This is a genomic window from Microcoleus sp. B6-A1 (assembly GCF_036705085.1).
Taxonomy (GTDB): Bacteria; Cyanobacteriota; Cyanobacteriia; order Cyanobacteriales; family Microcoleaceae; genus Microcoleus.
Genome location: NZ_JAUBTU010000021.1, coordinates 1 through 57,671, shown reverse-complemented (window position 1 = coordinate 57,671; position 57,671 = coordinate 1). Strand labels below are relative to the sequence as shown.

47 protein-coding genes, 1 tRNA gene and 2 pseudogenes (1 of these 50 running past the window's edge) are annotated in these 57,671 nt (G+C 45.9%); 33 read left to right on the top strand and 17 right to left on the bottom strand.

Annotated elements, in window-relative coordinates; all coding sequences use genetic code 11:
- Nucleotides 1–352, bottom strand: the start of a protein-coding gene (locus QUB11_RS10135) for an undecaprenyl-diphosphate phosphatase (RefSeq protein ID WP_333202593.1). The gene continues 551 nt to the left of window position 1, outside the view; 352 of the gene's 903 nt are visible here — the first part of the coding sequence; its start codon is at nucleotides 350–352; its stop codon lies off the left edge, out of view.
- Between the two features lie 322 nt (nucleotides 353–674).
- Between QUB11_RS10135 and QUB11_RS10130 the strand changes: the two genes are divergently transcribed.
- The gene (locus QUB11_RS10130; protein WP_333202592.1) at nucleotides 675–1,286 is read left to right on the top strand and encodes a thylakoid membrane photosystem I accumulation factor; all 612 of its coding nucleotides are present in this window, start codon (nucleotides 675–677) and stop codon (nucleotides 1,284–1,286) included.
- A gap of 218 nt (nucleotides 1,287–1,504) precedes the next feature.
- The gene (locus QUB11_RS10125) at nucleotides 1,505–2,566 is read left to right on the top strand and encodes a mannose-1-phosphate guanylyltransferase (protein ID WP_333202590.1); all 1,062 of its coding nucleotides are present in this window, start codon (nucleotides 1,505–1,507) and stop codon (nucleotides 2,564–2,566) included.
- Between the two features lie 114 nt (nucleotides 2,567–2,680).
- Here the strand turns inward: QUB11_RS10125 and QUB11_RS10120 are convergent, their stop codons facing one another.
- Nucleotides 2,681–3,265: a Uma2 family endonuclease gene (locus tag QUB11_RS10120; protein WP_333202588.1), complete on the bottom strand. Its 585-nt coding sequence runs from the start codon at nucleotides 3,263–3,265 to the stop codon at nucleotides 2,681–2,683.
- A gap of 300 nt (nucleotides 3,266–3,565) precedes the next feature.
- Between QUB11_RS10120 and QUB11_RS10115 the strand changes: the two genes are divergently transcribed.
- The 7 genes and pseudogenes from QUB11_RS10115 (at nucleotide 3,566) to QUB11_RS10085 (ending at nucleotide 14,569) form a co-directional block, all read left to right on the top strand.
- Nucleotides 3,566–5,218, top strand: a complete 1,653-nt coding sequence (locus QUB11_RS10115; RefSeq protein WP_333390441.1) for an AarF/ABC1/UbiB kinase family protein — start codon at nucleotides 3,566–3,568, stop codon at nucleotides 5,216–5,218.
- 106 nt (nucleotides 5,219–5,324) lie between these two features.
- A complete protein-coding gene (locus QUB11_RS10110; RefSeq protein WP_333390404.1) occupies nucleotides 5,325–8,624 on the top strand; it encodes a helicase-related protein in 3,300 nt (1,099 codons plus the stop codon).
- Between the two features lie 653 nt (nucleotides 8,625–9,277).
- Nucleotides 9,278–10,144 (top strand): annotated as a pseudogene (locus QUB11_RS10105) (sigma-70 family RNA polymerase sigma factor); the annotation flags it as partial.
- Between the two features lie 1,615 nt (nucleotides 10,145–11,759).
- Entirely contained in the window at nucleotides 11,760–11,966 is a 207-nt protein-coding gene (locus QUB11_RS10100) for a hypothetical protein (protein WP_172190898.1), read from the top strand.
- A gap of 343 nt (nucleotides 11,967–12,309) precedes the next feature.
- Nucleotides 12,310–13,254 (top strand): UV DNA damage repair endonuclease UvsE, encoded by a 945-nt coding sequence (gene uvsE, locus QUB11_RS10095; RefSeq protein ID WP_333202586.1) that lies wholly within the window; start codon nucleotides 12,310–12,312, stop codon nucleotides 13,252–13,254.
- Between the two features lie 106 nt (nucleotides 13,255–13,360).
- On the top strand, nucleotides 13,361–14,032 hold the full coding sequence (locus QUB11_RS10090) for an SOS response-associated peptidase (protein WP_333202584.1): 672 nt from the start codon (nucleotides 13,361–13,363) through the stop codon (nucleotides 14,030–14,032).
- Nucleotides 14,033–14,275: 243 nt separating this feature from the next.
- Nucleotides 14,276–14,569 (top strand): VOC family protein, encoded by a 294-nt coding sequence (locus QUB11_RS10085; protein WP_333202582.1) that lies wholly within the window; start codon nucleotides 14,276–14,278, stop codon nucleotides 14,567–14,569.
- Nucleotides 14,570–14,689: 120 nt separating this feature from the next.
- Here QUB11_RS10085 and QUB11_RS10080 read toward each other — a convergent pair whose 3' ends face one another.
- The gene (locus QUB11_RS10080; RefSeq protein WP_333202580.1) at nucleotides 14,690–15,307 is read right to left on the bottom strand and encodes a CP12 domain-containing protein; all 618 of its coding nucleotides are present in this window, start codon (nucleotides 15,305–15,307) and stop codon (nucleotides 14,690–14,692) included.
- 514 nt (nucleotides 15,308–15,821) lie between these two features.
- On the opposite strand from QUB11_RS10080, the gene glpX reads away from it, so the two are divergent.
- From glpX to QUB11_RS10065, 3 genes are all read left to right on the top strand, one after another.
- A complete protein-coding gene (glpX, locus tag QUB11_RS10075; protein WP_333202578.1) occupies nucleotides 15,822–16,859 on the top strand; it encodes a class II fructose-bisphosphatase in 1,038 nt (345 codons plus the stop codon).
- Nucleotides 16,860–17,004: 145 nt separating this feature from the next.
- Nucleotides 17,005–18,297, top strand: coding sequence for a glutamyl-tRNA reductase (locus QUB11_RS10070; protein WP_333202576.1), 1,293 nt, complete (start codon nucleotides 17,005–17,007; stop codon nucleotides 18,295–18,297).
- A gap of 201 nt (nucleotides 18,298–18,498) precedes the next feature.
- Nucleotides 18,499–21,519, top strand: coding sequence for a UPF0182 family protein (locus QUB11_RS10065; protein WP_333202574.1), 3,021 nt, complete (start codon nucleotides 18,499–18,501; stop codon nucleotides 21,517–21,519).
- A gap of 299 nt (nucleotides 21,520–21,818) precedes the next feature.
- Here QUB11_RS10065 and QUB11_RS10060 read toward each other — a convergent pair whose 3' ends face one another.
- The 3 genes from QUB11_RS10060 to QUB11_RS10050 form a co-directional block, all read right to left on the bottom strand.
- Entirely contained in the window at nucleotides 21,819–22,487 is a 669-nt protein-coding gene (locus QUB11_RS10060) for a hypothetical protein (RefSeq protein ID WP_333202572.1), read from the bottom strand.
- 228 nt (nucleotides 22,488–22,715) lie between these two features.
- The gene (locus tag QUB11_RS10055) at nucleotides 22,716–23,666 is read right to left on the bottom strand and encodes a hypothetical protein (protein ID WP_333202570.1); all 951 of its coding nucleotides are present in this window, start codon (nucleotides 23,664–23,666) and stop codon (nucleotides 22,716–22,718) included.
- A 240-nt stretch (nucleotides 23,667–23,906) separates the two neighbouring features.
- Nucleotides 23,907–25,433 (bottom strand): site-2 protease family protein, encoded by a 1,527-nt coding sequence (locus QUB11_RS10050; protein WP_445300826.1) that lies wholly within the window; start codon nucleotides 25,431–25,433, stop codon nucleotides 23,907–23,909.
- A gap of 621 nt (nucleotides 25,434–26,054) precedes the next feature.
- Here QUB11_RS10050 and QUB11_RS10045 point away from each other — a divergent pair.
- From QUB11_RS10045 to QUB11_RS10015, 7 genes are all read left to right on the top strand, one after another.
- A complete protein-coding gene (locus QUB11_RS10045) occupies nucleotides 26,055–27,266 on the top strand; it encodes a tyrosine-type recombinase/integrase (RefSeq protein ID WP_333202566.1) in 1,212 nt (403 codons plus the stop codon).
- A gap of 194 nt (nucleotides 27,267–27,460) precedes the next feature.
- Nucleotides 27,461–27,835 carry a hypothetical protein gene (locus QUB11_RS10040; protein ID WP_333202564.1) on the top strand — a complete coding sequence of 125 codons (375 nt, stop codon included), beginning with the start codon at nucleotides 27,461–27,463 and terminating at the stop codon, nucleotides 27,833–27,835.
- Complete coding sequence (locus tag QUB11_RS10035; RefSeq protein ID WP_333202562.1) at nucleotides 27,828–28,313, top strand: hypothetical protein; 486 nt, start codon at nucleotides 27,828–27,830, stop codon at nucleotides 28,311–28,313. Before QUB11_RS10040 ends, QUB11_RS10035 begins: the two co-directional genes overlap by 8 nt.
- Nucleotides 28,310–28,819: a hypothetical protein gene (locus QUB11_RS10030; protein ID WP_333202560.1), complete on the top strand. Its 510-nt coding sequence runs from the start codon at nucleotides 28,310–28,312 to the stop codon at nucleotides 28,817–28,819. The genes QUB11_RS10035 and QUB11_RS10030 overlap by 4 nt, the downstream gene beginning before the upstream one ends.
- Nucleotides 28,820–29,036: 217 nt before the next feature.
- On the top strand, nucleotides 29,037–29,300 hold the full coding sequence (locus tag QUB11_RS10025) for a hypothetical protein (RefSeq protein WP_333202558.1): 264 nt from the start codon (nucleotides 29,037–29,039) through the stop codon (nucleotides 29,298–29,300).
- Nucleotides 29,291–29,875 carry a hypothetical protein gene (locus tag QUB11_RS10020; RefSeq protein ID WP_333202556.1) on the top strand — a complete coding sequence of 195 codons (585 nt, stop codon included), beginning with the start codon at nucleotides 29,291–29,293 and terminating at the stop codon, nucleotides 29,873–29,875. The genes QUB11_RS10025 and QUB11_RS10020 overlap by 10 nt, the downstream gene beginning before the upstream one ends.
- A 493-nt stretch (nucleotides 29,876–30,368) precedes the next feature.
- On the top strand, nucleotides 30,369–30,650 hold the full coding sequence (locus QUB11_RS10015) for a hypothetical protein (RefSeq protein ID WP_333202554.1): 282 nt from the start codon (nucleotides 30,369–30,371) through the stop codon (nucleotides 30,648–30,650).
- Here QUB11_RS10015 and QUB11_RS10010 read toward each other — a convergent pair.
- Nucleotides 30,639–30,788 carry a hypothetical protein gene (locus tag QUB11_RS10010; RefSeq protein ID WP_333390402.1) on the bottom strand — a complete coding sequence of 50 codons (150 nt, stop codon included), beginning with the start codon at nucleotides 30,786–30,788 and terminating at the stop codon, nucleotides 30,639–30,641. The genes QUB11_RS10015 and QUB11_RS10010 overlap by 12 nt on opposite strands.
- Here QUB11_RS10010 and QUB11_RS10005 point away from each other — a divergent pair.
- From QUB11_RS10005 to QUB11_RS09995, 3 genes are all read left to right on the top strand, one after another.
- The gene (locus QUB11_RS10005) at nucleotides 30,787–33,687 is read left to right on the top strand and encodes a DUF3987 domain-containing protein (protein ID WP_333202552.1); all 2,901 of its coding nucleotides are present in this window, start codon (nucleotides 30,787–30,789) and stop codon (nucleotides 33,685–33,687) included. The two genes, QUB11_RS10010 and QUB11_RS10005, sit on opposite strands and share 2 nt — an antisense overlap.
- Before the next feature lie 121 nt (nucleotides 33,688–33,808).
- Complete coding sequence (locus QUB11_RS10000; RefSeq protein ID WP_333202550.1) at nucleotides 33,809–34,132, top strand: hypothetical protein; 324 nt, start codon at nucleotides 33,809–33,811, stop codon at nucleotides 34,130–34,132.
- Nucleotides 34,110–34,448, top strand: coding sequence for a flagellar alpha dynein (locus tag QUB11_RS09995; RefSeq protein ID WP_333202548.1), 339 nt, complete (start codon nucleotides 34,110–34,112; stop codon nucleotides 34,446–34,448). Before QUB11_RS10000 ends, QUB11_RS09995 begins: the two co-directional genes overlap by 23 nt.
- A 183-nt stretch (nucleotides 34,449–34,631) precedes the next feature.
- On the opposite strand, the gene QUB11_RS09990 is transcribed toward QUB11_RS09995, so the two are convergent.
- Nucleotides 34,632–34,705, bottom strand: a tRNA-Arg gene (locus QUB11_RS09990).
- Nucleotides 34,706–35,770: 1,065 nt separating this feature from the next.
- Between QUB11_RS09990 and QUB11_RS09985 the strand changes: the two genes are divergently transcribed.
- From QUB11_RS09985 to QUB11_RS09975, 3 genes are all read left to right on the top strand, one after another.
- Nucleotides 35,771–36,445 carry an Npun_F0813 family protein gene (locus QUB11_RS09985; RefSeq protein WP_333202546.1) on the top strand — a complete coding sequence of 225 codons (675 nt, stop codon included), beginning with the start codon at nucleotides 35,771–35,773 and terminating at the stop codon, nucleotides 36,443–36,445.
- Nucleotides 36,446–37,003: 558 nt separating this feature from the next.
- Nucleotides 37,004–38,065 (top strand): hypothetical protein, encoded by a 1,062-nt coding sequence (locus QUB11_RS09980; RefSeq protein ID WP_333202544.1) that lies wholly within the window; start codon nucleotides 37,004–37,006, stop codon nucleotides 38,063–38,065.
- Nucleotides 38,066–38,219: 154 nt separating this feature from the next.
- Entirely contained in the window at nucleotides 38,220–39,212 is a 993-nt protein-coding gene (locus QUB11_RS09975; RefSeq protein ID WP_333202542.1) for a hypothetical protein, read from the top strand.
- A 14-nt stretch (nucleotides 39,213–39,226) separates the two neighbouring features.
- Here the strand turns inward: QUB11_RS09975 and QUB11_RS09970 are convergent, their stop codons facing one another.
- Entirely contained in the window at nucleotides 39,227–39,502 is a 276-nt protein-coding gene (locus QUB11_RS09970; RefSeq protein WP_333202540.1) for a LapA family protein, read from the bottom strand.
- Between the two features lie 371 nt (nucleotides 39,503–39,873).
- A complete protein-coding gene (locus QUB11_RS09965) occupies nucleotides 39,874–41,364 on the bottom strand; it encodes a phosphoglucomutase/phosphomannomutase family protein (protein WP_445300849.1) in 1,491 nt (496 codons plus the stop codon).
- A gap of 181 nt (nucleotides 41,365–41,545) precedes the next feature.
- On the opposite strand from QUB11_RS09965, the gene QUB11_RS09960 reads away from it, so the two are divergent.
- Nucleotides 41,546–41,731 carry a hypothetical protein gene (locus QUB11_RS09960; protein ID WP_333202537.1) on the top strand — a complete coding sequence of 62 codons (186 nt, stop codon included), beginning with the start codon at nucleotides 41,546–41,548 and terminating at the stop codon, nucleotides 41,729–41,731.
- A 459-nt stretch (nucleotides 41,732–42,190) separates the two neighbouring features.
- Nucleotides 42,191–43,285 carry a hypothetical protein gene (locus QUB11_RS09955; RefSeq protein ID WP_333202535.1) on the top strand — a complete coding sequence of 365 codons (1,095 nt, stop codon included), beginning with the start codon at nucleotides 42,191–42,193 and terminating at the stop codon, nucleotides 43,283–43,285.
- A 74-nt stretch (nucleotides 43,286–43,359) separates the two neighbouring features.
- On the opposite strand, the gene QUB11_RS09950 is transcribed toward QUB11_RS09955, so the two are convergent.
- From QUB11_RS09950 to bchM, 3 genes and pseudogenes are all read right to left on the bottom strand, one after another.
- The gene (locus QUB11_RS09950; RefSeq protein ID WP_333202533.1) at nucleotides 43,360–43,752 is read right to left on the bottom strand and encodes a DUF423 domain-containing protein; all 393 of its coding nucleotides are present in this window, start codon (nucleotides 43,750–43,752) and stop codon (nucleotides 43,360–43,362) included.
- Nucleotides 43,753–43,901: 149 nt separating this feature from the next.
- Nucleotides 43,902–45,098, bottom strand: a pseudogene (locus QUB11_RS09945) (ISAzo13 family transposase).
- 322 nt (nucleotides 45,099–45,420) lie between these two features.
- Nucleotides 45,421–46,107 (bottom strand): magnesium protoporphyrin IX methyltransferase, encoded by a 687-nt coding sequence (gene bchM / locus QUB11_RS09940; protein ID WP_333202531.1) that lies wholly within the window; start codon nucleotides 46,105–46,107, stop codon nucleotides 45,421–45,423.
- A 318-nt stretch (nucleotides 46,108–46,425) separates the two neighbouring features.
- Between bchM and QUB11_RS09935 the strand changes: the two genes are divergently transcribed.
- Nucleotides 46,426–47,157, top strand: a complete 732-nt coding sequence (locus tag QUB11_RS09935; protein WP_333390398.1) for a DUF4058 family protein — start codon at nucleotides 46,426–46,428, stop codon at nucleotides 47,155–47,157.
- Between the two features lie 74 nt (nucleotides 47,158–47,231).
- Here QUB11_RS09935 and nagA read toward each other — a convergent pair whose 3' ends face one another.
- Complete coding sequence (gene nagA, locus QUB11_RS09930; protein ID WP_333390395.1) at nucleotides 47,232–48,461, bottom strand: N-acetylglucosamine-6-phosphate deacetylase; 1,230 nt, start codon at nucleotides 48,459–48,461, stop codon at nucleotides 47,232–47,234.
- A gap of 234 nt (nucleotides 48,462–48,695) precedes the next feature.
- Here nagA and purE point away from each other — a divergent pair, with 234 nt between their 5' ends.
- Nucleotides 48,696–49,217, top strand: coding sequence for a 5-(carboxyamino)imidazole ribonucleotide mutase (purE, locus tag QUB11_RS09925; protein WP_333390392.1), 522 nt, complete (start codon nucleotides 48,696–48,698; stop codon nucleotides 49,215–49,217).
- An 84-nt stretch (nucleotides 49,218–49,301) separates the two neighbouring features.
- A complete protein-coding gene (locus tag QUB11_RS09920) occupies nucleotides 49,302–50,900 on the top strand; it encodes an ammonium transporter (protein ID WP_333202523.1) in 1,599 nt (532 codons plus the stop codon).
- Nucleotides 50,901–51,331: 431 nt separating this feature from the next.
- Here QUB11_RS09920 and QUB11_RS09915 read toward each other — a convergent pair whose 3' ends face one another.
- Entirely contained in the window at nucleotides 51,332–51,934 is a 603-nt protein-coding gene (locus tag QUB11_RS09915) for an IS607 family transposase (RefSeq protein ID WP_333202521.1), read from the bottom strand.
- Nucleotides 51,935–52,216: 282 nt separating this feature from the next.
- Between QUB11_RS09915 and QUB11_RS09910 the strand changes: the two genes are divergently transcribed.
- Nucleotides 52,217–53,134, top strand: coding sequence for an SGNH/GDSL hydrolase family protein (locus tag QUB11_RS09910; RefSeq protein WP_333202519.1), 918 nt, complete (start codon nucleotides 52,217–52,219; stop codon nucleotides 53,132–53,134).
- 576 nt (nucleotides 53,135–53,710) lie between these two features.
- A complete protein-coding gene (locus QUB11_RS09905; protein WP_333202517.1) occupies nucleotides 53,711–55,147 on the top strand; it encodes an ammonium transporter in 1,437 nt (478 codons plus the stop codon).
- A gap of 163 nt (nucleotides 55,148–55,310) precedes the next feature.
- Here the strand turns inward: QUB11_RS09905 and QUB11_RS09900 are convergent, their stop codons facing one another.
- Entirely contained in the window at nucleotides 55,311–55,700 is a 390-nt protein-coding gene (locus QUB11_RS09900; protein ID WP_333202515.1) for a GxxExxY protein, read from the bottom strand.
- A 200-nt stretch (nucleotides 55,701–55,900) separates the two neighbouring features.
- Between QUB11_RS09900 and QUB11_RS09895 the strand changes: the two genes are divergently transcribed.
- Nucleotides 55,901–57,106 carry a 4-hydroxy-3-methylbut-2-enyl diphosphate reductase gene (locus QUB11_RS09895; RefSeq protein ID WP_333202513.1) on the top strand — a complete coding sequence of 402 codons (1,206 nt, stop codon included), beginning with the start codon at nucleotides 55,901–55,903 and terminating at the stop codon, nucleotides 57,104–57,106.
- 172 nt (nucleotides 57,107–57,278) lie between these two features.
- Here QUB11_RS09895 and QUB11_RS09890 read toward each other — a convergent pair.
- A partial coding sequence (locus tag QUB11_RS09890) for a transposase (protein WP_333202511.1) occupies nucleotides 57,279–57,671 on the bottom strand: 393 nt, incomplete at its 5' end.

Genomic DNA, 57,671 nt, shown 5'->3' with positions numbered 1-57,671 from the left:
GTATTGTTCCCAAAACAATTCCCAGCGCTATTTGAAACTCTTGCGATTTGTAGTCGCGCCGCACCACTGCATCTACAGCACCAACAGTTATATTTGTCAAGTCTTTCCAGAAATACCAAAGCACTGCCACAATACTGCCCAACTGAATAACAGCAGTATAAGCAACCCCCGGATCGCCCCATCCCAGGGCGATCGGCACTACCTTTAAATGAGCGCTGCTGCTAATGGGCAAAAACTCTGTTAATCCTTGTACAATTCCTAAAACAAGGGCCTGCACCAGATTGATTTGAGCCGGCCCGGAAACATCAGCAGCCGGCGTTTGGGCGAGGAGTGCGTCAAGCAAAGCTATCATTAGTTGTAAATTCCCAGTTGTCAGTTTCTAGTAATCAGTTGAATTTAATATCTTGCACCCTTCTGGGAAGCTAGAAGCCCACCCCACCACAAATAAATTTTATTGTGGCGCGGACTGTTCCAGTCCGCCCCTGAAAAGCCGATCGCAAATAGTGATCTTCGGTCTGTAGAATCGCCTTGTAGATCGCCACTATCAGCAATTTATGATCATCGAGTCGAAACTACTTTAACCTACTCAACAACATTTGCCTACATTTTGCTGATAAACTTAGGAAAGTTTTTGCATCTGATTTCGCTTTCCTTACAGCAACTGCCAATAACCTATGATATTTCCTGAAAACAAAAATTCAAGTGTTACTGCTGCTTCTGGCATCCGCTGGCTGAGGCGAATGTTGTCAGCGAGTCTTGTAACAGTGGCGATCGCACTTAGCTTGATACTGCTAACCGGCACCCCACCAGCCTTCGCCACTCTCACAGACGATCGCTATGACGGTACAATTTTTGCCCTCTACGCCGGCAACGGTTCCCTAGTTCCTCCTAAAGTCAAACTCACAGATTCTTTCAAACGCAATAAACCCGTATTGTTAGTGTTTTACACTGACGACAGCAGCGACTCCAAGCAATACGCGATCGTCGTCTCTCAACTCCAGGAATTTTACGGGCGCGAAGCCGATTTTATGCCCATAACAATTGACTCTTTGCCTCCGCAACAGTCACCCGAAATCACCGAACCCAGCCATTATTACGAAGGTTTCGTACCTCAAACTGTCATCCTCGACCAATCGGGAAAAGTAGTTTTTAATGAGAAAGGACAAATACCCTTTGAACAGGTAGATGATGCTTTTCGGAAAGTATTTGACTTGCTGCCCAGAGAAAAATCAATCCCGCTCAAACGCCGTGTCGTGAACGAACTTAACGTCGAATTGTCGAAGTAATAGGTAATGGTAATTGCTAGTCGCTATAGCAATTTTCAAGGATTCCTTAACGAGAGTTTTTTTGTTCTATATTGGGTAAGGTACGCAATGCGCGCCCTACATTTAGGGTGATACAGTCAACAGTCAACAGTCAATCATCATTCTGCCTCAGTAATTCTTTACAAACACCATATCGGGTCTCAGGGCAAAATGGACGTGAACTATTTAAACTTTAAACGATGAGTAGAACCTTAATTCCTGTGATTCTGGCCGGTGGTAAAGGCGAACGTTTTTGGCCGCTGAGTCGCAAGCAGCGGCCCAAGCAGTTTTTGAGTCTCGACGGTAGCGGCAAGAGTTTACTGCAGGCTACTGCGGAAAGACTTTTGGAATTAGGTAACGGCTGGGACGATTTGTGGGTGGTAACGTCGGAAATGTTGGCTGCGGGAGTCCGCGAACAGTTGCCGCTGTTACCGCCGGAGAATTTGCTGGCGGAACCGGAGGGCCGGGATACTGCGCCGGCGGTGGCCTGGACTGCTATAGAAACTGCGAAGCGTTACGGTGAGGATGCGGTGGTGGGTTTTTTCCCGGCGGATCACTGGATTGGGGAACCCGAGGAGTTTGTCAAGACTTTGGAGGCGGCGGCGGAGTTGGCGAAAAATCAAGATGCGATCGCCACTTTGGGAGTAAAACCGAGTTATGCTTCCACTGGTTACGGCTACATCGAACAAGGTGAAGAAATTGGCAGTTTTGGGGGTTTTCCGGCCTATCGGGTGGCGAGGTTTACGGAAAAGCCCGATCGCACAACTGCTGAAGAATTTGTAGCCAGCGGCAAGTTTAGTTGGAACGGCGGAATTTTTGTATTTCGAGTCGGAACAGTCTTGACAGAATTGCGAAATCATGTACCGGAAATGATGGCAGCTTTGGAAGCAAAAGGCGCGCAGGCATACTCGGAATTACCCAAAATTAGCATCGATTACGCTTTGATGGAGAAGACGCAAAAGGCTTGTGTTCTGCCGGTGGGCTTTAGCTGGGACGATTTGGGAGATTGGAATGCGATCGGTCGTTTGCTGCAAGGAGACAAGCCGAATGTGGAGTTAGCAAAACACGTCGGAATTGATACGAAAGGTGGCATTTTTTATGCAGCCGATGAGAATGAGGTGATTGTCACCATTGGTTTAGAAGATGTGGTAGTTGTCAGAGATGGCAATGTGACTTTGATTGTGAAAAAGGACAGGACGCAGGAGATTAAACAGGTAATTAAGGTGTTGGGAGAAGATGATAAATTGAAAGATTTATTGTGAGGGTGAAATGAGGCAGCACGACACGGATTCTGAAGGCGGATACACCAACTATTCATCACTGTTTATCCAGGCATTCGTTTTTGAATCTGTGTTGGGCCTTACTATTTACTTTATTTACATAATTTCTTCTAAATTCAACACAAAACCAGGCAGTACATCTTCCCCTGATAGAGTGGCAGGATTTTCGATAATTTCAACATCTTGACCGGGGCGATAAATTTCTACCCGCCGATTTTGCCTGTCAATTAACCAACCCAATTTAGCACCGTTTTCTATATATTCTTGCATTTTCTCTTGAAGTTTCTTCAAGGAATCAGTCCGAGAACGCAACTCAACAACAAAATCAGGACACAAAGGAGCAAAACTGTCTTTTTGCTCCGGTGTTAAAGCATCCCAGCGTTCTTTTTTGACCCAAGAGGCATCAGGAGAGCGATCGGCACCATTCGGGAGTGTAAAGCCTCCCGAAGAGTCGAAAACTACTCCCAGTTTAGTTTCACGGTTCCAGACTCGGAGTTGAGATGTTAAATCGGCATTACGCCTGCTAGTTTCACTGCCTGTCGGTGGCATAATAATTAATTCCCCTGATGCTGTACGTTCAAATTGATAATCGCGGTTGTGCTGACAAAGCTGAAAAAATTGCTCGTCAGTTAAGTTGATGGATAATTCGATCGAGTTGGCAGGAAATGGGATGGCAATCATGTCTCTTATACGATATTAAAAACATTGAGAATCTGGTTTTTAATAACTTACTCATTCAATTCTTTGACACATCTTTTCAAGTTAATAAATTTAATTATAAAAATATCATGTCTGCTTTAACTGTATATTACCATGAGGATTAATGCCACGGCCAAAAACCGATCGCCCCCCGCACCCCAAAGCTCTCACGCGCATTCCCACCCTTTCGCCCAAGTTATTCCCCAAGACACTGGTCAGCCCGGTCAACAGCGCTATCCTAGTAGTTATATAGCCCTTAAACCCGATCGACCCGGAGGCCCCTTGTTTAGCCTAGTTCAAAACAATTCTCGCAAAGGAGAAATTCTAGAGGTCGTCTTCCGCAACGGTTGGGACTACATGAAAAGCCTCCTAACCGGCCGCAAAACCGACGCACCCAGTCTCCCAACTCCAGCAGTTCTCCGCAACATCCTCGTCCAATTAGGGCCAGTTTTTGTCAAATTAGGACAATTGCTGAGCACCCGTCCTGACCTTTTGCCGGCCAGCTATATCGAAACTCTCTCCACGCTACAAGCGGAAGTGCCGCCCGTACCGTGGTCGCAAGTAGAAGCAATCGTCCGCCAGGAACTCACACAATCTCTCGAAAATACCTTCGCCAAATTTAACACCGAAGCCATCGCTGCAGGTTCGATCGCCCAAACCCACAAAGCTACTTTAAAAGACGGCCGCGAAGTCGCCCTCAAAGTTCAGCGCCCCGGTATTGATATTGTCATCGAACAAGACATCGCCGTGCTCCGAGGTTTGGCAGAACTTGTCATGCTCACAGACTTCGGTCAACAATACGATATTGTCGCCCTAGCTGAAGAATTTGCGATCGCCCTGCGTGCAGAACTAGACTTCATTCAAGAAGCCAGCTACACAGACGAACTGCGCCGCAATTTATCTAAAAGTAAATGGTTTGACCCCACACAAGTTGTCTTACCAGAAATTAACTGGGAGTTGACTACAAAAAAACTCTTAGTAATGGAGTGGCTGAACGGAGTCCCAATTTTGCTAGGCGACTTGCAAGGAATTCGCCAGAAAGGAGATATAAATGCCGAACGCGAAGAAATTACAACGCTGCTTTGCCGCGTTTTCTTCCAGCAGTTATATATCGACGGATTCTTTCACGCCGACCCGCATCCCGGCAATTTATTTTATCTCAAAGATGGCCGGATAGCTTTGCTGGACTGCGGCATGGTCGGCAGATTAGACCCGCGCACTCAGCAGAATTTGACAGAAATGTTGCTGGCAATTGTCGATTTAGACGCTCAGCGCTGCGCTCAATTAACTTTGGAAATGGCAGAATTTGCTCAGCCGACAAGTTTAGTTAATCTAGAGAACGATTTGGCTCGAATGCTACGCAAGTATTACAATGTCAGCTTGTCGCAAATGAACTTGTCGGAAATATTTTATGAGGTGCTGGAAATCACCCGCAAAAATAAAATTCGGCTTCCCAGCAATCTCGGTTTGTATGCAAAAACTCTAGCTAATTTGGAGGGACTGGCGCGCTCTTTTAATCCCCGGTTTAATATTGTAGAGCAGGTGAAACCGCTGATGACCGATATGTTTCGGCGTCAGTTATTAGGAGACGATCCGATCCAAGCTCTGCTGAGAACTGCCCTGGATCTCAAAAGCTTATCTTTGCAATCCCCGCGACAGGTGGAAGTGCTTTTAGACCGAGTTACTTCGGAAACTTTGAAGTGGAACTTGACACTAAAAGAACTCGATCCGCTACGCCGCACTCTGGGGGATTCTGCGAACCGACTTTCTTTTAGTATTGTCGTGGGTTCGCTGATTGTGGGGGCGGCAATTATTTCTTCTAACGCACAAACTCCTCAGCTATCTTTTCTGAGCACGGGTTTGTTTGGGGCGGCGAGTTTTTTGGGTTTGTGGTTAGTTATTAGCATTCTCAGGTCAGGGCGTTTGCGAAGTTGATTGTACAATATCGGTATGTGTTGTGGAACAGGCCGGAAAGCCTGTTCTTGAGAATTGTGGAAGATGTAGAATATAGCCTAGTGCAACAACCGCATAAAGGTAGGCTATGTCACAGGATGATGCTTCTCTCCCAAAGTCGGCAATTAGAGACAACCGCCGCCGGGGTACTGTGGGCGATTTTTTGAAAGCCAAGGTTGAGGAAAACTCAACCTTGTCAATTGTTTCTGCTTACTTTACAATTTATGCTTTTGATGCTTTGAAAGAACAACTTCTAAGTATTAAAAGCTTGAAATTTCTCTTTGGCGAACCGCGCTTCATCAAGTCACTTGATCCAAGTAAAACTGATAAAAAGGCTTTCCAAATTGAGGATGAGGGCTTGCAGCTACAGAATCGGTTGCAGCAAAAGCGGGTTGCAAAAGAATGTGCAGAATGGATTGAGAAAAAAGTACAGATACGGTCGGTAAAGCAATCTAATTTACTGCACGGCAAAATGTATCACATTGCTCATAACGGAAGTGAAAATGCTATTACGGGCAGTTCTAATTTTACCGTGCGGGGACTGGGATTAGGTAGGAAAAACAACAATATTGAACTCAATTTAGAAGTAGATAGCAAACGGGATACCCGCGACCTGAAAGCCTGGTTTGATGAACTCTGGAATGATGCCGAACTCATCGAAGATGTCAAACAAGATGTGCTGCTGTACCTAGAGCAACTTTACCAGAATAATACTCCTGAGTTTATCTACTACAAAACTCTGTTTCATATCTTCGAGACCTTCCTAGATGACCTAGAAAAAAGCGATATTCTCAGCGAACAGCTACACCTATTTGATACAGAAATCTGGAAATCTCTATTTGAATTTCAAAAAGACGGAGTTAAGGCAGCCCTCAATAAAATCCGACGATATAACGGGTGTATTATTGCTGACAGCGTTGGTTTAGGTAAAACATTTGAAGCTCTAGCGGTTATTAAATATTTTGAACGGCGGAATGAAAGAGTTTTGGTTCTGTGTCCCAAAAAACTCCGCGAGAATTGGACTGTATATCTAGCACAGAACAATAGCAAACTGAATCCTTTTCTTAAAGACGGCTTTAACTATGCAGTCCTGTCTCACACCGACTTGAGTCGTGACTCTGGTTCCTCTGGGAACATTGATTTAGCAACGATTAATTGGGGTGAATATGACTTGGTAGTTATTGACGAATCGCACAATTTTCGCAACAACATCAAGAGTAAACGGGACGAATCTGGCAATCTAATTAGAAAGAGCCGTTACGAAAGGCTGATGGATGACATTATCAAGAGCGGTGTCAAAACTAAGGTGCTACTGTTATCAGCAACTCCGGTTAACAATGATTTAAAGGATTTGCGGAATCAACTTTATTTTATCACAGAAGGTCGCGATGCTGCCTTTAGCGAATCGCTGGGAATTACCAGTCTGCGCGATACACTAGCTGATGCTCAGGGGAAATTTACCAAGTGGGCAAAGAAAAGTCGCGATCGCAAAACTAGCGAACTGCTGGAAGAACTAAGTTCTGCTTTTTTCAAACTGCTTGACCAATTGACGATCGCACGATCGCGCAAGCACATTCAAAAATACTATAAAGATGCGATCGCCCAGTTAGGCGGCTTTCCAGAACGCCTCAAACCCATCTCGGTATTTCCTGAGATTGACCTAAAGGGTGAGTTCATGTCCTACGAACAGCTTAACAGCGAAATTTCTAAATATCAACTCTCGCTATTCAACCCTTCAAAATATGTCCTGCAGCCATACCGTTCGGTGTATGAAAATAAAAGAGTGCAAAACTTCAAACAGAGCGATCGCGAACGTTCTCTGATCGGCATGATAAAGGTTAATTTTTTGAAACGCCTGGAAAGCTCGGTGAATTCCTTCGCTATCACAATGCAGCGGACTATTGACAAAATATCCGAGTTACAAAAACGACTCAAATCCTTCAGGAATTGGCAAGACGAAAACGCGGAAATTGATTTCAACTATTTAGAGTTCGAGGCAGAAGAAGACGAGGATTTACGAGCGGCGTGGGAGGTTGGCAAGCTAAAAGTTAAAATGGCGCACCTCGATGTCGAAACCTGGTTAAAAGACCTGAAAAACGACAAGGAACAGCTTAAAAAAATTTACAATTCTGCCCAAAGCATTTCTGTTGAACGCGATGCCAAGCTGGCTGAGTTAAAAGCACTGATCGCCCAGAAAGTCAAGCATCCTACAACTAACAAGCATGGCCAACCAAATCGCAAGGTTTTAGTCTTTACTGCTTTTGCAGATACGGCAGTTTATCTCTACGAAGGATTGCGGGAATGGGCACGAGTAGAATTGAAAATTAACTTAGCTTTGGTCACTGGGGGAGCGGCGGCAAATAAGACTACCTTTGGCAAAAACGAGTTCAATCACATCCTGACAAATTTTTCGCCTTTCGCCAAGAAACGCGCCCAAATTCCATCTATGCAGCAAGACGGTCAGATTGATTTATTAATTGCCACAGATTGTATTTCCGAAGGGCAAAATTTACAAGATTGTGATTATCTGATTAACTACGACATACACTGGAACCCAGTCCGGATTATCCAGCGGTTCGGTAGGTGCGATCGCATTGGCAGCCCCAACCACACCGTACAATTAATTAATTTTTGGCCGACAGAGGACTTGGATCGATACATCAATCTGAAAAATCGAGTAGAAGCACGGATGGCTTTAGCAGACATGGCTGGTACATTTGAAGATAACCTGCTGGAGGCTCTTGAGATTCAAGAACTGATTGAGAGTGATTTGAAATACCGCGACAAGCAGTTGCTGCGATTGAAAGACGAGGTGCTGGATATCGAAGATTTCACGGAGAGTGTAGCCCTAACCGAATTCACTCTCGATGATTTCCGAATGGAACTGGCCAAATACATTGAGAGCAACCGCAAACTACTCCAAGATGCCCCTTTAGGACTCTATGCAGTAGTTCCAACTAACTCGGAGTACCCGATAATTGCTCCGGGCGTAATTTTTTGCCTCAAACAAAAAGGCGATTGTCTTGATAATAAAACCGTCAACCCGCTGCAACCATATTTTTTAGTTTATATTCGAGAAAATAAGGAAGTGCGATTAACTTTTGCTCAACCCAAACAAATACTTGAAATATATCAGTTGCTGTGCGCGGGGTGTACTGTTCCCTATGAAGAGTTGTGCAACTTGTTCGATAGACAAACTAATAACGGATTTGATATGAGTTTGTATAACGATTTGCTTGAGCGGGCGGTTGATTCAATTGCAGGTATTTACAACAAGCGGCTCATCGGCCACCTGCTGTCTAGCCGCAGTGCTGTGTTGGTTGAGCAAGCGCATCAGATTAAAGCAACAACTGATTTTGAACTGATTACCTGGCTGGTGATTAAATGAGCGTCAGCGAACAACAAGCCAAAGCATCTATCAGTCAAGCTTTAAGTAGTTTTGTCAAGGGAAAACTTGCCGATAACGCCCGTAATTTCTTGTTTGCTCTTGGCTACCGCAGTGACAGAACGAGTCAATTTTCTCCCAATACTTCGGATAACTTTATTGCGAGTTTTGACATATATCAAGAGCTCAACTCCCAAAAAGCTCTCTTAGAGGAATGGCTGTCGGTCGATTTCCTCTTCCAGTTTACCGGAACAGAAATTGCAGATAATGACCAGTTTGTCGAATTTGATACTAGCAGCGGTGAGAGTGCCTTTTTTACTTCCTACTTGTTTTTCGCGATCGCACTGCGGAGGAGCGCGTACACTATCGAACAACTTGACGGGATTGTCCGCGAGATTAATAAAATTTTACGGATGCCGGCGATCGTTCTCTTTCAGCATGGAGAAACTCTGACTTTATCCATTATCAACCGTCGCCAACACAAACGCAATGAATCTAAAGATGTATTAGGAAAAGTCAAACATATTAAATATATCCAATTCGCCAGTCCGACAAACTCTCATTTAAAAATGCTGTTCAATATTTTTTTGACAGAGTTGCATGAGAATCACGGCTTTAGCAACTTTGACGAATTTCATGAAGCTTGGCATAAAACCATTCCTGACAGCATCAAATTTAAAGAAGACCGTATACCGCCAGATTCGCTTCGCGTTTATCTGCAAGAAATCGGTCGAATTCCCATGCTCAAAGCTGACGAAGAGATTGAACTAGCTCGAAAAATTGCTGAGTTAGAATTAGAGGGCAGCCGAAAAGCGAAAGACAAAATGGTAGAGTCTAACTTGCGGCTGGTAGTCTCAATTGCTAAAAAATATCAAAATAGAGGGCTGGATTTATTAGACTTGATTCAGGAGGGAAATCTCGGTTTAATCAAGGCTGTAGAAAAGTTCGATCGCACGATGGGAACCAGGTTTTCTACCCACGCATATTGGTCGATTCGTCAGGCAATTACGCGGGCTATTGCCGATCGATCGCGGACTATCCGCCTACCAGTTCACGTTTATGAAACTATCTCGAAGATTAATAAAACTACCAAGCAGCTTTCTCAAGAAATCGGCCACAAGCCTACCGAAGAAGAAATCGCGACTAAAATGGAGATAACAATTGCAAAATTGCGCTTTGTTGTTCAATCGGCTAAATCTATCATTTCCTTAGATACTAAAATGGGTGATGATGAAGACTATACATTGGGAGAGTTGATTGAATTCGATGGAGAAACACCAGAAGAAAAAGTATATAAAAATTTGTTATGCGAAGATTTAGAAAGCGTTTTAGATACTCTGGGCCCTCGACAACGTGACGTTATTCGGATGCGATTCGGATTGGATGATGGCCGGGAAAAAACTCTACAGGAAATCGGTAATATATTTGATGTTACCCGCGAACGGATTCGGCAAATTGAGGCTAAGGCTTTACTAAGATTGCGCCATCCCAACCGCAACAGTATTTTAAAAGAATGTATTCGCCCGACAGCAATTTACGAAACTCAGACAAAAAGACCGATCGCCAAACCGATGCAGCCCAGACAGTTCAACATTCCAGAAAACTTGTCTCGTAGCCATTGCGACACTTTCTTACAGGAGCCTGTAGGTGATAAAATAGTTGAGATAGCTAATATGACCGAACCATTAATTCCTTCTAACAATTTCATAGAAGAATCCAATATACAACAAACTATATTGGCTGAGACTTATCTGTCGAGTGCCGAGCGAAGTGAAAAAAATCTGAATTATGCAAATTTGAATGAGCATAATTTCCACATTGCGGAACAGACAGAAAATAACTTGAATGGAGTGATTAAACCGATGGAACACAATTCAGCAGACTTACTCAAACAACTCACCGCACTAGAAGATGTTTTTTCCCAACTGGAAGCACGGCTGTCAGAGGCGAGTGGAAAGTTGCTTTACCCTGGTATACCTATATGTCAAAAGCTGATTAAAGAACTTGACGAGTCCGGTAAAAACTTTATTCAGCTTCGCGACAAGGCGCTAGAACTGGCTGAATATTTGGCAGTATCGCCAATGCTGAAGGCTGAGGAAATTGGTTCTTTAGCAGATATCAAGTCTGTACTTGAGCGTGTGGATGTGGCCGAGAAGCAAAAAAGTGCGATCGCTCTTGTCCGCAACTCTGCTTTGAGGGTTATGGAACGAGTTTTAGCGATCGCCCATCGAGTAGAGAGCAATTTTCCGTCATTGCTGGAATGTCAGGAAAAAGCCCGCGAACTTCAACGCGCCATCTCCGAATCGCAGGAGTATGACTTGCATCCCGACACCCAACTCTTGGCTGACGGCAATCATCCTTTCTCCAAACTGCTAACACTAATTGCAGAATGGGAAGAAGCAGATGACGAGCGTTTGGCTTCCTTACAGGATGCCGTAGCAGAATCATTTGGAAAAACTCTGGCGATGGCAGCAGTGAGAGGAAAATTTATTATTCAGGCGGAAGCAATACCAGATTTACCTGCTATAGCTGTCGGAAATCACGAGGCTACGGGGCCAATCGGCGATATCCTGACGGCTAAGGCAAATATAAATATGCTGGTTCAGGGGCAATCGCTTCCTGAACCAGAGAAGGAGAAAGATGCCTTTAAAGACTTCTTTGAGAATAAGTACGCTGCGATCGAAAATGTGCTTGAGCATCCACAAAAAAAGCAAGAGCTAATTACAAACATTTCCAAAGGGAAAAGTATCGCAAAAATTCAGAGGCCGCAGGGAGCCAAAGCCCAAAAAGCCGCTGATATGCCCAAAACTTGCTTTGTAGCCAAGGGAAAGCATCAAGAAATCACAGAGAAAGATGTTCGCCAAATTATAAGCAACCTCGGTTTGAACATAGAATCTGTTAAAGTCAAAAAATGAGGACAATATACCTGGATTGACGTTAATGCTGAGCGGATATTTGACCAAAATCGCTGTCCTGTACCTGCCTATGGTTCAGCCGCGAACGACCATTAGTTAGAGGGAATTGGTCAAACCTGCCACAAGACTTGTATAGCAGATCTCTGACTTAAGATAGGCGATCGCCCGCCGCAGCTAAGTCTAAGCTAGAAATTGTTCGATCGACCTAATTGAGGAAAAAAAGATGAGTAGCGGTCACGCCAGCCATAAAGGTTCTTCCACAAAACCCAATACCAACACTAACGGTCAAATTACATCCCCTGACGACCAACCCGCTGACCCGCTAAATCAAGAAACATCCGGTTATCCGTTCCATAACGAAGCAATGGAAAATCCTGTTGCTACCGCGCGGCCCGACGAAGAGGCTGAGTCTGGCGAAGAACAGCAATAGTTATATCGATTAAATAGGCCTCGATATGCTATCTGCGACGCGGTTGATTAGATGTTTGATAAAAATCAGGTTTGTACTAATTAGATCTTGCACCTGTCCCTATACTCCGCCAGGGATTTCAATCTCTGGCGGAGTATTCGGTCAGGTTCAGTAGTACCTCATATCAAATCCGTTGACATCGGAATTATGCATCTCTCTCTTCTCTTTCTCTGTGTCCTCTGTGCCCTCTGTGGTTTAATCATTCCGATACAACCGGAATTGATATCACAGCTTCAGAACCAAGGACTAAAGCCCTTCCGACAAAACTATTTAACCTAAAATTTAAGTTAGGAATTATTGATAAATGAGCGAGATTAACCAACTATTTCAAAAAGACAAATTGCCGGAACTGGGGTTAGTCTGCATTACAACATCCAATGAAGTTCGCTTTCGCACTGTCACGCGGAAACGACTTTTACAGCTTTCGGAAACTGAACAAGAAACTGTATTGCTCGAGCTTTATACAGACAACTTAAAGCGGCTTGACAAAGCGATCGACTTCTGTTCTGCTAATCAGATTAAGCTCTACCGCATGACTTCTGCACTGTTCCCTTTTGCAGATACAGATTTGGGGGAAGCAGTGCTACACTCTATGACTGAGGAATTGTGGACTACGGGCGATCGCGCTCTTTCTTTAGGCATCCGCTTGGTACTCCACCCGGATCAATTTGTCGTCCTCAGTTCCGACAAGCCTGATGTCGTTGCCAACAGCATTAAAATTCTTGCGACTCATGCTTTAATTTTAGATATGTTGGGACAGCCCCGATCGCCCCAGGCACTGATGAACATTCACGGCGGCAAGGGCGATCGCACTTCGCAGCTCACATCAGTCATCCGTGACTTGCCAGAATCTATTCGATCGCGCTTAACCTTTGAAAATGACGAATACGCTTACAGTTCCTCGGAAATTTTAGAAGTTTGTCTCGATACCGGCGTACCAATGGTTTTTGACGCCCACCACCACGTCATTCACGAACATTTAGAAACTTACGACGATCCCAGCGTTGCCGAAATGCTCGCAGCAGCCCGCACAAGTTGGTCTGTTCCTGAATGGCAATTAGTACACATATCGAATGGCAGAGAATTTTTTGCCGATCCGCGCCACAGCGATTTAATTACAGAAATGCCTAATTGCTATTATCAGGCTCCTTGGATTGAAGTAGAAGCTAAATTTAAAGAATTAGCTATTGAAAAGTTGCGCGCCGAATGGTTGTCTGCGAATGTTCCACAATTTAGCACTGTCTCGTAGGGGCGGGTTTTACCAACCATCTTTGCCTAACACCAATAATCTCGAAAACCCGCCCCGCCCAACGGTAAATTGCAATCTACCTTTTTGTTAATACCAATTATAAATTATGTGTGGACGATACACTTTAACTACTTCAGGTCAAATCATCGCCGAATTCTTCAAACTGTCGGCAGTTCCCGACATCAAACCGCGATACAATATCGCCCCAACTCAATCAGTTGCCACAGTAACAGTTGAACCAGAAAAAATGCAGCGAGAGTTTCAATTTATGCGCTGGGGTTTGATTCCAAGTTGGGCAAAAGACATGAAAATAGGCAGTCGCATGATTAATGCGCGATCGGAAACTGTAGCCGAAAAACCTGCTTTTCGCAGCGCCATCAAGCACAGGCGATGTTTGATAGTCGCTGACGGTTTCTACGAATGGCAACAGGAGGGAAAGAACAAACAGCCTTACTATTTTCAAAAGGCAGACGGCGAACCTTTTGCTTTTGCCGGTTTGTGGGAAAATTGGGAATCTCCAGAAAAAGAAAACCTTGTATCTTGCAGTATAATTACTACCGCTGCTAACGAAACAGTGCAGCCGCTGCACGATCGAATGCCAGTGATTCTCCCCGACAGCGATTGGGAACAGTGGCTAGATCCTGCTGTTAAAAATGCTCAGGAAGTTTTGCCCTTGTTAAAGCCCTATGCTTCCGAAGCCATGAAAGCAAAAGCGGTAAGTGCGATCGTCAACAGTCCAACTAGAGACAGTCCCGAATGTATTAGCGATCGGCAATAAATCATTGCAGCGGACAAAACCGAGATAGTTTGAGTTATGATGTAAAATGATGTTTGAGTTGTAGCTTGGGTTTTCTAAAGATCAGTTTAACTCAGTTGTTATTTGCTCAAACATTTTTTAAATCTTAACATCAGTTAGAAGACAAAAAATATGATCGGATATGTTACACTGGGTACCAACGATATTGAAAGTGCAGCAAAGTTTTATGATGCTTTGCTTGCTGAAATAGGTGCTCGATGATTCATGGAATTCGACGGATTTATCGCATGGAGTGTTTCTCCCAATGGACCAGCACTTGCTATTACAAAGCCATTTGATGGTAACACAGCAACTGTTGGCAATGGAGTAATGATAGCTCTTCAAGTTGACAGTCCAGAAAAAGTCAACTTAGTTTATAACAAAGCGATCGAACTTGGGGCTCAGGATGAAGGACCAGCAGGGCCAAGAGGCGTGTTGCCGGGGTTTTATGCGGGATATTTTCGGGATCTTGATGGGAATAAGTTGAACGTGTTTTGTATGACTCAACCAAACACTTAATCTTTTTGTTTTTCCTGAAGGTCGCAGAAAAAAAGCTATGTCCGACCGTTAGCTATTAGTTATCAATCCATAAATAAGAGTTGATAACTAATAACTAAGGGCTAATGACTAATAACTAAATTAACTATCGTACATCCGCGCTTCAGCAGCCTCGGGATTTTCCTCGCAATACTCGTCAAAAGCCGTTTTTTCTAGCTTCATCGATCGCTGGTGAGAAGCCTCAGCCTGCATTTCTTCTACAATATCCCAGGCTACCGCGCACTCTCTAGAGGTAGCGCCTTTTTCGGCACAGATAGTTCTGGCATCTGCGATCGCCTGTTCGATTTCTTCGTCAAATAAAACACTCTTCGGCTTCTCAAGAAAATCGCTTTTTGTCAATATATCCGTGACCGAAATAATGCCCACTAGCTCGTCCTTAATCACCGGCGCCCGGCGGATGCGGGTATTCGCGAACAACCTAGCCACATATTCCACGCCCAAGTCGGGATTCACCGTGATGCACGGTTTGGTCATAATCTCGAAGACGCGGACTTTTTTCGGGTCTACTCCGTAGGCTGCTACTTTATAGACAATATCCGTTTCGGTCACAATGCCGTAGGCATCTTGTTCGTGGCGGCGTTCCACAATCAACGCGCGCAAACACAAATCGTTCATCATCGCCACCGCTTCAGCTACCGTTGCTGAACCGCGAATGGTAACAACATCTGTGGTCATAATATCTTGGGCTTTCATCATCATTTTTTATTCCTTCCCGCTGATAAAGTCTACTGCGTCCCGATTTGGAGCTGTCCATTTGATTTGTGATTATCATTAGGACTTACCCTCAGAAACCCGGTTTCTACCAAAATGTTTGGTTTAGTAACGATAAATTCCGGGTTAGCAACCAGGTTTCTGAGAAATCGTGCATCGCAAACTAATCATAAAACCTTTAACGGCACTCGGAATGACAAGTTGCCTGAAACAGCCCCTGGCTGCCCCGGAACCTCTGGAGTCCGCGATTTAGCGCTCAGACGGCAGGGCTGTTTCATTCTCTTGTAGGGGCCGTGCTACCCCTACTCCCCGTGCCGGCCCTCTTGGTCGGATCTTTGAGCTTGTTGGGAGCAGATTTTCCAGCCCCTGTATCAAAGAAGCAAAAGTTAACACAAACTAAGCAACTGCTTGCGCTCGCACAGATCCCCGCCTCTGATAAACTTGATGGCTGGGAGTGCAAAAGAGCACAAGGCACGCATCAGCAGTTGGGAGGATCTAGTTCGTGGACAATGTAATCGGTTTAGAGATTATCGAAGTAGTTGAGCAGGCAGCCATCGCCTCCGCTCGCTTGATGGGCAAAGGCGAGAAAGATGAAGCCGACAGAGTGGCTGTAGAAGCCATGCGGGAGCGCATGAACAAAATTCATATGCGCGGCCGCATCGTGATCGGTGAAGGCGAACGCGATGACGCACCCATGCTTTACATCGGCGAACAAGTAGGTATTTGTACCCGCGAAGATGCCAAAGATGTCTGCAACATAGATGAATTGATCGAAATTGACATCGCTGTTGACCCCTGCGAAGGTACTAACCTGGTAGCTTACGGTCAAAACGGTTCGATGGCAGTTTTGGCAATCTCTGAAAAAGGTGGTTTGTTTGCGGCACCGGATTTCTACATGAACAAATTGGCTGCTCCTGCGGCTGCTAAGAATCATGTAGATATTCGCAAAACGCCAACTCAAAACCTCAAAATTATCTCTGATTGTCTCGGCCGCAGTATTGAAGATTTGGTGGTGGTGGTCATGGATCGCCCCCGGCACAAAGATTTAATTAATGAAATTCGGCAAGCGGGTGCAAGAGTTCGGCTGATCAGCGACGGCGACGTTTCGGCAGCGATTTCTTGCGCGTTTTCTGGTTCCAACATCCACGCACTTATGGGTATTGGCGCTGCACCCGAAGGTGTGATTTCCGCAGCAGCAATGCGCTGCTTGGGCGGTCACTTCCAAGGGCAGTTAATTTACGATCCGGCTGTTGTAAAAACTGGTTTGATCGGTGAAAGCAAAGAGAGCAATATCGCTCGACTTAAAGACATGGGCATCACAGACCCTGACAAGATTTACAATGCTGAAGAGTTGGCATCTGGAGAAACAGTTCTGTTTGCAGCTTGCGGGATTACTCCCGGAACGCTGATGAATGGAGTTCGCTTCTTTGGCGGCGGCGCTCGCACTGAAAGTTTGGTAATTTCTTCTCAGTCGAAAACTGCTCGGTTTGTGGATACAATCCATATGTTTGACCAGCCGAAATCTCTGCAATTGAATTAGTGATTAGTTAGTGGTTAACAGTTAAATGTTAACAATTAACAGTTAACGGTTAACAGTCACCGATGATTAGCAATTAGCGATAAACTAAGAACTAATAACAGGTGACTGTTAACAACTAAGAAAGAAATAGTGACAAATCACAGATATGAATATTGCAGTCATAGGTCTCAGCCACAAAACAGCGCCGGTAGAAGTTCGCGAAAAACTGAGCATTCCAGAACAGAAAGTTGAAGCGGCGATCGCCCAATTGCGCGGCTACCCGCACATTCAAGAGGTTGCCATCCTCAGCACTTGCAACCGCTTAGAGATTTATATTGTTACCAGCGAGTCGGAGCCTGGTGTGCGAGAGGTTATTCAGTTCCTTTCAGAATGCAGTAAAGTTTATGTGCAGTCTTTGCGCCCTCACCTGTTTATTTTGCTGCACGAAGATGCGGTGATGCACTTGATGCGAGTGGCTTCTGGCCTCGACAGTTTGGTTCTCGGAGAAGGACAAATTTTGGCTCAGGTGAAACAAACTCACAAACTCGCCCAGCAGTACAAAGGTGTAGGCAGAATTTTAGAGCGCTTGTTCAAGCAAGCTCTCACAGCAGGGAAGCGAGTTCGCACGGAAACTAGCATCGGTACCGGTGCAGTTTCTATCAGTTCGGCGGCGGCAGAATTGGCTCAAATGAAGGGTCAGCATTTAGCAAGCAGCAAAATTGCGATTATCGGTGCTGGCAAAATGTCGCGGCTTTTGGTACAGCATTTGCTCTCAAAAGGAGCTAGCCATATTTCGATCGTTAACCGCTCTGTGCGGGGCGCTCTGGAGTTGGCCGGTCAGTTTAAAGATGCTGAATTGCACCTGTATCAGCTCTCGGAAATGATGCAGATAATTGCCAGTTCTGACTTGGTTTTTACCAGTACCGCAGCTACCGAGCCACTGTTAAATAAAGCTAAATTGGAAGCGGTTTTAGACCCGAATCGCCCTTTGATGTTGGTGGATATTTCTGTGCCACGCAACATTGACTCGGATGCGAACGAACTCGCTAATGTGCGATCGTTTAATGTGGACGACTTGAAAGCAGTGGTAGCTCAAAATCACGAAAGCCGCCGCAAAATGGCACTGGAAGCTCAGGGCTTGCTGGAACAGGAAGTAGAGGCTTTTGATCTCTGGTGGCGCAGCCTAGAAACTGTTCCTACTATTAGCTGTTTGCGGGATAAGATAGAATTGATTCGGGAACAAGAGTTAGAAAAAGCTTTATCGCGTCTTGGTTCGGAATTTTCGGAGAAACATCAAGATGTGATTGAATCTTTAACAAGGGGGATTGTGAATAAGATTTTGCACGATCCGATGGTACAGTTGCGCGCTCAGCAGGATATTGAGGCGCGGCGGCAAGCGATGCAAACTTTACAAACACTCTTTAATTTGGATGTGGATGTCAATCAGCAATATAGCTAGTTTGTCATTAGTCATTGGTTATTAGTCATTAGTCAGTTGACCCGAAAGCAGGAGTCATATTATGTCCGGTCAATTACCATGAATAAAAATGCCTCCAACCCTGGCGGCAAAAGCATCATTCGGGAGGGTAATTTGCTCGAACCTGATATCAGTTATAATTCAACCAATAACTAATGACTAATAACTAATGACTAATAACTAATGACTAATAGGCGAATTTATCAAATAATCCTACTGATTGCGGGGCTGGGGCTGGTTTTGGAATTTGCCTCCCGGATGGCGGCAGAAATTCTCTGGTTTCAGGAAGTTGGATATCTTCAGGTTTTTCTCTTAAAGCTGAAAACTCAAGCGTTGCTGGGGACGATCGCAATTGCTGTTTCTTCTGTCTTTGTGCTCGGAAATTTGGCTTTAGCCCGCCGCCTGCAACATCCCGCAGAGGAAGAAAAATCGCCGATTGTGGGGGCGCTATTCGCTTCACTGGGGGCGAACAACACGGGGAAGAATACCGGGAAGAATTACGAAATACCTGTTGCTAAATCCCAAATTAGCTTGTCCTGGCTGCTTTTGGCAGTATTCGGATTGAGTTCGATCGCAACTTTTATAGTAATTCACTGCGGGCTGTTAGCTGCAAACAGCCTCACCTATTTGGGTATAGCTGACAATTTACCTGCGTCGCCCGTGCAGTTGGGAATTGAGTCAATCCAACAAATAGGGGTGCAGCTATTTTCTCGCTGGTGGCAGTTAGGCTTGCTTCTGGTGACAATGTTAGCGGTGGTAATTAAGCCGGATTTTTGGCTGCGGGCGATCGCCCTTTTTCTCAGTTTGGCGATCGGGCTGATTGCCACCAGTCGCTGGACAAATGTTTTACAATATTTTCACCCTACTAATTTTAACACAACCGACCCTCTTTTTAATCAAAATATTAGCTTTTATGTATTTATTTTGCCAATCTTAGATTTGCTAGGCTTGTGGCTGACAGTTGTATTTTTGTACAGTTTAGTATCTTGTGCTTTAACATATTTGCTGTCGGGAAATAGCCTGAGTCAAGGGATATTTTTGGGGTTTTCTCGATCGCAGCAGCGGCACTTGTACGGGTTGGGTGCAGCTTCCATGCTAGCCGTTGCATTCCGCTACTGGTTGGGGCGCTACTCATTGCTGTATTCGCGGGGAGACGTTACTTACGGGGCGAATTATGCTGACGTGACGGTGCGGCTGCCCTTCTATGGATTTTTGAGTATTTTGGCGGGGGCGATCGCAGTTTTGATGCTGTGCCAGGTTTACCAATTCAAAATTAAAAATGAACTCATAAAAAAGATTATTGTAGCGTGGCTAACTTTAATTTTTTTGGGAGGTTGGCTGCTGCCACAAATTGTGCAGCAACTTCTAGTTAGACCAAACGAACTAGCACGAGAAAAACCGTACCTCAAGCGCAGCATTGCCTTTACTCAAGAAGCCTTTGACCTCAACAATATAGAAATAAAAACTTTCGATCCCGCCGGAAAACTTACTTATGCCGACTTAGAAAAAAATCAACTTACTATTAGCAACATCCGGCTGTGGGACAAGCGACCGCTGCTGCAAACTACCCGACAGTTACAGCAAATCCGACCCTATTATACATTTCCTGATGCCGATATCGAGCGCTACACAATCAAAAATGAAAAAGCCAAAAAGGGAGATTCTGAAAGCCAACAAGTGTTTCTGGCAGCGCGGGAATTAGATTACACGGCAGTTGCCCCCGAAGCTCAAACTTGGGTGAACAAACACCTGGTTTACACCCACGGTTACGGCTTTACTCTTTCTCCGGTAAATACAGTCGGTGTCGGCGGTTTACCAGATTATTTTGTCAAAGATATTGGAGTGGCAGCCCAGAAAGGAGAGACTGCTTTGGAAGTCACTAGCGATCGAATTCGGGCCAGTATTCCGATCGGCTACCCGCGAATTTACTACGGCGAAATCACCGATACAGAAGCGATGGCGCCGACAAAAGTCAAAGAATTCGATTATCCCAGCGGCGAAGACAATGTTTACAATACTTACAGCGGTAGGGGCGGAATTGCGATCGGTTCTATGTGGCGGCGCTGGCTGTTTGCTAATTATCTCAAAAATTGGCAAATGGCACTGACGCGCAATTTTACGCCAGAAACTAAATTGCTGTACCGTCGAAATATTAATAAAAGAGTCCGGGCGATAGCTCCTTTTTTGCGCTACGATTCTGACCCGTATTTAGTAGTAGCGAACGCCAATCTTAGCAATGATGATATAGAAAAAGAAAAAGATGAAAATGGCAACGAGATTAAACCTTCACCCTCGGCCACTGATAAATCTCCCAACTATCTTTACTGGATTATCGATGCCTATACAGCGAGCGATCGCTATCCGTATTCTGACCCCGGAAATCATGAGTTTAACTACATCCGCAACTCCGTTAAAGTAGTGATTGATGCCTACAACGGGTCTGTTGACTTCTACGTTGCCAATCCCTCCGATCCGATTATTAACAGTTGGATGGCTATCTTTCCCGGACTCTTCAAACCCCTTGACAAAATGCCTCCGGCTCTCCGCAAACATATCAGATATCCTGTAGATTTGCTGAGCATTCAATCAGAACGCTTGCTAACTTATCATATGGAAGACCCGCAAGTATTTTACAATCGGGAGGATTTGTGGCGAGTTCCCAATGAAATTTATGGCAGCGAACAGCAGCCCGTATCACCCTATTATTTGATTATGAAGCTGCCAACTGAAAAAGCCGAAGAATTTATTTTGCTGCTGCCATTTACACCAGTAAGTCGCAACAATTTAATTGCTTGGATTGCCGGGCGATCGGATGGTAGCGAGTACGGAAAATTGCTGCTGTATTTATTCCCCAAACAGCGATTAGTTTACGGCCCCGAACAAATAGAAGCTTTAATTAACCAAGATCCAGTTATTTCCGAACAAATATCTCTCTGGAATCGCCAGGGTTCAAAAGCCATTCAAGGAAACTTATTAGTAATTCCCCTAGAACAATCTTTACTGTATGTGGAACCTCTTTACTTAGAAGCCGAACGCAATAGTTTGCCAACTTTAATCAGAGTTATTGCTGCCTACGAAAACCGCATCGTCATGGCCGAAAGTCTTGACTTGGCACTCAAGGCACTTTTTGAGCAACGATCTACTAATAAACCGGTCATTATTCGACCTGTGGAAGGAACAGCACCAGCTTTAAATAGTGAATGATATCAATTCCGGTTGCACTCATCATGATTGTTGACTGTTGACTGTTGACTGTTGACTGCTGGCTGTTGGCTGTAGAAGGAGGGGTCGAAAAACTGAATAGTTGAGTGTTAAGTCTTGACTCGATTTTATTATTCCGATGCAACCGGAAACGATATCAAATCCGCGCTTCATCGTCGCGCGTAAAGTCGAATCAAGCTGCCAACAAATAATTCGCGCAATTTTCATTTTTTTGACTCACAGTCAACAGTCAACAGTCAACAGTCAACAATCCCGGACGATGCTACCGGAAACGATATAAATTACTGCGATTTCTGTTCGCTAGCAGCCTTAATATCCTGCCACCAAACATCGACATAGGGCCACATCAATCTCTCGTCTCCTCCAGAATCTAGTTTCACTGTCACCTCATAACGGTCAATATGGGTGAGTTCGCCAGTTTTGCCATTCAAATACAATTGTTTGGGATTGTCGGTGATAATTTCTACCCTTTGATTCAACAGCGGCAGCATCTGGGTAGAAGAACCCTGAAACGGATTGTTGCCTTTGATCGCATAGCTGCCAATCAAAGATAAGTACATTAAAGCTAGGAAAAATACCGTCAATAAGCCCACAATTACCAGTGTTTTTTGTTGTGAAAAACTGGTATCAACGCTCGCATATCCTACGCACATAGTTCCAAAAAACAACAAATTTGGCAGGTACAGCCCATCTTCCAGAAACACGCTACCAAAAAGCATCAGGGCTACCTGAAAACCAAATAATGCAGCCACCCAACTCCAGCCAGTTAGCAATGATGCAGATAGTAGCCAATTCATTGCTAGAGTAAGGGCGATCGCCATTGCTATTGCCCCAAGCGGTGCTGCATAATCGTATTGTCTGAAGGGAAGAAGAACAAAAAATACTAAAGCATACGCAAAACCGGCAACAGCCAGTGCTAATCCACTAATTATTTGGTTCCCGTTCAGCATGGCGAGGAATTTTTAGAACACTAAAGTGGAGCGTTCATCTTCTGTTGTGATAGTAGCCGTTGACAATTGCCAGCGGACTAAGGCCAGAAATTCTAACCGTAGGGTGCGCCACGAGCAGCTTACCGCTATATTTAGGGGAGCGAACCGATTTGTTAACCAAGCGTGCTATCCCAGTTTCCGAAGGCAGAAGTCAGCCGGATCTGAAGGTAGAATTTTCAGAAAACCAGATTATTTAGGGTCGATCGACTTAACAAATTGTTGCACAGGCTGTGGTAGAGCCGGCACAAAAGTCTTTCTAAAACCCCTAACATCGAACACTCGCCACAAAATACCTACCGCTACCGTCAAGAAAAATAACGCTCCCAAAAAATTGAACACAGTAGACAGAAAACCGCTGTCCCTTTTTTTCGGAGGTGTAATATGTTTCATGCGATATACAGCCGGCTCGTAATCTCTCGACTCCTCGCGATTGCGGGGCGGCGTTTTGGGGCGCGAACTCGCACTGCGCTTCTGAGTCAAACCCGTTTTATTAGTTTTAGTAAAACTGCTGGGCGACTTTAGCTCAGAAGCGCCGCGGGTTCCCGTTAACTTGCTAGCAGAAGCCCCCGTTTGGCCAACAGCAGCATCCTGAATTCTGCTGTTAGGGCGCTGAGTCGATTTGCGTTCGGCGAGGGTACGCATCAAAGTTTGCAATTGCTGAGTCGCCGCCGGCGGGCGTTCCCCTTTCCTCGCCCAATTTAACAGCATCGCCCCGGTAATCCCGCAGAGATTCGTAGCGCCTACAGAAGCCAGCCGCTTCAGCAGAGGCTGGCTGTTGGACACAAAAATCACCAATGCCTCCGGGTGTTCCTGAGCCAAACCGTAAACGCACTGAGCCGTCGCCACTACCAGCATTGCTGGCTTGCTTTGATTTTTGATCGAAGGTTCGAGAGCTCGGTGTGTTTCCTGAGCGTCAGTTGCAATCCAACCGCTGTCGGCAAAAAATCGCATAAACTCTCTAGCTACTTGCTCTTGAGCTTTTTCCACCGCTTGCCCTGTCAGACGATCTATTTCGTCGTACACTACTTCCGGGATATAGCAAGTTCCCACCTTGGAATATTCTTGCCACACTTGGGTTCTGCCCGTCATTAAAACATCTGCATCAAAAGTTACCAATACAGGAGGAAGTTGATTAGCCATGACTTTATCCTATAGGCTCAGATAAGTTATTTAAACTTAATTGATCAAGTTTAAACAAATTTTGGGTTATAAAAAAATCAACTTTTGGTAATAGATAAATTGCCCCGGGCGGGGCTCTTAATTGGAAATTAGTAGTTAGGAACCCGATCGCCCTTCAGTTCTCAGTTCGATCGCTCAATTCCTAGATTCCACTAATTTACCGCAACCCAAGAGCCTATTACCAAAGATGCCCGACTACTGCTAGTTCCCGATTCCCAGACGGCCAGCCAAAGCCGGAGTCAAAGGCAACAGGGCAGCAATCATCAAGAACAAAGCTAGCAAACCCAAAGCCGCGCGAGCGTCGTCAGGCTCAGTCAGCTCGTTGAGGCTCGGTCGCTCCAGATTCCGCTGTAAAATCAGAATCACGATCGCCCAATACAGAGCCAAAGGATTAACTAAAGAAACGATGGCCAGCACCACAAAAGTCGCCAAAGTAGTGCGGCTGGCTATTTTCCGACCGTAGATGGCTTGCACGATTCTACCCCCGTCCAACTGTCCCGCCGGCATCAAATTAATTGCCGTTATTACCAAGCCCAACCAACCGATAACTACCAGCGGGTGAACGTCAACAATCTGCTGCTGCAACGCCGAACCCAAAACCACTTTTGCCAAAGTTCCCACCAAAACCGAGCCCTTGAAAAATTCTGCGGGAATTTGAAACAAACTGCCGGGGTGAGACAGCAGCAAACCCGTTACCAGCATTAGCACAGAAACTATTCCCCCAGCCGCTGACCCGGCAAAAGCGATGTCAAACAAAACTTTACGGTTGGGCAGCAGCGACTCAAAACGGTCGATCGCTCCAAAACAACCTATCTGCAAAGTTGGTATAAAAAATGGCCAACTCAAACCAACCTTGTACCGATTTGCCAGCACTCTGCGAGCAATTTCCCCAGACCCTAAAACCGCCCAAATTCCGGCTGCAATTGGCAAAACTTCTAGATATCTAGTCGGCGAGTTAAAGAAATCGAAACTTAGCAGCAAACCGCCTGTCTCTAAGCTAGTAGCAATTGTTGCCAGCAGCAGGACGACTGCTAGGATTTTTTGAGACACGGTTGTGGGCTGCGGGTCGTTGGTGCTGGGCAAGATAATAACTACGGGCTTGTCGTCCTGATTTTCTACTAAAAATAGGCGGTAGCGATCGTTTAATCTTTCTTCCAAACTTGCCGTCAAACGTGAGTGTACTTGTTCTGGGTCTCCTCGGAGATTGCCTTTCAAGATTACCCCATCTTGATAGGGAATCGTTTCTGTGGCAAAGAAAGTATCAATTCCAAAGATGCCTTTAATTGCCTTGAGGTCTTCCACTGGAACGGGAATTATTTCTGATTCATTATTCGCAGGCGACGAGGTGACGATCTTAATGGTTTCTGGGCCTGGTGGTCGCTGCGACTCAGGGACCGAGAAAGCATCGCTTTGGGACTTTACCTCAGCAGCATCCGGCCGTGGCAGCACTGTATCAGATGCAGCCTTACGCAATTGCCGGCCCAGATAAATGTATAATCCCGTGGATGCCACCAGCAGCAACAATACCGCCACTAGATTGAGGTAAATTCCGGCGGCGAACAAACCAAAGAACAGCAGCCAGGGACTCATCAGCGCAACAGACTGCAACCAAGCCAAAATTCCCAGTTTGCCAAAAGGTCTGGCGCGATAAAATCCCCAACCCAGAATTCCCAGAGCAACCAATACGAGCGCAATTGTTGCCGTATTTTCCGATGCAACTATAGGCATTCCGGTTGCTTGCGCCAATAGGGGCTTTAATCGGTCGATCGCGCTGCGGTCGAGTAATAGCATTAAATTTTGGGGAATATGAAATAGAGTTGTTGGGAACATATCCAAACCTATCGGAAACTAGCCTGATTACTAAGGATAACCTCTGAGGGCTACTCGGCCCACAACCGGCTGCTGGTGCTATTTGAACATCGCAGGAGCTAGGCTATTGACACAATAGACTTTTTATGATACCACATCGGATGTGGCAAACATATACTCAGAAGGGTAGCAGTGTCGATCGGCCAGAAGCAGGAAGATTCGCCCAGTTTGGCCGGTGGGGCTTTTGCTTCGGATTTGTTTGGGATTCGGGCATCCGAAACAAATCCGAAGCAAATAATATCTCAGCGCCTCTTTCCTTGGCGGTAAAAAAGTGCTGCAACCCTTGATATTATTGAATTTGTGTAACGGGTACGGCAGGACTTGAACCTGCGGCTCGCTGCTTAGAAGGCAGGGGTGTCAATTTATTCTATCTCTTTCTACGTAAGCTTCTTAGTTTTTTGTCATGCAAAATGCGAAACAAATGCGAAACAAATGCGAAACAATTTGGTACTGTAGGTGTGCAGGGTTAATGACCTAACCATGAAAGTAAACAAATCTCAGCGTCGGAAAAATGGGACTGTAGGGGTGATGGTAAGCCGAGGTATGCTACGCCTTCATTTACCTCGCGAGCTTTACGGAGGTAAAAATAAGTTTGTGTGCATGGGTCTGCCGGATACTTTGGAGAACCGGGCGATCGCAGAATGCAAGGCTAAGCAGATTGAGCTTGACATCCTGACAGGGATATTTGACCCAAATGATTTAAGCAAATACAAGCCTGTCCAACCCCACAAACACAGCAGTAATCTGGTACAGGCTAAATTTGGGGCAACAAGTCTGACGCTGCAAGAGTTGTGGGGCAAATATTTAAACTACAAGCAGGGTGCACTCAAGCCAAAGTCTTTGCACTACTTGCAGACTACGTTGGGGCGACACATAGCCAAGTGTCCTTCGGATATTCTGCAAGCGCTAGAAGTTCGCGAAGTCCTTTTAGGGACAACGACGGGGGACATGACTAAGCGCATTCTCACCCACTTAAATGCTGCTGTTGATTGGGGTATTAAGCACAGGTTAATTACTTTGCCTGTCAGTCCCTACAAAGATATGGCTAATGATTTACCTAAGTACAACTGGCAGAATGACCCCACTCCTAATGCTTTTATCACTGAAGAAAAGTTGCTGGTGCTACAAGCTTTTGAGTCTCACACAAATAAGCCCGGACACTGTTACAACATATACTACCCATTAGTAAAATTTTGGTTTTTAACGGGTTGCCGTCCTAGCGAAGCTATTGGCTTGACTTGGGGGAATATCTCGCCAGACTGTTCTTACGTTTTGTTCAACGGCAGTATTCAGTTCATCGAGGGGAAAGCTGTTGAGAGTAAGGGCAGTAAAAATAACAAACACCGAAAATTCCCTTGCAATAATGAGTTGAAAGAGTTTTTAGTGTCAATTAGACCGCAACAGTTTGACTCTAAAGAATTGGTTTTTTCTTCTCCAACCGGGGAGGCAATCAACTACAGCAATTTTTCTCAAAGAGCTTGGCACAAGATAGTTGTACCTATCACTGACAAGACACGGGAACCTGGTTACAAGCCTACTACTCCATATTCTTGTCGGGATACTTTTATTAGCGAACAATTGGCGCAAGGTATCCCATCTGCGGTAATTGCTCGTTGGTGTGATACGTCGGAAAGTATTATTAATTCCCACTATTTAGATAACAAAGTATTGGAGCATTTACGCCCGCTTTGATGCTGTTAGGATGTTGATTCTAGGGGCAACTTTTGCGACATAAAACTTTACACTTCCTGTGTTGACAAGGAAGTGGAAGTCTGCAATCGTGAGTAACTAAGGAAGATTGATGCGCGGTTGACGAGCACTTGCAATGCTAGCCAAACCACGACTTCCCCAAACCGTTACATCACAACGTTTGGAGCCTATAAATTATGCCACTTTCAGCCGATTGTCCTAACGGACGATCGCAACTCTTAATGTTTCCCCGTCGCGAGTTATTGCAGAAAATCGCATCGGCCGCTTTGCTGTTTTTTGTGCCACGTTCTCAGTCAGGTTTTGAAAACCCCAAGAAATATCCGGCCCCGAAATTCTGCATCGGCAACAAAGTCGCTGACCACTGGACTGATGAACTTAACCAGGACTCTATTGAGTACGGCGAAGTGCTTGGTATCTGCTGGCATCCTTACGAACAAGATTGGACTTACCTAATCAGTTGGACAAGTGGGGAGATGCCGGATTCTTCCTATCCCTGTTTTGACGAGCACTTGACTGTTGGCGGTGATTTGAGGCTTGTCAGCCATGACTAAACCTACCGTCAGCTACCGTCGCATTGACCAATTAAAGGCGATCGCCTTTGACCGTGGCTTCACCAATGAAGACGCCAGACAGTTTGGAAAACTCAGCAAAACTGCTACATGGGAAGCGCTGCTAGAACTGTACCTCGTTGATGGTGAATCGCTTGACACAGTGAACGTAGACACTGTAGACACAATGCTAGACAACACACTAGACAGTGTAGACACAACGCCTAAACCGCTTGACACTCAATGTGTAGACAGTGTAGACACCCTAGATTGGACTAACGACGGTTCGTTCCCTGTTTGCGGTTTCACCCGCCAAAATTCCACATTTTTAGACTGGGTTGATTTAGGGCAACTCATTGCACTTGTACTCGCATCGGCGGGGGTGTTTGTGGTGGCTATGAATTTGTGGCGACAAATCAATCCTCTCAATCTATTGCCTTCCCCAGTTCGCATCAACATTCAAATCGGGACAAAATTATGAGCTTACAACTACGCCTTTTTGGCGGCAATTCTGATGCTGGAAAACTCACTGCCAGCAACGACGGCGGACACGCTATTGACAAATCAAAAGTTCTGGCAAGCACTGACGCAAGCGTCATCACCCCGCTAAATCCTGGTAATTTTTCCAGCATCCGTAGTGTTCCAGTTGTGCCAGCACCGCGCTACTTTACCAAAGAAGAAGCGGACGCCGTGAAGGATTTAGCAAAAGAGAAAACAGACGGTGCAAAGCAGTCTAAGCGCGCCTATGAAGCACTGGCAAAAGTTGAAGAAGCCGATGCTAAGGTTCACCGTCATCACCGCAAATATGAAGGTGCTGTGGCTGATAACGAACTGAGTAAAAAGCGCTCAGACACTCGACTGGCTAAGCACTTGCACAGCTTGCGTCCTGGTTATGCGCGACTGGGGTTAGGGATTGATAAAGCTGACAGCGATGCCCGTACTCGGATTGATGAAATTAAAGCCAAGCTGACGGCGGGGGCGAACTAATGGAAAGGCAAAAACCTGGATCACATTTTTGCGAAGTACACAACCGGATGACTGAGCACGATTGGTACTCCGATGTGACCTTTGTAGACTTGCTGAACTGTGACGGACAAGAAGCGGAGGACGCTTTGCAGGATTCACGCAGCTATTTTAACTGTAGTGAGTGTGAGGAGCTTGATAACTACTGTAAGTCACTGTCTGCTACTGAGGGGGGCGATTAATGAAAGCGATGTACTTGGCAAATTATTTTGTCGCCGGGTGCATCGCTTCCTCCCTTCTGGGATGGATAGCGAGCTTGCATCCGATGGCAATGAAAGCGGTTTTATTCCTGTTAGCAGCAATTGCAATTGCTTGGGGGTTGAGTTGGTTGCTTGACTATTCCCTGAGTAAGTTGATTAAGATTTCAGTGGCTGACTTACAGGCAGTTTTAATCGGCGGTTTGGCGATGCTGCTGATTGGTTTGGGGGTGTTTTTATGCAGCTAAAACTGTTTGTATTGAGTGCGTCCTCTGTCGTGCTGTGGTTGGTTCCACTAGCAGCACTAGACAAAAAGCTGGACACTCACAAAGCGGTGCAAGGTGTTAGTTTGTGTGCTGCAATTGCTTGTGCAGTATCGGCGGGTAATATCGCTCGCAAACTGGCTGAGCAGGGTGAGATAGAGGCAATTAAAGAGCGGGCAATCACCGCCGATGTGGTGGATGAAATCTCGACTAGCGTATACATTTCTCAGAAACAAAGGCAACAGGAAGCAGAACAAATTCTGGCAACAAACGAACGAACCGACGAACAAGAGGCAGAACTCGATTCGATAAGAGAATCACTAGAACTGCTACTGAATCAGACATCGAGCGATTCTAGCGAACTCGCAGTAGTGAATTTATCCACTAGGCAGCGCGAACAAATCGAACTGATTCTGCAATGTCACGCGAAGGGCATCACCGGCAAGAATAAAATCCTTAAAGAAGTTTGGGGAGTGTCAGCCGGTAGTAGCCAAGCTTACCGGGATGCGAAGGCAGAGTATGAATTTCTGTTGCCGTTTGTTAAGGGTGAGGAGGGGTAGCACAAAAAAGTACCAAAAAACAGTAGTGAGGAATAAAAGTTAAAACCTATAGGTTTCGATTTTCGGTATGTGGCAAAACCAGGGAGAAAACACAATCTCCCCATTCTCCAAAGTATAGCGCTCAAACCCTTGCTGTACAAGGTTTTCTACGGCGGAAACTCATATAAGTTTCCGTAAATACGAGATTATACGAGGCTAGCGCTAGCAGAACGAGACTTGCCCAAAGCGCTGCATATTCTCCGTGCATAGAGAAAGGCGAAACCTATAGGTTTGTAACTTAACCAGTTCAATTAAGAATCTCCCAGAACCCGCATTCTGACGTGTGCGACGCGATTCAACAAAATGCGACACCTATAGGTGTGTGATTTGGAGAAATCTAATAAAATGCAGTCAATAAGCGTGCTTAATGAAAATGGAACCTTATAAGGTTCCTGCACAACCGAGTTAACTAAAATCCGTGCTCTCAATCCCGTCCATCGCCTAAAATAATCACATGGAGAACACCCCCCTACTAACGCCACGAGAGATTTTAGAGGAACGCCGAATTTGGCGTTGGTGGTTGCGCTGGTTTGTTAAGTACAACGCCAGATTTAATCCCCAAAGAATTTGTGCGCTTGTGACCAGTTATCTGACATGGGCAAAACTTCTGGCGAAGGCGGCATTTTTAAAGGAGCAAGCTCAACGGCTTAAAGCCTTAGTCCTCATCCCTAAGTTTTGTAAAGGCTTAACCGGTGTCTCACGTACCGACAGCTTAATCGCACCCCTAGTCAACTAGCGGGGCGGTACCTCCTATGCCTTGAATTTTCCAAAAATTGTAAACACCAAAAAACCGCTGCTCTCGATTGGTATCCGAACTGCAACGGTTTTGAGGCTTATCCACATTCAACTCGTCTTGGGGCGAGCTAATTTTCATGTACGACAATTCTACTCCGATCGGCGGTAAAGTTTCAAGCACCGCAAAATATCTGATCGAATGGTGCGAGGATTCAAAGGTAGCGGAGGCGATCGCGAAACAGAACATAGAATCGCTATCCGTCAAAGAATTTAACGAGCGCGTCCGTCCGAAGGAACCTATAAAAACTGGTGGCTGGTGGAGTCGCGGCGTTCAGTGGAGAACTGGGGAACCCGCAGGCAATTGGTGTGGACAAGGCAAACCGGACAAACCACATCAACCAGAAGGTTCTAAACCGCGCAAATACCTCACAGGTAGCGGCATGGAACCCGACGCAATCTTCCTGGCCATGCCCGACAAAGATTACTGGGCAAAAGTTCACGCCGACAAATCGATCGCCCGTCACTGGACAGAGGGAGTTAAAAAGGCAGGCGCGGGGCTCAGTTTGGGCTTAGCTGTTATAGCTCTAACTGGTGTCTGGAACTGGGGGAAGGATGGAAAACTTGCAAAATTTGTTCAAGAGTGGGCGCAGCCGGGAACTACTCATTACATTGACTTTGACTCCGACTATGCCGCTAACCCATCTTGTCGTGCAGCGATCGTAAAATTTGCAACTTTACTGATTGAGAATGGATGCACCGTCCACATCACCTGCTGGGATACCAAGTTCAAAGGGATGGACGATCTGATTGTGGGCAAAAGTGAAAAGGCATTTTTAGATGCTGTAGCGATCGCCCCAACTTTTGCAGAATGGGAAAAAACAACCTCAAATGTTGTCCGCCCCTCTCAGTTTCAAGTCCCTCCCATATCTGAACTAGGGGAAGAGCTTGATGAACTGCTAGACTCTGACCTCAAAAAATCTCAGCTACGACTTAAAATTTCTGAGCTTGCCCAAAAGTATCGGGTCAATTCTGCTGAAGTCTGGAAAATTTACCGCGAAAAAGAAGAAGAATTAGAGCAAGTAGTAGATCGAGAAGATACGGCGACAGATGTCGCCCAACTGCTTGCCTCAAAATCTGCAACCTTAGATTTAACGGCGATTTTACCTTCAGAGCTAGCAGAAGGAATTACAAGACTGGCACGAACTCTCAACATTAAACCTGAGTGCTACGCTCTAGTTCTTTTGACTCAAGTCTCGACGCTGCTAAAACCGGGTACTCGCACAATGCTTTATCCTCAAACTAATTTCAGGGTATGCCCTAACTTTTTCGCTGCGATGATTGCTGAGAGTTCACAGAAAAAAACCCCGATAATCCGGGCAATTATTACCGACCCGATGGAAAAGTTAAACGAGATAAGCCGGAAAGCATTCGATGAAGCTCAAGCAAATTATGAGGAAGATTTAAACGCTTGGAAAGCTAACAAGGATGAAGATAAAGGGCCTAAACCTCAAGAGCCAGCAAGAAAGGTTTACTACATAACCGCTGCTACGGGTGAGAGCATCCCCAAGCAAGCGGCAAGGAGACCCGACCAAGCTTTATTGTGGGTAGCCGATGAACTAGCGGGAATGCTGAAGTCCCCAAACCAATACCGGGGTGGTAAAGGTAGCGATGAAGAAAATCTTCTTGAGTATTGGAGCGGTGGCGGTGCTGCGGTGCTGCGAGCCGATGGTTTGGCGGTTGATGCTCCCCATGTCGGGCTTTCAATCTTTGGTAACATCCAGCCAAAAGTTCTGGCACAGTTCTTAGGGGACGGCAGCGACGATAACGGAAAATTTGCAAGATTTGAACTGATCCAACAACCGCTAGCTGCTACAGAATTATTTGAGGATGCGCCCACAGTAGATTTAACTCCGATGCTATCAGGACTTTACGGACATCTAGATATACTCCCACCCCAAAATTTCAGGCTAGATGCAGCGGCCCGAAAACTTTTCATTGCTTACTACAACAAGTGCGAACGTGATCGGGTAGAAAGTCTCAAACAAGGGATGCGGGCAATGCTAGGGAAAGCACCCGAAAAAGTCGGGAAGATTGCAACCATACTGCACGCTATCCACAGCGCGTTTAAAGGTGGTGAAATTTCACAAAATATTCCTGCTGAAATTGTTCGGGCTGCGATTCATTTTGTGAAATACACGACCGACCAAGCATTGAGCGTAAATCTAGATATTTGCGCATCATCGGCGCTCGCCCCTAACTTGGCAAAAATTGTTTCTCTCGCAGAGCGCAACGGCGGCACAACTACCGGGGCAAAAATTGCAAAATCTTACAACGCCAAACTCCGACCCGATAGCCAAAAAATACGGGAATGGTTAGATCAACTAGCAGAGTTGAAATACGGCGAGGTTACATCAAACGGCCGAAATATTTCATTTACCTTAAGTCCCCGTCCCCATTCGTCCCCTTTGCCCTCAAAACCTTACACAGAGACCGTTGAAAGCGTCCCCATTACCTCTATAACCGAGTCCCCTAAGTCCCCATTGAAAGCCACCAATGGGGACGAATGGGGACGCAATGGGGACGCGCGAGTCCCCATACTCGAATCCTTACCTGACAAGGCTTTGAGTACCAAAGGGGACTATGGGGACTCAAAAAACCAGTTTTCGGAAAATTCAAGCTCCTTAATGCTGAGCTGTACTACAGAACCCGCAGAATTTGCAGAACAAATCAGAAAGGCGATCACCAATTCCGATCACCCGCTCGCCGTTCAAATTGGCAAAACACTAAGACCTAAATTAGAACTCAGGAATCAAGTTAGGGCCGCGCTAACCTCTGAAGAGTTTGACAATTTCAGAGTGCTGGCAATTGCGGGGGTGATCAAAGGGACGCGGGTCAAATACATTGGCGCTTGCGAACAGTATCAAGGTATAGAGCTAATTGTTGACTTGATCGACCAATTCTCTGAGATTGCTTGTATCAAACCCGACGGCAGTTACACAACTTGGCTTGACCCCAAGGACTTGGAAGCCGCTGACTAACGGCTCAATCTCATCCCCCTTAATTGGGGGATTTTTGTGTCTACAAGTTTTGTCTACAAAATGTTGACAGTGTAGACAGATATCAGTTAGTGTAGACAAATAACGTATACAGGTGTCTACAATGAGTCAAAGTCAAGTCGTATCGTTCAGGGCTTCCGGTCACTTCCTGAACTGGATAGAAGCTCAGAGGCTAGATGGTGAGTCGGTGAGTCAAGCTGCACAACGCATTCTCAAGGAAATGTCAGGCACGTCTACAACGCTGTCTACACTGTCTACACTAGGTAACGATAATACCCCGTCTACAGTGTCTACAGATTTGTCTACACGAAGCAATGATAGCGTCGTGTCTACAAATATTGTAGACACTGTAGACAAGGCTGTAACCGATCGCCTTGACCCCGTGATGGAGCGGATGGCCGCCATTGAGGAACGGCTGGGAAATTGAGTGCCTGAGTGATGGCAACGATGAATCACTCAGGCAGGAATTGAAAGCGGCCAAGAAGCAGCTTGCAGAATGGGATAAGGAACTGAATGAGTTACACGAGCGCAACGGCGATTTGGGACTGAAGGTGCAGATGCTGGAGCAAGAACTCAAGGAAGCACGGCGCTCACGGGAAGCAAATAAAAAATCGGCTCCGACCGTGGCAGTTTTTCCAGAACCGGCTGACTTGCTCAACCAGTTGAAAGCGCAGCGCAAAAAATCCAGAGCGGACTTGGCAGATATGGAGGCGGTTTTGGAAATCTTGGACTCGGAGAGTTGACCCGTGCCTGCCGACAGGATGCCGGGATACCACCTGACCCAGATAGGCATTTTGTTTCGCATTTGTTGTGCGAAACAAAATGCGAAACAAATGCGAAACAAATGCACAACAAATAAGGTTTGAGCCGCTCTCTACTTTCGGTAAAGAACGGCTCAAAGCATTGATATTACTAGGTTTTGTTAACGGGTACGGCAGGACTTGAACCTGCGGCTCGCTGCTTAGAAGGCAGCTACTCTATCCAACTGAGTTACGCACCCAAGTCAAAAATCGCTAACAAGATTATTGTATCGGTGCAGTGTGCGATCGAGCAAGTAAATTATGTGATGACTTACGCATAAACCGCTTTAATATACAAAAATATGGCGTGCAGTGCGGTGATGCCGGAAAAAAAACCAAGATGATGAGAGTGCCTGTGCCTCCAAGAGTGTATCTGACAAAAGCTGGAGGGACTCACCTGCAAACAGGACAATTGTAAATTTACAATCAAAACTATAGCCTTTCGAGCTCTCATATGAGGTACGACTGGGCTCCGTGGCCTCCGTGGCCTCCGTGGCCTCCGTGGGCATAGTCCTCCGTGGGCATAGGGCATACCTCACCACGCTTGAGAACCGCTATAGGTAGGACGTGAACTCGGGTAAAGTATTTAGAGGTCGAGGTGAAACCCAGCTATTTGGTCGATCGGATATCTCTCCCAATTAAGACGGAACTAAGACAGCACAAGAGTCACAGGTGCTTTTTCCCAGATTTCTATTGGTTATGTTAACATCCCCTAGTGGCAAAGCCTAAAACGCTGACCGCATTACCGCAAAACCAGAGATCATCTCCTGATTTGAGGTAGGAGTTGAGCCAGAATAACGAAGTTGCTGATATTGAGTTATGTGGGCTAACATTCTGCTCGACTTGATATTTGATAAAAATGTGGTAGAACTAGGATTGAAAGACTCAGGTGAAAATCCCTGATGGTACGGAGCCTCTATATAAGCTTCCTCTACGGCATCAAAGCAAAACAGTCAATCGCCCGCTCGGCACGAGCGCGAAAATCAAGCGTTGCCAGTACAGCAGTCGTAAATTGTGCGCGGGGGACTTTCCTTCGTGCATTGATTTATACGCCAAGGCCGAGAGACAATCTCAGCTTAGATAATTGTTAACATTTGTTAGCAAAAAAGTATCGGAACGCTTGAGGAGAGAACCATCTCTGGGTGATCGGGAGCAATCCTGCTAATTTAAGTGGACTCGCTGAATCAAGAATCCCCTCGCCTTTAGGCATCGGGAGTGTCAAAAGCACAGCACCTCGGCCATGACAGGAGTCAAATCGCAGTGTCATGTTTATTCTGAAACGGCAGGATGTTGAAATAACCAATTTTCAACACCCAAAACGGGATCAACAAATTCCCATTCTCAATTATCAGGGGCAGACTTTTCGCCTGATCAGCGCCTTCAACGGCAAACAAGCAGAAGACGCCAGAGCCTTGTGGCGGGACTTAACCGACAACCGAGGCAAAGCCTGTGTTCTGCTAGAAGAGCCGGATAGATATAGCGTCTGGGGAAAAGTCCGTTTAGATCAGCTTGCCGGTGAAGAACCGGCAGGGAATGAAGCAGCCAAAGCACCACTGTTCGCGCAGGCTTGTCTGCTGCTCCTCCAAGCTGTTTACTTCGATGTAGAAGACCTCTTAGGCGCAAGGCAAGCCACATCGTTTCAGAAAGATATCGCCAAGGTATTTCAGCAGGGAAACTTCCCCCAGGCAGACTCCCCTGATGCGATAAAAAACTGGCTAACGGTTAGTCCTTTGCAAAATCACAAGGTGCCTCCTTGGCAAGAGCAGCATCTCAAGACCTTATTGCAAGAACTTCACCGTTTGGGTAAATCATATTTTGGCAATACGGACTTCGCTGAGGGAGTTAGCGATGTGCTGCAAGATATGCCAGCACCGGATCGGGCTCAGTTTCTAGATTGGCTGAAACAATCAGCCCTCAACAAGTTGTGGATCGCAGGATAGAAAATCTGTGACAATTGCTCAGACAATTGGGTCGAGATAATTCAGCTTAGATAATTGCACTGTAGGGGGTACGCGATATACAAGTTGGATTGCCAACTTGTATTGACAACCAAATTGTTGATTCGGTTTGGATGCCACCTATGGTCTGGCAATTTAACTAAGTTTCGATCGCACTCCCCACTCACAATCATTGATACGAGTGGGGAAGAGTGAAAGCAAAAAAACAGCTCCCTCAACCTTTGAGGGTATAATTTCAGAGATAGATTTGGTACTGTAAAAACCTTAATGGTGGAGACATCTACCGTATATCTATCATTATATTTCCGGGTACAAGATTGACTAACGACTAATTTATTGAATTAGTAAATAGAGATTATTCTTGCTTAGTCTTTCTATAGTGTACGAGGGCAAAAGTCCCGACGACACACTGAGGACGCCAGTTATCCCGGAAGCGTCAGAGCAAGGTTTTTTAATGTTTTTTGGCGAAAGAATCCTCATCTCCAATCAAAGATTGAGATGGGGTGCGTTCAACCGCTAGTTAGGTCTCGTGGAATCCCTATGAGTAGCACTTCAGAAAAGTCATCTACATCTTCATCTTTACTGTCAGCTCAGACCCTAGTGATTGTGGGCATTGTCTGGGCTGTCATGGCGCTGCTGTTCTTTTTGCTGTTCAGCGTCCCCCTCTCCGCAGAAGAGGGTTTACCTCTGTGGTACTCGATCGGCACTTATGTTTTTGAATGCGGAGCATACTTCGGAGCGGCTTTAGTCTGTTTTAGAAACTGGCAAAGCCCGCACATGGTCAGCGGGCGCAACGTCTGGCTGGGCATTGGTCTGGGGATGCTCTTCTATTTCATAGCAGGCGTGCTTTTCGGGATTTGGGAACTCTATTTCGAGTTAGACCCGGACGTATCTCCTGCCGATGCGTTTTATCTAGGCAGCTATGTGGTACTGATCGGGGGCATGGTTGTAGCTGTGACTTCCAAGCGGCTGAATCTAGAAATTTGGCAGTGGGCTTTGTTAGCCGGAATTGCAGCCTTGGGGATTGCTGTAGCTATCTGGGTTGCTGCACCTGACTCTTGGAGGGCACAGCTAGGAATGGCTCCGGGAGCCACTCAAGAAGTAGTGACAGAATCTGCACCAGCAACCGCTACCACAGGAAGAGCGCCTGCTTTGGACAATTCGTCCAAGATACAGCCAAAAGCAGCAGCGACTGATGCTGCATCCGCACCCGAAGAAGAAGAAGCAGAAGCCGAAATCAAAGCTCCGGCATGGGTGATGGCACTAGACAAGCAACTGGCGCCTCACAAAAATGCAATCAATTTGTTTTACATCGTCGGGGACGTTTTTCTGCTGATTATTGCTACTGCATTGCTGCTGGCGTTTTGGGGAGGACGTTTTTCCCAATCTTGGAGAATGATTGCGGCTGCAACTTTTTCGCTTTACATCGCAGATATGTACTTTAAATGGCGCGATACTCAGGCTGAGGGTAGTTATCAAAGTGGGAGTTTGCTGGAAGTCTTTTTTGTTTTCAGCGCCATCCTGTTCGGAATAGGAGCTATCTTGGAACATGACATCTCAACCCGTTCTCGCCAGAGCAGGCGCAGTCGTCGCGCAGCCTAGCGATTTGAGATTAGGGTTGCTTTGGCAAGCGATGGGGACGCGAAAGCTTTTTTGCCCTTGTCGGCATCTCTGAGCTTGAAATCGAAAATCAAAAATCACAGTTCGCTGACTGCTAGCCTGCGTCTTTTCACGTCTTTTTGCTGGAAAACTTGGCATGACGCCTACAAAACTCTCCGATTCAGACAAACGCGAACTCATCAGGCTGTACCGACAGTCCAACGAGAATACTATCACTCTGGCAAAGCGCTACGGAGTGAGCAGTTCGACTGTAAGGCGCATCCTTCAGGGTGCTTTGTCGGAGCCGGAATACGAATTTCTAGTCCAGCAAAAACAAAAGCGTTTGTCCGATCGCAGCAGTGTTTCTGAACCGACAGAGGCGACTACTGAGTCGTCGGGAGATGGCGAAATCGATCCTGTAGCTGTCCCCCTGTCGGAGTCAGTCCCTGTCCTGCCGTCAGCCTCAAATTCGAGACCGACGATCCGAAAGCGTTCTGAATCAGTCCCTGAACCAGTTGCAGAATTGGATGTTTCTGATGTGCCAGATGCCCCAGCAGCCACTCTTGCCGATCAAAGCCACCGCGCTGTTGTGACTGGTGAACTAAAGGCTATGCTGCCAGCAGAAGGGCTGCTGGCAGGTGAAGATTTTAGCGATTTCGAGGATGAGGATGAGGATGAGGATGAGGATGAGGATGAGGATGATGAAGACGATTTAGATGACGACTTCGACGAAGATGTAGACGATGAAGACTCTCTGTTTGAAGGCAGCCTGCTGGGTTCAATATCGTCGGGCGAGTCGATCCTCTTCGAGGGCTTCGCTAACGAGCTTCGGGGTACAGGGCTGATTGAAGTTTTGCCTTTAAGCGAAGCATCTCTGCCCAAAATTTGTTATTTGGTGGTCGATCGGGCGGCAGAGTTAATCACCAGACCTCTAAAAGCTTTTGGCGAACTGGGTCAAATTCCGGCGGCGGAAATTCGCGAGAAAACCCTGGCAGTGTTTGACAATCACCGAGTGGCCCGCCGATTTGCTACTCGCAATCAAAGGGTATTCAAGATTCCTGACAGCAGTATGCTGCAAAAAGCAGCGCCTTATTTGCGAGCTAAGGGAATTACTCGGTTGCTGATTGACGGTCAGGTATATTCCCTCTAAGGGATCAAATCTCTTTAATATTGTACGGTGTCGGATTCTTCTGGATTTGCCGGAAATTTAGGACGCGAGTTTTGGGAATCTGAAAGGTTCCACAGCGGTTGCAGTAGCGCACCTCCGATCAGTCCTGCACTCAGGCTCATTGCTAATACTACCCCTACGGGCATTTGTATCGATTGAAAAAAGATAAAGTTTAAGGATACTGGGGCGGCGTTCTGCACTGAAATAATGCCGATCGCGCTTACTAAAATTGCTACTAAAAAACTAATGGCGAGCAGAGGAATTGTTTTCATAAAAGGGGTTGACAGGCTAGCAATTTAACTGATATACTTCTTTTATAATCGTAATCTGTGTAAAAATATTATTTTTTCAAACATCCCATTATTTAATAATGTACAATAATATTAGGGCAAAAGTCAAGTAGATGCGGAAAAAATTTATGAATTTTTTAAATTAATTAAAAATTTAACAAACATAAATAAATTTACACTTCCCAAACTTTAACAAATCCCAGTGTATTGCAAATATATAACTGGCCCAGCAGTATCGATGATTAATGTTCAGAGGCTTTGCAAGAGTTATCAAAAATACGTAAGGTGCGCTTCGGCGCACCTCACAATCCCAAGCGCTAGGGGAAAAACCCCCCGTTAGAATAGGTAGAAAGTTAAACAGGTTCTAACTGGGAAATTACCTTTTCCATGTGTTGGGCAACTTGGCTTTCTTTTTCCACAGAATTGGTTTCCATGTAAACGCGCATCAAGGGTTCGGTTCCCGAAGGCCGCAGCAGTACCCAGCCACCGTCTTCAAGATAAAGTTTAATCCCGTCTTTGCGGCCGATTTCCTTAACGCCGATCCCTGCTACTTCTGTGGGGGGGTTCTTGGTAAAAGATTCCAAAACGGCTGCTTTGTGGGCTTCTTCTAGGTGCAAGTCCAAACGTTTGTTGTACAGGGGGCCATCGGCTTCTTTAATGGCTTCTTCTACTAGCTGAGAAAGGGGTTTGCCTTCATAGGCGATCGCCTCAGCAACTAGCATATCAGCCAAAATCCCGTCTTTTTCAGGAATGTGACCCAAAACGCTCAAACCGCCAGATTCTTCGCCACCGATGAGCACCGCAGTTTCCCGCATTTTTTCGCCGATGTATTTAAAACCGACTGCGGTTTCGTAGATTGTTAAACCGTACTTGGCGGCCAAATTGTCCAGCAAGTGGGTAGTTGCGACTGTACGGACGATCGCCCCAGTCAATTTTTTATTCTTAACCAAGTGACGCGCCAGCAGCAACAGTACAGTATTTGGAGTCAAGACATTTCCCAACTCGTCAACAATACCAAAGCGATCGCTGTCGCCATCGGTAGCTAAACCCAAATCCGCCGAATCCTTCTTAACAGCTTCCACCAACTCAACTAACTGTTCTCCCTTGGGTTCGGGCATTCCGCCGCCAAACAGCACGTCGCGGTAGGTATGAAAACTTTCGACATCGCAGCCGCAGTGTTCCAAAACGCCGTCGAGATAGCCGCGAGAAGTCGAGTAGAGAGCGTCGTACTTCACCTTCAACTTAGCAGAGCGAATCCGCTCCACATCGATCAAAGTATAAAGAAACTTCAGATATTCGGGTTTCGGGTCAAAACTGGAGATTTTATCGTTGTGGCTGCCTTTGGCTGGGGCATCAGAAGCACCAGCAATATTTGCCACAATTGTATCAGTAATTTCCGGGGTTGCCGGGCCCGCGTAGTCGGGGATGTATTTGATGCCGCAGTAAGGTGCGGGATTGTGCGAAGCCGTGAACATCAGGGCTCCTGCAGAGTTGAGATGCTTGGCGCTGTAGGCGATGACTGGTGTGGGGCAATCTCGATCGACCACTTTCACAGTCCATCCCAAATCTGCCAATACTTCCGCCGAGGTGCGGGCGAACTCGTCTGCCAGAAAGCGGGTATCGTAGGAGACTAGAACTGGGCGGTCTTTTGTGTAAGCGGTTTCTAGGTAACTGGCGATCGCCCGGGTGACTTTTCGCACGTTGGCAAAAGTAAAGTCATGGGCAATCAGTCCCCGCCACCCATCGGTTCCGAACTTAATTTCTGTTGAATTGCTGCTAGCGCTCATTTTTTCCACTTCCTCTCGTCCTACTAATCCTACCCGAAGGCATAGCCTTAAAGACATACCGGCCGTGCTGTTTGTGAGGATCGATCGCCCGTGGGGCCTAATAAGCCTAATCCTATCGTTGTAGGGACAGGGTTTCGCCTCCGGCAGAGGACTCGATCCCGCCGGATTTGGCAAAATGTGCCCGCTACCGGGCGAGTCACTCGCTAATTCTGGTTTTGAAGGGTAGGTGATCGATCGAATGGACGACGATCAATTGCGGGCGATTCCCTACGGGATAGCTTCGCTTCACGGGGAAGCTAAAAAACCGATCGCAAAAAACAGCCCTGGCAATAGCCTTAACGAAATGCACATAAATCTGATTCTCATCTCAAATTTAATTTTTTATTTAGAAAAGCCGATCGTTAAATTCGTTAGGGCTTCCTAACAATCGCCAGACTCACAATACATTTCTAATTCAGCTAGGGGAATAAATTAACCAAAGTCACCGCTCGATCGTGCTTTAGCCTAGCTTCATTAAGAAATTAGGGCGATCAACCAAACCGCTCCAAAACAAAGATAAGGTATTTCAAGCAGCAGTTTTTTTTAAGCAGACTTAACTTTAATTCTCCGTTTTTAAGACAAATTAAATTTATTTCCAGCCTTCTTTATACGTCAAAAAAATAGATTAGGGTCGCGATCACAGTCACCCTGTGATCGATCGCACAATAAATAACGTTATTAACGTGCAACTTATAAAAGATGCAGGCAGTCGAGCCAAATGGCTTATAGCTTTAAGCGTAATGGCTGATGACTATCAGCGTACAAATGCAGAAAATTGTAGTTAACAACGTTAAAAATTAGGGGAATCGATCCGGTGCGACTTAATAAAAAAACGAGGTTGATCATGACGGGTATTTCACAAATATCTTCAAAGTCTTTACCTGCTGCCGACAAAATTCAACAGGGCGACAGTCTGGCGTCGGAAGGTATTAGCGGATCGGACACTGACAAACTCCCAGAGGCTAAAGGCATCAGCGTTTCTTCCTTCGCAGTTAGCTGGGCAAAAAAATATTACAGTACAGTTGCCGCACGAGAAAACCAAGCCCCGCGACAAATTCCCCAAAGCGCAGAGTTAACTAATTTTGAGGGAAATAGAGCCCCAATAGTTGACAAATTGACAGATACCCTGAAATTAGCCAGCGAGATAGCTTGGAATAGAGTAGAAGCTCTTTTAGGGGAACAAATAGAGCGCCACGCCATCGATAAGAGCTTAATTAATTCTTTAGAAATTGCCGCCGACACTCGCACCTTATATCGGAAAACAATAGACGCTTATGCAGATAGAGAACCTGTTTTCCGCTTGTCAGTGCTGGTGGGAAAAGATATTATCAAAGTGAGGCGAAAATACTCAGAGACAGATCCGTTAGTGCTGGGATTTGTGACGGTGGAATTTCAATACACTAGCAAAATCTTGTTAGGATGTCTTTCGGAGTCAGAGAGAGGGGAATTTGCGCCCTACTTAAAAGTTGTAGACGAGTACCTGCACATTCCCTACGGAGAGATTAACGAGGCTGCGGCGAATCAGCCCCCGAATTCAAGAGCTCTATTAGCCGTTCAGCATTTGTTGCAGCAGACGACTCAGATTGCTAGTGCAGTGTACGATCGAGCTAGTGCCCAGCATCAAGGATACCGCAGCAGCAGTGGGTATTTGAGCGATCGGGAGATAAAAATTTCTGGTATCCGGGATGTCGAGATTTTTCAAAGCTATTTGTGCTGGTGCGTTTTGGAAGGTAGTATTCGCCCGGTACAGCAAGAATTGTTTCCAATTTGCGTGATGTTGTACCCCAAACTTCATGTAAGTTGGGAGTTAGTGCAGGATATGCTGCTGATTTTATTTTGGGAAATATGCGATCGGCTTTCTGCTGAAGATTTAACGGTATTTGTACCTTACTTGCGTACTTTGACAGAGATGTTTTCCAGCGATGTGTTTGAAAATTAGGGCATAGGGCATAGGGCATGGGGTCAAAAAGCGGAGCTCTCGCGGAGGGATTTGGCATTGGGAATTGTCAATCTCTATTTAAAACTAAAAGCTGCCACTGCCAAACATCCCCAACCGACAATAAAAGCAACTCCCCCCAGTGGCGTAATTGCACCCAGCCATTTGATGTCGCTCAAACTCAGGGCGTACAAACTGCCTGAAAAGATGATTGTGCCGGCAATAAAAGCCCATCCAGCCACTGCAAAAAAGGTTTGAGACTCTTGGGCGCGGCTCAAGAGTAAAGCGACGAGTAATAGAGCCAGGGCATGGTACATTTGATATCGGGCGCCGGTCTCAAAAATGGTTAAAGCTCGATCGGTCAATTGATTTTTCAAAGCGTGGGAGGCGAAAGCACCGCCTGCAACGGATAAACCTCCGAAAAGGGCTGCGGCTGCTATAAAAATGCGAATTAAAATTAGCGTTGACATAATATTTATTGAATTGGGAAGAAGGAAGTTCGGCAACGGATTCGCTCCACGGATGTAAAGGATAGAAGGAAGAAGGAAGTTCGGCAACGGATTCGCTCCACGGATGTAACGGATGTAATGAGACCTCCACAAAAAGAATGATCCAATAGCTATGTGGGTTTAGCGAAAATTTCCACAAACCATTTGTGAAGATTGGGGAGACGATTAATCTGGGTTTCAATTTCTGCCATAGCTAACTTGTTAATTTTAACTCCCGTGGAGTAAATTCTTTCTACTAATGTCACTACTGGATTTTTATCCTTAAATGTGAGAGTTTTGGCGAAATTTACTACACTCTCAACAGTGTCAAGTAAACTACCATTCCAATGCTTTTATAACCAACCAAAACAACGTTCTACTGGGTTATATTTACTATATGGCGGATAATAAGCCAATTGTAACGTCAGTTGAGATTTTCGGGAAAAATCTAAAATTCGTTTCATAAACTGAGTACGACGAGAATGATTTTCCGGGCCATTATCCTGATTAATAACCAATTTCTGAATGTGACTAAAACGGTGTTTGACAGTTTGCCACCAACTTTCAAGTAAGTCAACTATACAATCAGCCGTCAACTTAGAAGTAACGAAGAATAAAAATAACTCATTGTACTCAGGCAGAAAAATGCAATAGGGAATCACAGTTGATTGAGTCGAAAAATCATGGTCTAATGCAATAGTTGGCGTCCGATTTTTACCACCTCTATCAAATTCTCCAATCTTGACGGAAGCCTTGGCATCAATGGAGATTCGGAGAGTATTAGGGTTATTATCAGCTTCTGTATTGATTTGTCCAAGTTCTTCAAAAATGGCTGATGTTTCGGGGATTTTTTTGACAGGCTTAGTTTTAAGAACTCGTTTTAAGGTATAACCCAAATCATTCAATCTTCGTCGAATTGTTTCTGTACTCGGTAGTTCTTCGTCAGTATAACCAAATTGTTCAATTAATTGACTACGCACTTCATTGGCAGTAATGCGTGTATATAATCGCGTACTCTTAAAGCTAGGATCAGTTTGACTGTGTGGGTCTACTAACGATTTAATATCTTTCAATAAGTTGGGTAATTTTGTTTCAACCCGCTTTCGTCCACTGCGCTTGAAACCATCGACAATTGGCTCACCACTTTTCAATTCTTTCATCCCTTTACGAATGGTGCGTCTGTTCCATCCTAACTCCCGTTCTACTAACGTTTGTCCACCTATTCCTAAACCTTTGACTACCGATCCCATGAATTGTCGTCTGTCTGTCCCCTTGAGTTTTTTAGCTGTTTTGATGTAAAGAGATTTGGCGTGTTCGGTCAGTTTCATGATAGATTTTAGAGACATAAGATAGGCTGCACACTGAAATTATCTTTTGGTCATTATAGGATCAATCATTCTGTGGTGTTCCCTAAAGGATAGAAGGAAGAAGGAAGAAGGAAGAGGGAAGAAGGAAGAGGGAAGAAGGAAGAGGGAAAAACATCTAATTGTTGAGATAGAAGGTGCGCGGTGCGTGCCTTACTTGTCATTGCGAGCCTCCGCGAAGCAATCGCATAGTAGAGATGTTTACTGGCCTAACTCTGGGAAGGGAAGGTGCGCTAGGCGCACCCTATGCTGATGATAAGTTAGCTTTTTTGCCGATATTTTGACCCTATTTTCGCACAGCTTCCAGCAAGCGAGAATAGTAAAAGCTAGTGCTAGTCATCGCTGTTCTGTTAATCACAAAACCATTGTTTTCTAAGATTTTGATAATATCAGCTTCGCGGTGCTGGTAAGCGCGGGTAGTTTTGCTCGGGCCGGGGAAAAGTTCGCCAAATTTTTTGAGGGCGGTGAGTGCTAAAGTTTTGGGGGCAAAACTGATAATTAGTCGCGATTGGGCGATCGAACTTAGGTGAGCAATCATTTCCGCAGCCTTATCTTGAGGATAGTGGATCAGCACGTCCAAACAAATGACAGTGTGAAATTTGCCCGTTAAAGCTTCCAAATCTTGGGCGGCGAAGGAGATGTTATAGAGCTTGCCGGGAACGGCTGTCGATCGAGCGTAGGCTTCTGCTACCATCTTTTCAGAGATATCGCTAGCGCAAACAATCGCCCCAGCCTCAGCCAGAGGAATACTCAGAGATCCCACACCGCAGCCCGCATCGCAGACAGAAAGCCCCGGTAAATTGCCGTCAGCTTCTAGCCAGCCGAGCACTGTATCCACTGTTTGCTGGTGCCCGGTGCGGATGTCTAGCTGAACTTTATTGACTTTGCCGTCGCCGTAAATTCGCTGCCACCGATCGAATCCCGTCGAGTTAAAATACTGTCTAACTATAGTCTTGTCGTCTACCAAATTCATCGATCTGCCTGCTGCTGAGTTATTGCCAACGGTTAAATATTATAAAGCTGCAGTGACAGTTATTGTTGACCGAAAGTAATTTAGTCCGGGGCCCCCGGATTTATCAGTGGGTTAAGTTCTTCAATTTTAAATCTAAAATCTAAAATCTAAAATCTAAAATCGATTGACACTCCCCACCCAATTAAATTGAGTTAGATTTACTTATACGGGCGATCGCAACTCGAACAATCCCGAATTGACAAACTAATTCCATAAAAACCGAGTTCAGCCGATCGCACATTCGGTCGATAATTTTAATCAGCCCTAACTTTAAAAAATATGGTGCTACAAGATCATTTCCGCCCGCCGCTGTCGGTTCGCCGTCACTGGCACGCCTTTCACAACGCCTGGGCGACTTACATTGCATCCGATTTGAATGCCAAATTACCCGCAAATTACTTTGCCGAGCCCAACGTGCAGTTTGGGATTGAAATTGATGTAGCAGCTTTTGAGGAACCTCTACCGGAGTTTGATTGTCCAGAGACGGTAATTCGTTTGCCAATAGATTTCCCAAACAATTGGATGTCACCCCCAGCCCAAAGCGTGCCTTTTCTAACTGCGGCCCAAACGGTGCAAGTCAGTATTTTTAGCACTGAAGCCGGCCCGGTATTAGCCGGTGCAATTGAATTAGTAAGTCCTGCCAACAAAGATCGTTCTACTCATCGCGGTGCTTTTGTTTCTAAGTGCGAGACGTATTTGCGCCAGGGAATTGGGTTGGTAATAGTTGATGTTGTGACGGGAAGGAAGGCAAATCTTCATAATGAATTGTTAGCCCGTCTGGCTGGAGGAAGCGCTTCGCCCTTCGACGCTGAACTCTATGCTACAGCTTATCGAGCGATCGAGCGATCCGGCAACCAATGCCTCGATATTTGGCAGGAAAAACTGGCTGTGGGCTGCGAGCTCCCGGTTTTACCGCTGTGGCTGCGGGGCGAGATTTGCTTGGCTGTGGAATTAAATAATATTTACGATCGAACTTGCCGAGAACACCGAATTGCTGTTAGCAGCGCTTAGCATAAGGAATCTTCCTCCTCACTAGGAACTCTACTGCGCGAGAAACTAATGGCATGGAAACTAAATGGAACCACTTAAAACAACCGATGCCAAGCCAATTCTTTTGTCGGTTCATTTAAATGCCAGCGCAATAATTGAGTTGCCGAATTGCCGATAATTCCCGAAAGTGCGATCGCCCTTCTCGGAGATTCAGTTGCCAGGGCGATCGCACTTTCGGCATCGCAAATCCCCCACTCCACCAAATTCTGAACTCCCGCCAACAGCGGCAGAGTTGTACCTGCCAAAGTAGCAGATTCCAGGGGCGAGTGGTAATCTAATCTTACCCAAGCTGTACCTTTTCTGACTTCAATTTGTCGGGAATCCCAAGGATAAACACCGTCAGGCAAACCCAAAGGAGCCAAAGCATCGCTCACTAAAAAAACGCCTTTTTGATACCTACCAGCGCGTAGCAAAAAATCCATCATTGTCGGAGAAACGTGTTTCCCGTCAGCAATTAAACCGCATTTTACGCCCGGATAAACAATCGCCGCTCCCAACAAACCCGGTTCTCTGTGGTGCAAACTCGGCATCGCATTAAAAGCGTGAGTTACCATTGAAGCTCCCCGCTCAAATGCTTGTTGGGCTTGCTCTGCCGTCGCTTGGGAGTGTCCGAGACTGACGGAAATTCCCAAACTTTGCAAATAGGAAATGACTTCGCCAGTGCTGTCTAACTCCGGCGCTAAAGTAATTATTTTGACAATATCGGCACAATCTCCTAAAACTTGCTTGACATTTTCTATAGTTAGCGGTAATAAAAACTCAACTGGGTGAGCTCCTCGTTTCTGGGGGTTGAGAAAAGGGCCTTCGAGATGAACGCCAAGAATTTCCGCTGTTTTGGGTTTAATTGTTGCCCGATCGGCGGTTTGTACAGTGCGGATATAATCAGCTATAGTCGAGAGCGATCGCCTAAACTTATCCAGCGAAGTTGTCACCAAAGTCGGCAAAAAAGCATCGACTCCCTGATTCCACAAAAATTGACAAATTTTCGGCAAAATTTCAATATGCTTGCTTTCTAAATCGGGAAAAGCAAAACCCAGGGCGCCGTTAATCTGCAAGTCAACACCGCCCAGAGAAAGCCAATCGCCTGCTACATCAAGCACGTGCAAATGGGGAGGACAAATCCGTTTAAATACGGCGTCCATCGGCAAAACTTCTTGAATGATGCCCGTTTCGTCAACAGCAAGCATCTGCAAATCCTTGCAACCGGGGAGGCGAACATTGAGAATATCTGTGGGGGCGGCAGTTGGGGTTGTGGCTTCAGTCATCCGATTTTAGATTTTAGATTTTAGATTTTAGATTTAATATTCGCTACGGATAAGTCCGGTGGCTGTCGCTCAGGAGGGGGAGCTTTTTGCTTTTTGCTGGCTCCAGGGCTGCTCAGACGGGGGCTTGTGGCAAAATTGCTTTTAAGGGTCAGTTTTGGTACAAAATATCTAAATTTGAGTTAACGCAATCATTTAAAATTAGCATTTATCTGAAATCTGAAATCGGAAAATTGCATGAATCAACCGACAGTTGGAATTATCATGGGTAGCGATTCGGATTTGCCAACCATGAAAGATGCGATCGCAGTTTGCGAAGAATTCAGTGTTGGTTGCTCCGTGGCGATCGTCTCGGCGCACCGCACCCCTGAGCGCATGGTGGAATACGCCCAAACCGCGCACCAACGAGGCTTGAAAGTCATTATCGCAGGTGCCGGGGGAGCGGCGCACCTCCCAGGTATGGTAGCATCTTTAACCCCCTTGCCCGTAATTGGGGTGCCCGTACCGAGTCGCCACCTCCAAGGCCTAGATTCACTGTACTCGATCGTGCAAATGCCAGCCGGGATACCCGTAGCCACAGTGGGGATCGGCAACGCCAAGAATGCTGGCTTGCTGGCAGTTCAGATACTGGCAGCTCATCAGCCAGAATTGCTAGAGCGAGTTTTGCATTACCGCAAAACTTTGTCCGAATCTGTACTGAAAAAACAAAATCAACTAGAAGAGCTAGGCTATCATAACTATCTCAATCTCAACAAATAATCCAATAAACTTTTGTAGTAAGATTGGAAAGTTTTCCGAATATTGCTGAGCTTACTAGCCGTAAAGAGGGTAAAAGTGATTAAAATGACTGTCGGAAAGAAAAAGTCGAAACAAGTCAGGCGGGAGACTTTAAATTTGCCAGCAGCTAAATTTTTTACGAAAGTCAACAGGTTGAAGAAATTACAAAGGGCGATCTCCCGCCTCACTCCAAGTTGGCAAGCCTGCATACCAATAGCAGCAATCATCGTCTTGGTGTGGGGATATGCGGCGGTAGCCCAAACCCCTGCTACGCCAACCACCGAGGAACAATTAGCAAGCCTTAAGGTGGGCATGGATACCATGTGGGTCATGGTGGCGGGGATGCTAGTGTTCTTTATGAACGCCGGTTTCGGTATGTTGGAAACCGGTTTTTGTCGCCAAAAAAATGCAGTCAACGTGCTGTCCAAAAACTTGATTGTTTTTGCGCTTGCTACGATCGCCTATTGGGCGATCGGCTTTGGCTTAATGTTCAGCAATGGCAACAATTTTATCGGCAGCAGCGGATTTTTCCTGTGGAACGTAGCTGACAACAGCCCCGCCACAGGAGACGCTTATCAAGGCATTTTCGAGTCGCTTAACTGGACGGGAGTCCCCCTCAACGCTAAATTCTTTTTCCAATTAGTTTTTGCGGGAACTGCTGCCACGATCGTTTCTGGAGCCGTTGCAGAGCGAATTAAATTCCTTGAATTCTTAATTTTCAGCTTGCTGCTAGTAGGAATTGCTTACCCGATTACCGGACACTGGATTTGGGGCGGCGGCTGGCTGGCAGACGCAGGCTTCTACGATTTTGCCGGTTCGACAGTGATTCACTCGGTAGGCGGTTGGGCTGCTTTGATGGGAGCGGCATTTTTGGGGCCGCGGATCGGCAAGTACCGCGACGGCGATACTGTGGCGATGCCGGGACACAATATGAGCATTGCCACCCTGGGCTGTTTGATTCTGTGGTTGGGTTGGTTCGGGTTCAATCCCGGTTCGACAATGGCAGTCGATCCAAATGCGATCGCCCATATTGCGATCACCACCAACACCGCCGGGGCCTTCGGGGGAGTTGCTGCAACCATTACTGCTTGGCTGTACCTTGGCAAACCCGACCTTTCGATGATTATCAACGGCATCCTTGCCGGCTTAGTCGGCGTAACAGCGAGCTGCGCTTGGATCAACATACCCAACTCTGCCATTATCGGTACGATCGCCGGTATCCTGGTAGTTTTCGCAGTAACCTTCTTCGACAACTTGAAAATTGACGACCCTGTAGGCGCAACTTCAGTTCACTTAGTCTGCGGGATCTGGGGAACTCTGGCAGTTGGCTTATTTGCTGACGGGCCTACAACTGGACTATATACCGCAGGCCCTGCAGCCGGACTGCTTGTGGGCGGAGGTTTCGGTCAACTCTGGGCGCAGTTGGTCGGCATTATCTCTGTAGGCGGGATGACCGTGCTGCTGAGTACGATTTTTTGGCTGGCACTCAAAGCTTTGCTGGGTATCCGCGTTTCTGCTTTAGAGGAGGCTGAAGGTTTGGATATCGGCGAACACGGGATGGAAGCTTACACCGGGTTTGTGAAGGAAACCAGCTTGGATAACAGAAGTGAGAGCAGCTACGGCGGTTATGGTGGGGGTTCTGGGGGCAAGACTACCAAACTGTAGAGCGTGCGAAGATCTCGACCAATTCAGCTTTCGTGTCCTAAATTAGCTATTTATCAGCTAATTCACCCCTTTATTCAGAAAAACCCGAATCTGAAATACCCGCCAACTTATGGCTGTCTATCGTTGTGCTCGCGTTTCAATCTTCGATGCGAACGCGGGCATATTTTTATTTTTAATTGACCTTTAATGGCTGACATATGGGGTTGCACAATTGCACAATTTGAGGATGATTATGGTGGGGTGTCCCACCTGCTGTGAAAATACACCCCTTCGAGCTTCGAGAGCCCATCCGACCAAAAAAATCCAAATCATCCCGCTATTATGCAACACGTTACATATAGTAGTTGGCGATTGCATGAGATGTGCGCCGCTAATTGGTAATTGGGAATTGAGAATCTGTAACTAACGAACTTTGCAAACTGGTGTATTGATTAGAGTTTACCGGCAATTGCTTTAAGTTCTTCAACGACGCGCTTGTTTTTGGGATTCCTGCTGCCATCAAGGCGGGCGGAGACAACAGTGATTATTTCTAGTATATCTTTAGCTAAATCCTCGTCACAGCTAGCATTCTCGGTTTGATTTATAATCACTACCTCTGTCCCAAAGTGTTCGCACAAATTAAAAATTAGTTCAGAACCAAATCTCAGCAGTCTGTCTTTGTGAGTTAATACCAACCTTTCTACTTGATTGTCTGCGATCGCCCGAATTAGATGTTGTAAACCCCGCTTACTGTAATTAACCCCAGAACCTACATCATCAATGATTTGGAATTGCCAGCCCTGAGATGCACAAAACAATTCCAAAACTTGTTTTTGTCTGTCTAAATCATCTTTTTGGTTGTGACTGCTAACCCGAGCGTAAGCAATGGTTAAAGCTCCGTTGGGTTTTAACCCGAGAAGATGACCTAGGTCATAGCGTCTGTGACCATTAGCGGTGCGTTCGGGTATTAGCTTGCCTTCGGCTTCCCACCTGCGTAAGGTGGAAGCGCTCACACCTTTAATTTTGGCTGCTTCAGTTATAGTTAATTTTTTCATTTTTGGATTTTAGCATCATGACTGAGTAAGTTCGATCACTTTTAGATATATTTTTGTGCAGTGCGGCAGCTTTGACAAATCCAATTTATGTGCAGGAAAGTTTGGTAGGCAGATTTTTTATGGTAAAGTAGTGCGAAAAAGCAAAGTTCTGCATCGCCGCCCTTGCCCAACACAGCACAGTGCTTGATTATTACAAGAATTGAGGGTTTAATTGAGCGGTAAAATTTGATGCAGCAATCAGTGCAAATTATTCGGTGTGAGGCCTGCAAATAGCTTGAGTTTATGGAGAAGTTTGGAGGAGGTAGCAGAAGTAGAACTCATAAATCCCTCTTAGGGATGGAAGTTAGCCGATCGAAAACTGTTCCGGTTTGGGCTTTGCTATCTCTGGTGACGAACGGGGTACTGATAGTTACAGTCGCTCAACTACTGCTGCGGGGACACAACTTGACAGAAAGCTTCCAGGCGAATGATGCGGTGACAGCAGAAGCGGTTGAGGAACAAATTGGCCAACCGGCGATCTCTGCAAAGGCAGTGCTAGACGTGCCTGTTCCCGGGCCGCGACACAAATGGACTTACCAGCAGTGGGTGACGCAGTTGGGGCGCGAAGCTGAGGCGGTGGCGGCGAATCGACCCTCAAGACTGAGTGTTTTGGCTGGGGATTCTCTGAGTATGTGGTTTCCGACAAAGCTGTTACCAGTCGATCGAATTTGGCTGAATCAAGGGATTTCGGGGGAGACTTCCGTGGGTTTGCTGAAGCGGTTGCAGTTGTTCGATCGAACTGCGCCGGATACTGTTTTTGTGATGATTGGGATTAACGATTTGTTGCGGGGCGCCAGCGACGAAGGGATTTTGGACAACCAGCGGCAGATTATTCGCGATTTGCGGTGGGCTCACCCCAAAGCACAAGTAGTTGTGCAGTCGATTTTGCCCCACAGCGGGGAACAAGCTACTTGGGAAAATCGCGATCGGCTGTTGGCAATTCCTAACAGTCGGATTAGGGCAATAAATCGACGGCTGAAAGAAATTGCTAGTTCGGAAAATGTTTTGTATCTGGATTTGTACCCGCTGTTTGCGGATGCTGAGGGCAATTTGCCAACTGAACTCAGCACAGACGGCTTGCACCTTAACGATCAAGGTTATCTGGTTTGGCGATCGGCCCTGCAACTGTTCGATCAGATGCAGTTGAAAAATGAGTCATGAGTTATTAGTCATTAGTCATTAGTCATTAGTCATTAGTCATTAGTCATTAGTCATTAGTCATTAGTCATTAGTCATTAGTTATTAGTCATTAGTCATTAGTCATGAGTTATTAGTCATTAGTCATGAGTTATTAGTCATTAGTCATGAGTTATTAGTCATTAGTCATTAGTCATTAGTCATGAGTTATTAGTCATTAGTTAGAAAAATAAAGGATGAAGTCCTATTCTCCCCAACTCTCCCCCTCTCCGATTACTCTGCTATCACTGGCTATGTCAAGTATCGACTGATAGATTAAGAAATATGATAGTTAGCTATTTAGTATAGGGTGATACAGAATAACGGTTTGTACAAATGGTGCAATCCAAAAGGCATAGACCATTAGATTGATAGTGGACGAATTTAGATGAGTCCGGCTATACGAAGGCGGGGGGTTGAGGATTGGGGAATTATCTATTGAAGATTTGTTCCGCTAACACAGGGACTTAAAACCAAATAACTATTGCATCTAAAATCCTCACATCTAAAATCGGCTCGGTCTTCCCTGAAAATTGCTGAGTATGAAAAGGTACAACTAACGTGATCAAAAAAAGTTTAACGATCGGCATCATCGCGCTGTGGCTGTTAAGCGTGCCGCTGACCGGCAATGCCTTAGCTCAAGATGCTGGTGCCGCTGCTGCGGTGGCGCCGAATCCGATCGATAGCGGCGATACGGCCTGGATGTTGGTTTCCTCAGCACTGGTATTGCTGATGACACCGGGACTGGCGTTTTTCTACGGGGGACTGGTGCGATCGCGCAACGTCCTCAACACCATGATGATGAGCTTGGTGATGATGGGAACGATCGGCGTCACCTGGACGCTGTGGGGGTACAGTTTAGCCTTTGATGTCACCGCCAGCAACCTCGATGCTAAAGGGTTTGGTCAAGGGATCGAAAGCTTCATCGGCGGTTTCGACTGGATGTTCTTGAACAACGTCACGGCGGACACACCAGATCCGATCGGCTACGCACTGACAATACCCCACCAAGTATTCATGGTGTACCAAATGATGTTCGCCATCATCACTCCAGCCTTGATTTCCGGGGCGATCGTCGAACGGGTAACATTTAAAACCTATTTCTGGTTCGTGCTGCTGTGGTCTACCTTCATCTACTCTCCTTTAGCCCACTGGGTTTGGGGTAGAGGCTGGCTGCAGGCGATCGGATCTTTGGACTTTGCCGGCGGCACAGTCGTACACATTAGTTCCGGTGTTTCTGCGGTTGTCGCAGCTTGGATGATCGGGCCTCGCAAAGACCACTTGAACAAGCCCCACACCCCTCACAACGTACCCTACGTCTTGCTGGGAATTGGGATGCTGTGGTTCGGCTGGTTTGGCTTCAACGGCGGTAGCGCTTTGGGAGCTGGTTCTTTAGCAACAGTGGCTTTTGTCACCACGATGATTTCTGCTGCAGCCGGGGGTTTAACTTGGACAATTGTGGAATGGGTGCTCAGAGGCAAACCGACAGCAGTGGGAATTGCTAGCGGTTTCCTCGCGGGATTGGTGGGCATCACACCTGCGGCTGGATTCGTGCTGCCAGTGGGAGCGCTTTTGATCGGATCGATTACTTCGGTTTGCTGCTTCTTTGCCGTTAGTTTCCGAGCTAAGCTGGGATTTGACGACTCTTTGGATACCTTCCCGGTTCACGGCGTCGGCGGAACTGTGGGCGCGATTCTGACTGGCTTATTTGCGACTAAAGCGGTTAACGCTGCCGGAAATGACGGGCTGTTTGCCGGGAATCCGGGGCTAATCGTCACCCAGTTTGTAGGCGTTCTAGCTACTTACGTGTTTGCGGGTGTCGGCACTTTTGTGATCCTGAAAATTTTGGAACAGTTTATGGAATTGCGAGTGCCATCATCTGCTGAAGACAAAGGTTTGGATATTGACCTGCACGGGGAAGAAGCTTACGGTGAGGATTTTGCCGGCGGTTTCAGTTCGTTTGAATCGAGTTCTCCTTTTGCGCCTAAGAAGATTTGAAGCTGATTTTCTGTGGGAGTTCGATCGTGTAGAGACTCAGTTATCTGGGTCTCCAGGCTTTTTTTAAGTTTTTTTTTAACGAACCGCGAAGGCGCGTTCGGCGAAGCCGTTCCCGTAGGGTAGAGCGCGAAGAAGGAAGAGGAAGGAGGAGGAGGAAGAAGGGTTAAGATGAGAGTATGATCCGTTTGATGCCTTCTTTGAGGATGGGAACGTTGAAGTTGATCAGAAGGCCCAAGCTGTTTTTGGTCATTTTAAGATAAGAGATAACTTGGGCTTCGTGGATGGGAGCTAGCTTTTCTACAGCTTTTACTTCGACAATGAGGATATCGCCAACCATAAAGTCTAATTGACCTTCGCCGACTTGATGACCTTTGTAGGTGATTGCTACGGGCTTTTTAGGCTGACAAGGTATCCCCCGCATCCGAAATTCAACTTCTAAGGATTCCTGATACACTGATTCTAAAAATCCTGGCCCCAAAAGCCGATGCACCTCAATAGCCGCCCCAATCACTCTATAGGCTAAGTGTTCTAGCTGTTCGCCCAATTGTCTCATTACTCTTTCTTCTTCCTTCGCGTCCTACCCTACGGGAACGGCTTCGCCGAACGCGTCTTCGCGGTTCATTCCTTCTTCCCCCTCATGTGTCGATCGTATAAATAGCATATCCCCTCTTCCCTACTGAGCCAATAAGCCCGATCGCACCCCAGGCATTCTAAAATCAAAGGTAATTAACCTAGATTTCTACTCGATACCGCATGGATACTAAAGCTTTTAAACGATCGCTCCAACAGTCTGAAAACTACCACCGCAAGGGTTTCGGACACGAAGCTGAGGTAGCTGGCGTGATGCAGACAGCTTATCAAAGCAGTCTGATCCAGCAAATTCGCGACAATAATTACAGGCTGGAACGCGGCGCAGTCACGATCCGGCTGGCTGAGGCTTTTGGCTTTTGCTGGGGGGTGGAACGCGCTGTAGCTATTGCTTACGAGACTCGCCAGCATTTCCCCTCGGAACGGATTTGGATTACTAATGAGATTATTCATAATCCGTCTGTGAATCAGCATTTGCGCGATATGGAAGTTGGTTTTATTGCTGTTGAAAAGGGGCAGAAAGATTTTTCGGTTGTCGATAGTGGGGATGTGGTAATTTTACCTGCTTTTGGAGCGAGTGTCCAAGAAATGCAGTTGCTTAATGATAAGGGCTGCAAGATTGTTGATACTACTTGTCCTTGGGTTTCTAAGGTTTGGAATACTGTTGAAAAGCACAAAAAGAGGAATTATACTTCGATTATTCACGGTCAATACAAGCATGAGGAAACTGTTGCTACGAGTTCTTTTGCTGATAAGTATTTGATTGTATTGAATTGGCAGGAAGCTGAATATGTCAGCAATTATATCTTGAATGGGGGCGACCGCGATGAGTTTATTGCTAAATTTAGCAAGGCTTATTCTGCTGGTTTTGACCCCGATGTGGATTTGGAAAGTGTTGGTATTGCTAACCAAACTACTATGCTCAAAACTGAGACAGAGAACATTGGTAAGTTGTTTGAAAAAACGATGATGCGGAAGTTCGGGCCGGAGAATTTGAATGAGCATTTTCTGAGTTTTAATACTATCTGCGATGCGACTCAGGAACGCCAAGATGCTATGTTGAGTTTGGTTGAGGAAAAGTTGGATTTGATGCTGGTGATTGGGGGTTTTAATTCTTCTAATACTACGCATCTGCAGGAAATTGCGATCGACAAAACTGTTCCTTCTTATCACATTGATTGTGCGGAGCGCATTTTACCCGGAAATCGGATCGAACACAAGCCTTTGGGGGCAGATTTGATCGTAGCTGAAGGTTGGCTACCCGATGGTAAAATTGTGGTGGGTGTGACTTCGGGTGCTTCTACGCCTGATAAGGTTGTTGAAGATGCGATCGATCGCATTTTCGCGATGAAAGCGGCTGCGATTGTGTAATTATATTGTTTCGGCACTGCACTCGGAATCATAATTTTCTCAGTTAATTTTCTCAGTGCAGGGCGAGTGTCTCTTTGCGAGTGCGATCGAGACGCTCGCTCGCAAAAAGATATAATTCTGATGTTAAACTAATTTCAACCCATTAATTCTCCCCAATTAAGCTGTTCGACATCTAAACTGCATTAACTAAGTTACCTTTGTTTTTGATCTTTCGGTTCCATTTCATAATTAATTCTCCTTCATTTAAAAGTTTATGTAACAGTGATTCTAGTTTTTCAATGGATTCAAATAATCTATTAGCAACATATTCCTTTGCGGAATGCCATACTAATTCAACTAGGTTATAGTCAGGGCTATACTTGGGCAAAAACTCTATGATTAGATTCGGCATCTCTGACGCTATTTTCTGCAAAGTCTCTGCTTTTTTATGAAAACTAGCGTTGTCCAAAATTATCACAAACTTACAGCCCTTATCTTTAAAGTCTTCTGCTAAATTTCCTTGCAATATCCACTCGGATTTTAAATCTTCATAAAAAGTTTTCAGCACAGCATAAAAATTAGCAGA

Excerpts from the sequence above, each read along its gene's own strand:
- QUB11_RS10130 (WP_333202592.1), top strand. The coding sequence starts at position 675 with ATGATATTTCCTGAAAACAAAAATTCAAGTGTTACTGCTGCTTCTGGC.
- QUB11_RS10125 (WP_333202590.1), top strand. The coding sequence starts at position 1,505 with ATGAGTAGAACCTTAATTCCTGTGATTCTGGCCGGTGGTAAAGGCGAA.
- QUB11_RS10120 (WP_333202588.1), bottom strand. The coding sequence starts at position 3,265 with ATGATTGCCATCCCATTTCCTGCCAACTCGATCGAATTATCCATCAAC.
- QUB11_RS10110 (WP_333390404.1), top strand. The coding sequence starts at position 5,325 with ATGTCACAGGATGATGCTTCTCTCCCAAAGTCGGCAATTAGAGACAAC.
- QUB11_RS10100 (WP_172190898.1), top strand. The coding sequence starts at position 11,760 with ATGAGTAGCGGTCACGCCAGCCATAAAGGTTCTTCCACAAAACCCAAT.
- uvsE (WP_333202586.1), top strand. The coding sequence starts at position 12,310 with ATGAGCGAGATTAACCAACTATTTCAAAAAGACAAATTGCCGGAACTG.
- QUB11_RS10090 (WP_333202584.1), top strand. The coding sequence starts at position 13,361 with ATGTGTGGACGATACACTTTAACTACTTCAGGTCAAATCATCGCCGAA.
- QUB11_RS10085 (WP_333202582.1), top strand. The coding sequence starts at position 14,276 with ATGGAATTCGACGGATTTATCGCATGGAGTGTTTCTCCCAATGGACCA.
- QUB11_RS10080 (WP_333202580.1), bottom strand. The coding sequence starts at position 15,307 with ATGATGATGAAAGCCCAAGATATTATGACCACAGATGTTGTTACCATT.
- QUB11_RS10070 (WP_333202576.1), top strand. The coding sequence starts at position 17,005 with ATGAATATTGCAGTCATAGGTCTCAGCCACAAAACAGCGCCGGTAGAA.
- QUB11_RS10065 (WP_333202574.1), top strand. The coding sequence starts at position 18,499 with ATGACTAATAGGCGAATTTATCAAATAATCCTACTGATTGCGGGGCTG.
- QUB11_RS10060 (WP_333202572.1), bottom strand. The coding sequence starts at position 22,487 with ATGCTGAACGGGAACCAAATAATTAGTGGATTAGCACTGGCTGTTGCC.
- QUB11_RS10055 (WP_333202570.1), bottom strand. The coding sequence starts at position 23,666 with ATGGCTAATCAACTTCCTCCTGTATTGGTAACTTTTGATGCAGATGTT.
- QUB11_RS10050 (WP_445300826.1), bottom strand. The coding sequence starts at position 25,433 with ATGCCTATAGTTGCATCGGAAAATACGGCAACAATTGCGCTCGTATTG.
- QUB11_RS10045 (WP_333202566.1), top strand. The coding sequence starts at position 26,055 with ATGAAAGTAAACAAATCTCAGCGTCGGAAAAATGGGACTGTAGGGGTG.
- QUB11_RS10040 (WP_333202564.1), top strand. The coding sequence starts at position 27,461 with ATGCCACTTTCAGCCGATTGTCCTAACGGACGATCGCAACTCTTAATG.
- QUB11_RS10035 (WP_333202562.1), top strand. The coding sequence starts at position 27,828 with ATGACTAAACCTACCGTCAGCTACCGTCGCATTGACCAATTAAAGGCG.
- QUB11_RS10030 (WP_333202560.1), top strand. The coding sequence starts at position 28,310 with ATGAGCTTACAACTACGCCTTTTTGGCGGCAATTCTGATGCTGGAAAA.
- QUB11_RS10025 (WP_333202558.1), top strand. The coding sequence starts at position 29,037 with ATGAAAGCGATGTACTTGGCAAATTATTTTGTCGCCGGGTGCATCGCT.
- QUB11_RS10020 (WP_333202556.1), top strand. The coding sequence starts at position 29,291 with ATGCAGCTAAAACTGTTTGTATTGAGTGCGTCCTCTGTCGTGCTGTGG.
- QUB11_RS10015 (WP_333202554.1), top strand. The coding sequence starts at position 30,369 with ATGGAGAACACCCCCCTACTAACGCCACGAGAGATTTTAGAGGAACGC.
- QUB11_RS10005 (WP_333202552.1), top strand. The coding sequence starts at position 30,787 with ATGTACGACAATTCTACTCCGATCGGCGGTAAAGTTTCAAGCACCGCA.
- QUB11_RS10010 (WP_333390402.1), bottom strand. The coding sequence starts at position 30,788 with ATGAAAATTAGCTCGCCCCAAGACGAGTTGAATGTGGATAAGCCTCAA.
- QUB11_RS10000 (WP_333202550.1), top strand. The coding sequence starts at position 33,809 with ATGAGTCAAAGTCAAGTCGTATCGTTCAGGGCTTCCGGTCACTTCCTG.
- QUB11_RS09985 (WP_333202546.1), top strand. The coding sequence starts at position 35,771 with ATGTTTATTCTGAAACGGCAGGATGTTGAAATAACCAATTTTCAACAC.
- QUB11_RS09980 (WP_333202544.1), top strand. The coding sequence starts at position 37,004 with ATGAGTAGCACTTCAGAAAAGTCATCTACATCTTCATCTTTACTGTCA.
- QUB11_RS09975 (WP_333202542.1), top strand. The coding sequence starts at position 38,220 with ATGACGCCTACAAAACTCTCCGATTCAGACAAACGCGAACTCATCAGG.
- QUB11_RS09970 (WP_333202540.1), bottom strand. The coding sequence starts at position 39,502 with ATGAAAACAATTCCTCTGCTCGCCATTAGTTTTTTAGTAGCAATTTTA.
- QUB11_RS09965 (WP_445300849.1), bottom strand. The coding sequence starts at position 41,364 with ATGTCTTTAAGGCTATGCCTTCGGGTAGGATTAGTAGGACGAGAGGAA.
- QUB11_RS09960 (WP_333202537.1), top strand. The coding sequence starts at position 41,546 with ATGGACGACGATCAATTGCGGGCGATTCCCTACGGGATAGCTTCGCTT.
- QUB11_RS09955 (WP_333202535.1), top strand. The coding sequence starts at position 42,191 with ATGACGGGTATTTCACAAATATCTTCAAAGTCTTTACCTGCTGCCGAC.
- QUB11_RS09950 (WP_333202533.1), bottom strand. The coding sequence starts at position 43,752 with ATGTCAACGCTAATTTTAATTCGCATTTTTATAGCAGCCGCAGCCCTT.
- bchM (WP_333202531.1), bottom strand. The coding sequence starts at position 46,107 with ATGAATTTGGTAGACGACAAGACTATAGTTAGACAGTATTTTAACTCG.
- QUB11_RS09935 (WP_333390398.1), top strand. The coding sequence starts at position 46,426 with ATGGTGCTACAAGATCATTTCCGCCCGCCGCTGTCGGTTCGCCGTCAC.
- nagA (WP_333390395.1), bottom strand. The coding sequence starts at position 48,461 with ATGACTGAAGCCACAACCCCAACTGCCGCCCCCACAGATATTCTCAAT.
- purE (WP_333390392.1), top strand. The coding sequence starts at position 48,696 with ATGAATCAACCGACAGTTGGAATTATCATGGGTAGCGATTCGGATTTG.
- QUB11_RS09920 (WP_333202523.1), top strand. The coding sequence starts at position 49,302 with ATGACTGTCGGAAAGAAAAAGTCGAAACAAGTCAGGCGGGAGACTTTA.
- QUB11_RS09915 (WP_333202521.1), bottom strand. The coding sequence starts at position 51,934 with ATGAAAAAATTAACTATAACTGAAGCAGCCAAAATTAAAGGTGTGAGC.
- QUB11_RS09910 (WP_333202519.1), top strand. The coding sequence starts at position 52,217 with ATGGAGAAGTTTGGAGGAGGTAGCAGAAGTAGAACTCATAAATCCCTC.
- QUB11_RS09900 (WP_333202515.1), bottom strand. The coding sequence starts at position 55,700 with ATGAGACAATTGGGCGAACAGCTAGAACACTTAGCCTATAGAGTGATT.
- QUB11_RS09895 (WP_333202513.1), top strand. The coding sequence starts at position 55,901 with ATGGATACTAAAGCTTTTAAACGATCGCTCCAACAGTCTGAAAACTAC.